This is a genomic window from Paraburkholderia sp. Ac-20347 (genome assembly GCF_017104805.1).
Classification (GTDB): Bacteria; Pseudomonadota; Gammaproteobacteria; order Burkholderiales; family Burkholderiaceae; genus Paraburkholderia; species Paraburkholderia tropica.
In genome coordinates this window covers 1-41,775 of the sequence record NZ_JAAGPN010000048.1, presented here as the reverse complement: position 1 = coordinate 41,775, position 41,775 = coordinate 1, and the positions used below count along the sequence as shown (strand labels likewise).

Sequence of the window (41,775 nt, the reverse complement as noted above, 5' to 3'; positions counted from 1 at the left end):
GGGGACGCAAGCGAGCGTGCAACCTGCCCCGCACGTGGACGTGCCGTCCGCGCCGCAAGCGACGGAAACGGCCAGCGGTGCGCAGCGCATCCCCGACGAATTCATCGAGTACGAAGAGGATTCGCACGATCACCGCGCGTCCGATGCACCCGACCGCCCCGTGACCGGCTCGCGGCCGACGCTGCATTAACGCCGAGATTTGACGAAAAAAAGCGCGGCCCGAGCCGCGCTTTTTTTGTGTCTCCCGATCGAAACCAGCTTCAGCGACCGAGCTGACGCTTGACCCAATCCACGTAGCGATCGACGAACGTCTGCAGGAATTTGCGCGTATCGTCGTTCACAATCTCGCCTTTTTCGTTGATTCTGCTGGCATCGTGCTTGATAAACATTTCGGGCTGACCGAGCGTCGCCACATCGAGATAGGCAAGCACGTTGCGCAGATGCGCCTGCGACAGCGCCGTGCCGATTGCGCCCGGCGAGGTGCCGAGCACCGCGCCCGGCTTGCCGGTCCACGAATTCTTGCCCCACGGCCGCGAACCCCAGTCGATCGCGTTCTTCAGCACGCCAGGAATCGAGCGGTTGTATTCGGGCGTGACGAACAGCAGCGCGTCGGCGGCCTCGATCTTCTGCTTGAACTGACGCGCGACCTCGGGGTAATCGGCGTCGTAGTCCTGGCTGTAGAGCGGCAGCACGCCGATGTCGAGAAACTCGAACGAGAAGTCGGACGGCGCGAGCGAGGCGACCGCGTGCGCGAGTTGCCGATTGAAGGATTCCTTGCGCAGACTGCCGACCACGACCGCTACTTGATAAGCCATTTCCTTCTCCTCGAAAGCGCGCGAAGCGCGGTGGAACGAAACGACATCATAGGCGGGAGCGCTTTCGCACGTCGCTAAGATGGGCCGGTGCGCCTCGCCTGTGGATAAGCGAGGGCGGCGCGGATTTATCCACAGATTTCGTTCATAACCTTGTGGACAACTCCGCACCAGGCCCGGTGGCATCGGGCCTCGGTCGGAATCGCGCCGAAGACGTTATCCGACCATTCACCTGCCTCAGTTCAGCAGGCTCCAGAGCAGCAGCGTGAGCACGAGGCCGACGACCGATACGATGGTTTGCAGGATCGACCAGACGAACACGGTCTGCTTGAGTTTCAGGCCGAAGTACTCGCGCACCATCCAGAAGCCTGCGTCGTTCACGTGGCAGAAGAACACCGAGCCCGCGCCGATGGCGAGCGCCATCAGCGAGTTGTGCGTGGCGCTCAAGCCGGTGACGACCGGCGCGACGATGCCGGCCGTCGCGGTGGTCGCGACGGTGGCCGAACCCGTGGCCTGGCGCAGCGCGACGGCGATCAGCCACGCGAGCAGCAGCAGCGGCAGGTGCGCGCCGACGGCGATCTTGCTGATGGTCGTGCTGATGCCCGCGAGCACGAGCGTCTGCTTGAGACCGCCGCCTGCGCCGATCGTCAGCAGCAGACCCGCGATCGGGGGCAGGCTTTTGCGCAGGATGTTGCCGACGCGCTCGCGCGCCATGCCGCGCGACCAGCCGAGCACGACGATCGCGAACAGCACGGTGAGTCCCAGCGCGATCAGTGGCTCACCCAGGAAATTCAGCGTCGTGAACGCGAGCGTGTCCGGCGTGAGTGCGAGTTTCGCGATCGTGCGGCAAAGCATCAGCACGGCGGGCAACAGAATCGTCAGCAGCGAAACGGCGAAACCGGGCGCGGCCAGTTGCGTGTCGTGACTCGTGAACAGCTTGCCGAGATCCTCGGGCTCGTCCACGTGCATGCGACGCGAGAGCCACGAACCGTAAAGCGGACCCGCGAGGATCACCGCCGGCACCGCGACGAGCACGCCGAAACCGAGCGTGATGCCGAGATCGGCATGCAGCGCGCTCACAGCGATCAGCGGACCGGGATGCGGCGGCAGCAGCGCGTGCAGCGTAGTCATGCCGGCGAGCGCGGGAATCGCGATGCGCAGGATCGGCTGCTTCGAGCGGCGCGCCATCACGAAGATGATCGGCACCATCATCACCAGACCCACTTCGAAGAACAGCGGCAAGCCGATGATCACGGCGACGAGCGCCATCATCCACGGCAACGTGCGCGGCGTGGAGTGATCGAGCAGGGTGGTCACGAGCCGGTCGGCCGCGCCGGACTCGGCCATCAGCGCGCCGAGCATGGCCCCGAGCGCGATGATGATGCCGACGTCGCCGAGCAGGGCGCCCGCGCCTTTGCTGAATGCGCTGGCGACGCCTTCGAGCGGCACGCCGGCGGCAAAGCCCGCCGCGAAGGTGCCGACGAGGATCGAGAGAAACGGCGCGAGCTTGAGCACGCTGATCAGGATGACGATCAGCGCGAGGCCCAGCAGGCAGGAGAGGATGAGGCGCGTGTCGTGGAACGACCACGCGGATAGAGTTGCAAGCGATTCCACTGAAGTCTCGTTTTGGCGGTTGGCGGGTGAGAGCCTGATGGTTTTTTCTGCGTCGGCGCCGGGGGCAGGCGAGCGGGGGAGGGCTAGCCCGGACTGGCGACGACCATCGTTTGGGGCGTCGGCGTGGCCACTATCTGGCCTGGTCGGCGCTCGATGTTTTCGAACGTCTTCGGTGTCGATCAGATGCGCAGTCTGATCCGATGCGGTGTCTGCCGCGTGTCAGGCAAACAGCGCCGCGACATTCTCCGGCGGACGGCCGATCACCGCGCGGCCATCGCGGACGACGATCGGGCGCTGCAGCAGAATCGGGTGACTTGCGATTGCTTCGTAGAGCTGAGCATCCGTGACCGTGGCGGCGCCGAGGCCGAGTTCCGCGTATTCGGTCTCACCGGTTCGGATCATGTCGCGCAGTGCGCCACCCAGCATCGCGTGCAAGGCCTTGAGCTGCTCGACCGTCGGCGGCGTCTTCAGATACTCGATCACGTCGACGGGTTCGTTTCCCGTGTTGTAGCTGGTGGTGACCAGCTCACAGGTGGCGCGTGACTTCGAGCATCGAGGGTTGTGGTAGATCGTGATCATCTGTTCGGTTGCTGTTGTGATTAGGTAATGGGCGGCGGTCGTCGTCGCTGTCGCGCTCGTACACACGATGCGCTGTTGAGCTGAGCGTCGGGCGAGCGAGTGGCGGTGCGTTCGTTGAGCAGGCGACGATCGATATTGGCTGCGCCTGGTTCGCTCGCGGCACTCTCCCGGCTTTTGCCTGCGGCGTACGGTCGCGCTGATTTTAACGGGCAATGGCGAAGAGAGCAGGGCGGGGCTGCAATGGCTCCGCGTGGACCACGTGGGGTGGCGGAGTTTTATGCGCATAAAGATGCATGGGCTTGTGGCGAATGACGTGGGGTAGAGACGCGAGGGCTGGGTCATCGCGCGAGCCTTTATGCGCATAAAGCTGTCCACGTCGGGTTGATCCACGCGACTGATGGAATGCGTCGGCTGCACCAGTGCCCTGCAATTGCTTGAGTGGGGGCGCACACCAAACTGAACCCGCACTCGCATGCCCACTTCTGCGAGGACCAGTCTTTCGGCGCGGGATTGCCTCGCCTTTCCATTGCCACATTTCGCCGTTGGATCGTCACACCTCTTCACCAACGCACGACCGACCTGCATCGCACGCTCGGTTCGCTGCTCAAAGACCACACTCCCACGCAGCGACTTTATGCGCATAAACCTTGGCCAAACGGCTAACGTTCACATTAAAAATCGAAAATCACAAACTCAATCATTGAATCGCAACTCAATCCAGGTAAAATTCAAAACAATTAGCAAAAGGAGAAAACCAATTGGCAGCAGAGATAATCGCAGTCACGCAGCAAAAGGGCGGGGTCGGCAAGAGCACGATCGCGATGCATCTCGGCGCAGCATTCCACGAAAGAGGTAAGCGCGTGCTCGTGGTCGATGCCGACGGCCAAAACACACTCGTCCATTGGGCCAGTGCTTCTTCCGATGGCGAAGCCGGCATTCCGTTCCCGGTCGTCAACCTCTCCGAAGCCGGTGGCCAGATCCATCGGGAGATCAAGAAGTTCATCGGGGACTACGACATCATCGTGGTCGATTGCCCGCCGTCGATCACGGAAAAGGTCTCGGGCGTCGTGTTGCTCGCCGCGACCGTCGCCGTCATTCCGACTTCGTCGTCACCTGCGGATTACTGGTCGAGCGTCGGCCTCGTCAAACTCATCCAGCAGGCTCAAGTGATGAACGAGGATCTCAAGGCCGTCTTCCTGCTGAACAAGACCGAAGAGAAGCGCATGCTCACGCGCGAGTTGAAGCGTGCGCTGGAAGAACTGGGCTTCCCCTTGCTCAAAACCCAGATTCCGACCCGCGAAGCCTATAAGCAGGCGATGGCCCTCGGCCAGACCGTGCTGCAAATGAGCGACCGCGGTGCGCGGCTCGCTGCGACGGAGGTGCGTGCTTGCGCCGACGAAATCGCAGAGATGCTCCCCTGACTTTATGCGCATAAAGGACCCTGAATGAAGCCCTCACAATTTGCCAAAGGTTTTCAGGCTCGGCCTGACACCACGAGCAGCGAGAAGCGCACGGCGCTCGACCGACTCAACGCCATCGACGGCCTCGTCCAGGACAAGCCCAAAGCCCGCGAGACCGCCGGACGTTCGAGCCAGCCGGAACCCATCGCCGTCACCGCCGACGACGCGATTTCACCGGTTGAAAACGAGTCGGCGGAGTATCGCGCGTGGCGTCTGGAGCAAGGCTACCGCCCTGGCCAGATCATCGAACTGCCGCTGAAGGCTATCAAGGCGAGCCCGTTCAACCCGCGTCACTTCTATCTGAAGACGTCGATCGCCGAACTCGCGGTCAATCTCGCGAAGCAAGGGCAGCAGCAGGCGATCCACGTGATTCCGGATTACGCCGCACCGGGCAGCTATTACGTGAGCGACGGCGGACGTCGCGTGCGCGCGCTCAAGGAAGCCAACAAGGAAGTCGTCAAGGCGATCGTCGTCGATCTGCCAATTGGCCTCGAGAGCTACAAGCTCGGCTACGACCTCAACGTCCAGCGCGACTCCCAGACGGTGTTCGACAACGCCGTCGTCTGGAAGCGTTTTATCGACGACAAGCATTTCCAGAGCCAGCGTGAACTCGCGGATCACCTCGGCCTCGACGAGTCGACGGTTGCGGTCGCCTTGTCCATTGGCAAGTTGCCCGAGTCGGTCATGCACGAAATGGTGGCGCGTCCGGATCGCTTCGGTTCGAACATGGCCTATCAGGTTGGCCGCTATCATGGTGCGCGGGGCACGGACGCCACGCTGCGTCTGATCAACCGGATTCTGGCCGACGACCTCAGCACGCGACAGGTCGCGGATATCGTCAAGGGCCGCGCGACGCCGCAGGAAAGTCCGAAGCCCGCCGGCCGCCAGCGCTACGCGCAACGGCTCGAGATCAAACTCGATGGTATGGCCGTCGGCGATCTGAAGTCGTACGGTGATGATCGACTCGAACTGCGCCTCAAGGGGCTCTCGAAGGATCGACGCGATGCGATCCTTCATCAGATCGAAGAAATGCTGAAAGCCTGATTGCCGCGACAAAGAAAAAACGGTCTTCACGTTCGATACGTGAAGACCGTTTTTTTATGGATTAACGAATAGTGTCGTACCGCGTTCCGGATCGCCGGCTCTGCGTTATTTCGCTTTTCAGGCCGCGCGTGCCTGGTTCAAAGTGAACGCGAGCAGGTCGCCATCGGTCGGTTCGCCCCAGGTCTTGCGAGCGAGCCAATCGAAGAACGCGGTGTCGGCCAGTTTCGATTCGAGACCACGACGACGCCAGTCGTCGCGCAGGTGGGCGCCCAGACCCGGCAACTCGTCGTTCTCGAACGAGTTGCGCGCGAGTTCGCGTTCGAGGTCGCCCTGCTCGTCGTAGAGCGCACGGGCTTCCTTGCGCCGGTACGCCGCGTACTCGTCCATCAGACGCGCCTTGGGATCGTCGGCCGTCACTCCACCGGCTGCCAGGCGACCCGTAGCCGCCGGCTTTTCCGCCGCGGTTTCGACCGGCGGTGCGTAACCCTTCTTCAGGGCATCCTTGAACAGCGCGGCGGCGCTGCGCACTGGCGGCAGCGTCGTGCTGCGCATGCGCTGCTCGGTGAGCTGAAGCGCCGCACGAATACGGTTTTCTTCGCTGTCCGCGTAAAGCGACTGCGCTTCCTTGAGCGGAATGCCGATCTTGACCATGCGATCGACCAGCGTGCTGTCGAACACGTTCGGATGCTCGTCGAGCGCCAGCATCGGCTGCTTGCGCTCGGTCACGCGGAACTGGATCTCGGCGACGCGCCGACCTTCGCGATGCTCGATCAGCTCGACGAAGATGTTGGTCACCGCGTTCACCTCAGCGATGGCCGGACGCAGGTAATCGCGCTTGAAGTACTTGTATTCGCGTTTCGCTTCGTCGCCAGCTTCGGTATCGGGCGTACCCGACAGAATCGGCCGCCACCACTCCCACGTTTCGCGCATGGTGAGATGGCTCGGATTCGTAAGATAGCGCACGCAGATTTCGTAGAGCGCGAGGCCGGCGCTGCTGCGCAGCTGGCTCTGGAATTGCAGACTCAGGCGAGCGTACTGGACCGGGTCCAGCAGCTTCTTCTTGATCTTGGGCGCGAACGAGAATTCCACCCAGACGCGGCGCGTGGCCGGATCTTCGAGAATTTCCGCGTCGGCGATCAGCGTGGAGATACCCCACTTGCGACCAGGCTTCTGGCTCGAGGTGCCCTGGCTCCATTCGACCTGCACCGACACCATGCGCCGCAGATGCTCCTTCACGAGCGCGGTATCGTTCGAGTCGAACGCCGAGTTCGCGACGATGTCGGAAAGCAGCGCGCGATAGGTATCGCCCCCTTCATCCGCCTGCTGCGCGACGGCGAGCAGCACGTTGAAGAGTTTGCGGGTCAGCAGAGTGATCTTGCCGCTCTTCGGCTGAATCGCGATTGCCTCGACGGCCTTGCGCAATTCGGCCGAGCTCGGGCTCACCACATCGGTTTTTTTCACGCGCTTCGTGGCCATGCGTCGGGTCGAGGTGAGAATTTCGCGAAAGGATACCGTCTGGGGTGAAACCCGTCTATAGGGTGACTCTCACCATTGCCGGTGAAGATGCCGTTCACGGGACGGCTCACCGCGACAGACTCCCGAAGACGCTCACCTTTGCGTCGAAACCCGATCCGCCGCACGCGCGCGGGGCTCGGGCCTGGCACGAAAGCGCACAAATCCGCCGCGCAAGAACGGTGTCAGACAGCTCCCGAAAAATCTCACCTCAAATTTTCCTGGCGCAAACACAACATTTCGCGTTTTTTCAGGTGAGCTCGAACGACGTCATGAAGGATCCCGCGACGCGGCGTCAATCGTGCGGCTGCATGTGGTCTTTTCCTCCCTGATGCCCTCCGGATCGCCTTCAATCGGTCAATTTCACGGTCATTCGACATGCAGACGGCAGCGGAAGGCTGCTACCACGCCATTCTGGCTCCCGAAAATGCTCACCATTGAATAGCCACGGTGCAAGGCCAGGCGTCCGTTTCATCACTTCAGTGAGCCAGTGAGCCCGCAAAATGCCTCCCGAATCATCTCACCCTGGCGTCGCGTAGTCCCGCTGGGTTCCAGAATCCCAAACCTCCGGCTCACCGTCGCTTTCACTCCCGAAAAGACTCACCATTCAACAGCATTCGGGAAAAAACCAATGGATTCGGGGGTTTATCCACAGGGACAAAGAGGTATTAACCCAGCAGATATCCCCCGAAAAACCTCACCTCTCGATCAGAATGAGGCGTTAATCAGCGTTCGGAAGTGCACCCATCACACTCCTGAAAAAACTCACCTTTGGCATCCCGCAAAGCCAATGTGTGGCATTCGAACGCCTGAATTATCAACCTTCTAGCGGAAGTGAATACCAACTTGCTCCCGGAAAAGCTCACCTGAAGCCCGAAAAAGGCCCAGAAAGGCCTCCCGAAAAGCCTCACGCCGCGTTAAATCGGCATTCCCGATTCCAAAGGCTGCGCGGCATCGCCGCAATCTCCTGTAAAACCTCACCTTAATGCGCTGATGACCATCCAGCGTGATGCGAACCGCGTGCCGATGTCCCTTCAAAATCATTATTGCCGTCCCGTAAAGGCTCACCTAAGGGTACTCAACCGTCCGGATTCAGCCCGATTCGGCCAAAATGCCCGTTCGGCTCCCGAAAAGCTTCACCTTTCCTGGCCGTTTTTTCCCGATCTCTCTCACCGCAGGGTTTTCGGCGACCGAATTGGACGAAAAAAGCGCGACAATCGATGGTCCTGAATCCGCTCACCGTTGCATTTCACGTAACAGCAGGCCCTGGCCCCGCGAGCCGTGGCCTCGGACCTCCCGGCCTCCCGAAATCCCTCACCCTTGCACTAGAGTCAAGAATCGACCGTTCCCCGAATCCGCTCACGTCCTTTCCCGCAGGCTCTCACCGGCTTCCCCGAACCCCATCACCCGCATGTCCCGTAGAGCCTCACCAGGTTTCCCGTAAAGCTTCACCTGATCGGGCTGGAAGCCTTGTCTGATAAGGGTTTGCCGTGGCGTTAACGTTTTTAACGGGTATCAAGGGTGTTTACTTTTATAGCTCTCAAGACAAACTTCCTTTCGCGTCCTCGAAAGATACCCCCACTCCCCCCTCGAAGAAGTCCCTGAGGTCACGGTCAATCAGTCCCAGAGCGACCTTCGTGAAACACTCGGCAAAATCCTGTCGCTATTGGAAAACCAAACGTTTACAATGGCTTATGAAACAAAGCTCGCTTTGTTTCACGGAATCGGCGATGTTCGGCATCTGTGGCGCGTTTTCTTCGAGCCCATTTTGCCGACAATCGGGTTGTTCTTGGCTGCGTCCAACAAAACGTATCGAATACTACGTAATTTGTTATTATTCGATCCGATACTGCTCGCCGAGACCCTCATGATCCGAGACGAAGAACGCGCCGCCATTCGCGAAGAACTCGAACGCCTGCGTGATGACGGCGCCCGCCGTCAGGATTTATCCCTTCACGCCTGCAAGCGCCTGTTCTTCGATTTCGGTATTCGACCCTCGATGGCCAATGTCCGTGATCTCACGCAGACCGGCAGCGCCAGCGACATCCCTAAAGACATTGAGTTGTTCTGGCAGCGCATCCGCACGGCGTCGAAAGTCCGTGTCGGTGGCGGTGCGATTCCGCCGGCACTGGAAGAACGCGCCGGCGAATTGCTGGGCGCCTTGTTCGAGGAAGCCCGCGCGCTCGCGCGCCAGACCTTGCAGTCCGAGCGCGATGAAATCGAAGTCGGTCGTCAGGACGCCGACCAGGCCTTGCGCGATGCGGAAGCCCGTCGCCTGGCCGCCGACGAATTACTCCAGCGCAGCGAAACCCGCACCGAAGCCGCGTGGGCTCGCGTGCGCGAACTCGAAAATCAGCTCGCGGCCTCGTCAGCGCATGGCGCTTCGCATCAGGATAATTTGCAGGCGACCGTGCGCCGCCTCGAAGCCGATAACGACTCGCTACAAAAACGGCTCGAAGCCGAGCAGACGACCAACGCCGGTCTGCGCGACCGGATCGACGGTCTGCATGAAGAAATGCGCCGCAGCACCGAGCACTACGCCCAGCAGATCAAGGACGCGCTCGCCGAAGCCGAGCGCCGCGTGAAACCGATGCTGGTCGAACTCGATGCGCTGCGCACGACGTCGTCGACGTGGCAGTCGGCTCAGCGCGAAGCCAGCAAGAAGGAATTCGAATTCATCCAGCAACTGGCCACGGCAAAGGCGCGTGCGGACCGACTCGACGTGGTGTTGCGCGAACGTTCGGACGAAGTGGACGCGTTGACGAGCCAGGTTGCGCAACTACGCTCGCAGCAAGGTGTCGATGGTTCGGTGGCGCAGGTGTTGTGTGCGCTGGCCACGTCCGGCCGGCTCGGCGAGGATGAACTGGCGGCGCTCGGCACGCTGGTGGACGGCCACGTAGCCCTCCCCTCTCGCTGTCCGTGTTGCGAAGAGGGCGAGCCGGAGCTGTCCCAGGTCGATGGCCGCTTTGAATTGTCGTGCCCCGAGTGCGATTACACGTCGGGGCTGGGCGCATCGCGCCTCGAAGCCGTCGCGCGATTTTCCGCCGGCAAGCACGATCTCGCGCGGTGAGCTTTTACAGGACGCGCCGCGCGAGTCGAGTGTGGGTTGGGAGTGAGTCTTTACGGGAGCCGCGAAGCCGCGGCCCGTTGAAATAGCAACACTTTCAGGCGTCGTCCGACGCGCTGTCTTTCTCCGCCGGATGCGCCGTTTGACTGTCTGACGAAGCGATGGATTGCGCCGTCGCCGCGCGCTCGGCCCACACGCGCCACGCGCGATGCAGGCGTCCCGACGAAATCGGCTGCATGAAGCCGAGCCACTGGCCCACCTGATCGGGATCGACTCCGCGTTCGAACAGATCCGCCGCGAAACTGTTGCGCAGCGTTTGCGGACTCGCGCGCTCGGCGCGTGTGCTGGCGATGCCGGCCGCTTCCATTTGCGCGTCGATCGCGCGCAACACCGTGGCCTTGTGCATCGGCCGCCCATTCGGCGAGCCTGGAAAGACCAGCGTGCCAGGCAGTTGGGCGAGCCGGCGTGCCTCGAGCCACGCGCCCATCACATCGACGGCGAACGGCGCGAGCCGCGTGCTGTGCGTGAGCGCCGGATTGTCGGCTTCGATCGTCAGCCATTCCGAACCGATCGAGGTTGCGTCGAGCGTGAGCGAAATCGCGTCGCCGGTTTTCAGGCCGCCGCCCAGAAAGACGGCGACGAGCGCGCGGTCGCGCCGCTCGCGCCAGCGCTTGGCCGCCGACTGTTCTGTGAGCGGGGCGAACAACTGGCCGATGACGGCAGCACGTTCCGCTGCGGTCAAAAAACCCGTGGGGTCGTTTTCGCGCGCGTTGCGCCAGGCGGCTTCGCCGTCCTGGGCGATGAAGCGCGCCGGATTGGCCGACGCCAGTTCGATCTGACGCACGTGATCGAGTACGCGTTCGATGAGCCGAAGGTAGCGCAGCCGCTGCGGCTTTTTCACGTCGAGCCCGGCGACGAATTCGGAGATCGTGCCGGTCTCGACCGACAGAATGGTTTGGCGCTTGAGCGCGAGCCATTCGAGAAAGCGCCCCCATTGCACACGATAGATATCGGCGGATGAGCGGCGAAGATCTTGCGAAACTAACCAGGCGTCGAACGCCGCGACAGGATCGTTCTGCCAGTCGGCGCGTCGCTGGTCGAAGAGGTCGCGGGGTTGAGAAGTCATCGCGGTCATTCCGTTAGTTGCATTACTGCTGCGATTGTAGCGAAGTTGAGAAAAGGTGTGCCGAAGACGGTGCGTGCGTGTGCGGTAACGTGCAGTGGCGTCTGGAGCCGACGCGAGTGGAAAGCCGCAATCAGCCGCCCCATGCGCGCGTGCGTCGGACCGCTTCGCGGCGGCGGCTTTCGCGCTGCGTCTCCTCGGCTGTTTGCGCGGCCTGCTCGTAAGCCGACACGGCAAAGGCGAACACCGCGGGAAGTGCATTGGAATGACCGAAGTCGACGGTGTCGTCGGTTTCGGGATACGCGAGGTCGCCGGGACGCTGGAACAGGCCGAGCATGATCGCGTCGTGGCGGCTGGCGAAACCGAGGTCCGCGAGCGCTTCCGCCTCGATCGCGTGCAGCAGGCGCCAGGTGAGCGGCACCTGCTGGCCGATGTAGCGTTGCGCGATGTTGCGCACGATGTGCTCCAGGTCGCGTGCGGCCGACTGAAAGCGTAAGGCGGCGAGTGCCTGGTCGTTCGGGGTGGGCGAAAGGTCCATGACGGCTCCGGTCATTCTTTTACTGTATAAATATACAGTACCGAAGCCGATCTTGCAGCCTGTCCGTATGGTCAGGTGGTGGAATCGGGCCGGAACGACCCGGCCGCCGGTCTAGCCGTGAATCACCACCAGCAGCGCACGCGCCGAGCCTTTCCCCACGTTGCGGATCGCGTGCGGCTGATCGGCGATATAGCGCGCCGTGTCGGCCGCTTTCAGGCGTTGGTGCTCGCCCGCCGATTCCACGTCGATACTGCCCTGAAGCACGGTGAGATGCTCGCGCGTCCCAGGCTCGTGCGCGTTCGACACGAGCGAGCCGCCGGGCTTGAGCGTCAGCTCGTACCACTCGAAATGTCCCGCCAGCTCGATCGGCCCCCAGACGCGCAGCTGATAACCCGCGTCGTGACCGAGCAGCGTCGGGATGTCGTGCGGTCCCGCCACGATGATCGCGTCCGGCGCCCTGGGCGCGGCGAACAGCGAATCGAGCTTCACGCCGAGCGCGTTGGTCAGACGCCAGGCCACGGCGATGGTCGGGTTCGCCTTGTCGCGCTCGATTTCCGATAGCATGGATTTCGACACGCCCGCCGCGCGCGAAAGCTCGTCGAGCGTCATCTTGCGCTCCGCGCGCAGCCGCTGGATCTGCTCGCCGACGCGCGGCGGCGCGGCCGGCGCGCTTGCGGGAAGCGGCGCATCCGCCGCGGACGTCGCTGTTTTGGAGCGGGATTTGCGCGTGCCGGTGCCGCCGGCTTTCGCGCCGGTGTCGGCGCCACTGCTTGCCATACGCTGCCTCATCGATTAGAGTTGTTCGGTATATCGAACTTGAGTTCGAAAAAACGAAAATATTCGCTCAGAGCTGACGGCGACTATAACAGCCGCGGCTCCCCCTGTCTGGAGCACGATGCCATGGCCACACCTTATCTCGACCACCTGCGCGCGACGCTCGACCAGATCCGCGCCGATGGCTTCTACAAAAGCGAGCGCGTGATCGCCACGCCGCAGTCGTCGGCGATCGGACTGGCCGACGGCAGCGACGTGCTGAACTTCTGCGCCAACAATTATCTGGGTCTCGCGAACGACCCGCGCCTGATCGCGGCCGCGAAGGACGGGCTCGATCGCGATGGTTTCGGCATGGCCTCGGTGCGCTTCATCTGCGGCACGCAAACGGTGCACAAGCAGCTCGAAAGCGCGCTCGCCGCGTTCCTGCAAACTGACGACTGCATTCTCTATTCGAGCTGTTTCGACGCCAACGGCGGCCTGTTCGAAACGCTGCTCGGCGATGAAGACGCGATCATCAGTGACGAACTCAATCATGCGAGCATCATCGACGGCGTGCGGCTCTCGAAGGCGCGCCGCTATCGCTACAAGAACAACGATCTCGCCGATCTCGAAGCGAAGCTGCGCGAGGCCGACGAAGCGGGCGCGCGCTACAAGCTGATCGCGACCGACGGCGTGTTCTCGATGGACGGCATCATCGCGAACCTCAAGGGCATCTGCGATCTCGCCGATCGCTACCAGGCGCTCGTGATGGTCGACGACTCGCACGCCGTGGGCTTCATCGGCGAACGCGGCCGTGGCACGCCCGAGCATTGCGGCGTCGCGCAACGCGTGGACATCATCACCGGCACGCTTGGCAAGGCGCTCGGCGGCGCGTCGGGCGGTTACGTGGCCGCGAAGCAGCCCGTGATCGATCTGCTGCGCCAGCGCTCGCGACCGTATCTGTTTTCGAACACGCTCACGCCGAGCATCGCCGCGGCTTCGCTCGCCGTGCTCGATCTGATCGCGAGCGACGAGGGCGGGCAACTGCGCCGCCGCGTGCAGGAAAACGGTGCGCATTTCCGCCGCGAAATGAGTGCGCTCGGCTTCACGCTCGTGCCGGGCGAACATCCGATCATTCCCGTGATGCTCGGCGACGCGCAGGTCGCGTCGAAGATGGCCGACGCGCTGTTGCACGAAGGCGTCTACGTGATCGGCTTTTCGTATCCGGTGGTGCCGAAGGGCCGCGCGCGCATTCGCACGCAGATGAGCGCGGCGCATACGCCCGAGCAGATTCAACGCGCCATCGGCGCATTTGCACGCGTAGGCAAGCAGCTTGGCGTGATTCAATAAGGAAAACGAATAATCATGAAAGCGCTTGCCAAACTCGAACGCGCGCCGGGCCTCACACTCACACGCGTGAAGAAGCCCGAAGTCGGTCACAACGACGTGATGATCAAGATCCGCAAGACGGCGATCTGCGGCACCGACATTCATATCTGGAAGTGGGACGACTGGGCGCAGAAAACCATTCCGGTGCCGATGCACGTGGGTCACGAATACGTCGGCGAAATCGTCGAAATGGGCCAGGAAGTGCGCGGTTTTGCGATTGGTGACCGCGTCTCCGGCGAAGGCCATATCACCTGCGGATTCTGTCGCAACTGTCGCGCGGGGCGTCGTCATCTGTGCCGCAACACCACGGGCGTGGGCGTGAACCGCGAGGGCGCGTTCGCCGAATATCTGGTGATTCCGGCCTTCAACGCGTTCAAGATTCCGCCTGAAATTTCCGACGATCTCGCCGCGATCTTCGATCCGTTCGGCAATGCCACGCACACGGCGCTGTCGTTCAATCTGGTCGGCGAGGACGTGCTGATCACGGGCGCGGGGCCGATCGGCATCATGGCCGTGGCGATTGCGAAGCACGTGGGCGCGCGCAATGTCGTGATCACCGACGTCAACGATTACCGGCTCGAACTCGCGCGCAAGATGGGCGCGACGCGTGCGGTGAACGTGTCGCGCGAATCGCTGCGCGACGTGATGGCCGATCTGCACATGACCGAAGGCTTCGACGTGGGCCTCGAAATGTCGGGCGTGCCGAGCGCTTTCACGGCGCTGCTCGAAGCGATGAACCACGGCGGCAAGGTCGCGCTGCTCGGTATTCCGCCCGCGCAGACCGCCATCGACTGGAACCAGGTTATCTTTAAAGGCCTTGAAATCAAGGGTATTTACGGCCGCGAGATGTTCGAGACCTGGTACAAGATGGTCGCGATGCTGCAGAGCGGTCTCGATCTGTCGCCGATCATTACGCACCGCTTCGGCGTGGACGACTACGAGAAAGGCTTCGCCGCCATGCTCTCGGGCGAAAGCGGCAAAGTGATTCTCGACTGGTCACAGGCCGCGGCCTGAGTCACTGCGATCATTGCGAGGCGGGTTCGGCGGCTTGCGCCTGCTGTTCGAACTCGGCCTCGATACGCACATCGACGTCGTCTCCCACTGCCGGATACCACGTCGACAAACCGAACTTCGCGCGGCTGAACACGCCGTGTGCGGAGAAGCCGATCGTCGGCTGCTTCGTGAGCGGATTCGGCGCGTAGCCGTTGAACACCACGTCGAGCGTGACCGGTTGCGTCACGCCGCGTATCGTCAGATTCCCCGTCAGTTTTCCAGCAGGCTTGCCGTTCACGTCGGCGCCGCGCACGAAGCGCGTGTTCGTGAAGCGTATCTGCGGCGAGTTCGCCGCGTCGAGCATCTGTGAGCCGGTCACCATACGGTCGAGCACCGGCACGTTGGTGTCGAGACTCGCGGCGTCGATCGAGACGTTCACCGCAGCATCGTCGAGCCCGTTCGCGCGCCAGTCGAGCGTCGCGCTCGCGCGGTCGAAGCGCATCACGAAACGCGTGTAGTGCAGATGATCGACGTCGAACACGATGCTCCAGTGATGCGCGTCGAGCGTGTAGGCGCCCGCCGGCACGGCGGTTTCGCTCGCGCTCACGCTGTGCGTCACCACGCGCAGCGGCGTGCAGGCGAGCAGCACGCATGTAGCGGCGGACGCGGCGGCGAACGCAACAATCGAACGTCGATTCATAAGGTCTCCTGTGACTGGGCGAGGCGCGTGAAAGTGCGCGTGCAATGCGCGCTTTGTCTATACGTTCGGCGGCGCGCGTTGCTTCCATCGGTCCATCATTTTTCCATATTGCGTGACCGCGCGTAAAAACCCGCTTGACGCGGGAGAATGATCGTTCTACTCTACGCTTCATGGAGAACGGTCGTTCTCCAGTAATCGCGGATATTTCCGCCATCAGCCAGAAGAAGCCCGCCATGAGCAATGCCACCGAGCACGCAGATAGCGCCCCCAGCACCGACGTCCGCGAGCGTCTGCTCGAAGCCGCCGAGGCGCTGATCTACGCGGGCGGCATTCACGCCACGGGCGTCGATGCGATCGTTCGTGCGGCGGGCGCCGCGCGCAAGAGTTTCTACACCTATTTCGATTCGAAGGACGCGCTCGTGGCTGCCGCGCTCGAACGCCGCGACGAGCGCTGGATGCGCTGGTTCATCGACGGCACGCTCAAGCGCGGACGCACGCCGCGCACGCGTCTGCTGGCCATGTTCGACGTGTTGCGCGAGTGGTTCGCGTCGGAGGATTTTCACGGCTGCGCGTTTCTGAACGCTGCGGGTGAGATCGCTTCGCCGGACGATCCGATCCGCCGCGTCTCGCGCGAGCACAAGGAGCGCCTGCTCGCTTTCGTGCGCGAACAGAGCGACGCGTGGGCCGCCGCCGCAGGCGCGGACCGGCGCGTAGCGGCGCGGCTCGCGCGTCAATGGCTGATCCTGATCGACGGCGCGATCGGCGTGGCGCTCGTCAGCGGCGAAGCCGACGCAGCGCTCGACGCACGCGCCGCCGCCCAGCTGATGCTCGACGCGCTCGCGCCGTAATACCGCTGCCGTTTTCCATCTACCCATCCCACAAGCTTTCGCGGGCGCCAACCCGGCGCGCCGCCCGTTCCCAGGAGTCCGAGCATGAGTGATCCCGTTCAGAGCACCGCTGAAGTCCGTCCGCCGCTGCCGCCGTTCACGCGCGAAACCGCCATCCAGAAAGTGCGCGGCGCCGAAGACGGCTGGAATTCGCGTGATCCGCAGCGCGTCGCGCTGGCCTATACGCCGCAAAGCGTGTGGCGCAATCGCGCGGAATTCGTCACGGGGCGCGAGGCCATCGTCGGCTTTCTCACGCGCAAGTGGGCGCGCGAGTTCGACTATCGGCTCATCAAGGAACTGTGGGCGTACACGGAGAATCGCATCGCGGTGCGTTTCGCCTATGAATGGCGCGACGATTCGGGCAACTGGTTTCGCTCGTACGGCAACGAGAACTGGGAGTTCGACGAGCACGGCCTGATGGCGCGCCGCTTCGCGTGCATCAACGATCTGCCGATCCGCGAAGCCGACCGTCTCTATCACTGGCCGCTCGGCCGTCGTCCCGACGATCATCCGGGCCTGAGCGAACTCGGGCTCTGAATCGCGCGTTCTCCGTACTTGTTCGCGTTCATCGGCGCGACTCATCGCGCTGGCATGATGACCGCGACGCCGCGTGGCGTCGGCGAACAGGCGACATGGCAGGCCGGCCGCAAGGCGCGATCCGAGCGTGTGCTCGATAGATGCGATAGGCGTGCGCAGCGCCTTGCGGTACAGTTTGCAGTCGCCATCGAAGAACAAGACAGCGAGCGCGCGGACCATGCGATCCGCCGCGAGCGAGGACGGAGAATCCATGCGGTTTTGGCAAGCGCGCAATGGCATCACAGGGACGAGCGGCATCACAGCAACCAATGCGCGTAAGCGCACCAGGCCGTTTCGACGGCAGGTCGCGGCGTGGCTGCTGTTCGCATTCGGCGCCGTGTTCGGCACATTTGGCGCGGCAAGCAGCGCGCACGCGGCCGACTGGTGCGGCGCTGGCCTCTGGGTCGACGCCATGGTCGGCTCGTATCACATCCATCCCGACAAAGACTTCGAGCAGTTCAATCCGGGCCTCGGCATCGAATGCTGGCCGAGCGATACCTGGGCCGTCACGGCGGGCGGTTTCCGCAACTCGCTGCGTCGGCCGTCGTGGTACGGCGGCGCGGTCTGGGCGCCCGAATTCCTGCATTGGGGCTTCGTGCGGCTCGCGGCGATGGGCGGCATCATCTCCGGCTACAACTACGGCAACTGGGGCCTCGGGCGCAATCACACCATTGGGCCGGTCGCCGCGCCGATCGTGATGGTCGCGTACAAGCGCGTGGGCGTGAACTTCATCGTCATCCCGCCGATTCCTTCCGACGATCTGCCGTTTACGATCGGTTTTCAGTTGCGGTTCAAGTTCTGAAGCGACGCGCGAGCCTGGGGCGTCGTGAACGCGCCAGGCTCGCTTCAGGCACTGAGGATCCCCAGGTTCGTCGCGTTTCCTGGCAAGTCCACTCACCTCCCGCAAACTCTCACCTTTCGCCGATCCCGATCGCCTGAGATCGAATCGCCGCACGCGCCGCCTGACATTCCTGCCAGGTTCGCGTCAGGGGCGGGCCACGTCCGCGCCATAAGATACGGGCTCCGCGCGCGGGCAACGCGCCTGCATTCGGCGCGCGCGGCACGAAACCCGAGGTGAATAATGAAGAAGTGGATCAGCATCCTGATCGCCGCGAGCGCATTCGGCGCGGCGGCACCCACCATGGCCGCGGATGACCCCGCGACCGCCTGGCTGCCCGCAGCGGCAGCCGCGCGATTCCAGAGCGCAAGCGCGATCGTCGAAGGCGCGAGCGGCGCGAACGTCAAGTCGACGCTTTACGTCTTCATGGACCCGAACTGTATTTTCTGTCACCTGGTGTGGAAGGCGCTGCAACCGTATGAAGCGGCAGGCCTGCAGGTGCACTGGATTCCGATGGGCTTCCTGAAGCCCGATTCGCCGGGCAAGGCGGCCGCGCTGCTGCAGGCGAAAAACCCTGCGGCACTCCTGAAGGTGCTCGAAACGCACTACAACGAGAAGGACGAATCGGGCGGCATCGCGCCGCTCGCGACCATTCCCGCCGCGGCGAAAGCGCAGCTCGACAGCAATATGCAGTTGTTCCAGGACCTCGGTTTTCAGGGCACGCCGTCGATCATCTATCAAGGTTCGGGCGGCCGCTGGGCCGACTATGATGGCGTGCCGAAGCTGAGCGCGCTGCCGGGCCTGCTCAATCTGCCCGAGCAACCGATCACGGATCCGGAGTTGCAGAAGTATCGGTGAGACGTTCCAGGAGATGCGCGTCGAGGGTGAGGCGAGGGTGAGACGCGGCGCGCATCTCCTGTTCACCGCAGCGTGCGAAAACGGCGCGAAGGTGAGGAATTCCAGGCGATCGACGATCAAGGTGAGTCGCCTGGTACGCCGATGTATCACCCGAAGCACTCAGAATCACCTGGAATGACCCGAAACGGTCGGCCGCGCGCTTCAAAAACGCAAAAGGTGAGGAATTCCAGGAGTCAGGGGCCGTATTTTCCGGTGAGCGCGCGATGCAATCCGCGCTTCACCCCGTCCACTCTCCCGAAAACCCTCACCTTGATCGCGACGCACGCGCGAACTAGAACTTGTAATCGGGATTCTTCGGATCGAACGCTTCGGCATCGAAACTCTTCGGCGTGATGCTGTCGATCACGATCTTCTCGAAGATCTGGCCGTCGTCGCCGTACGCTTCCACGGTGCGGAAATACGGATGACGCAGATCGAGCCCCAGCGTCTGCTTCTTCGCGTAAAACTGCGGTTTGCCGCTCGGCGACGTATAGGTGAGCGCGACCACGCGCACGCCGTTCATCGTCTTCACCTCGACCTCGGGCTTGTACGGCGCGCCCACTTCCACGTACTTCTTCGCGTCGGTCATGAACTGGCTGACGATGAACTCGGTCCCGAGATCGGTGATCTTGTGATTCGACTGCGAGCGCGCGAGCGTGCCGTCGAGCGCGGTCCACATCGGCATCACGCCAAGCAGGCCGCCCAGGTGGCCGTACATTTCATCGGACTTCTTCGAAGCGTCGTAGATCACTTCCTCGCCCGAATGCTCGCCGTCGGGCAGCCACTTCGCGTAGATGCGCAGCGGGTCGTGATCGAGTTTCACGAGCATGTGCGCGGGCTTGCCGGGCCACTTGCCGTTCAGGCGCTCCCAGCGCGACAGCGTGAACTCGTACGACGGATAACCCGACGGCCCGAGCTTGATGACCGTGGGCACCACGAGCGGATCGAGCGCCTGGAACAGCGCGGTGAGCTGCGCGTCGTCCATCTTCACGAGCGCGCCGCTCTTTTGCGCCTTCTGCAGCCAGCGCACCTGCTGATCGACGGAAAGCTTGCTCACTTCGGCGGCAGATGGCGCGGTGGCGCTGGTGGGTTCGCTGGCCGCGTTGTCGTCCTGCGCGAACGCGCCGGCGCACGCGAGCGCGAGCGCGGCGCACGCGATCGCCTTTAACAGCACACGAGGCTGGCGAGGCAGCGACGAAAACGTTGAAGCAAGCGTTGAAGCGGTGTTCATGATGCGTCTCCCTGTTTATGTTGGCCTGCTCGATAAAAGCCGGTGAAGCCCGCGCGATCTACGCCGCGCGTTGCCTGGCGATTTCCTCGTCGCGCAGCGCGCGGCGCAGGATCTTGCCGACGTTGGTTTGCGGCAGCGCCTCGCGAAACTCCACGAGGCGCGGCACCTTGTAACCGGTGAGCTGACGGCGGCAATGCGCGATCACCGCCTCGGCCGTGAGCGACGCATCGCGCGCGACCACGAACACCTTCACGCGCTCGCCCTGCACGGGATCGGGCACGCCGATGGCGGCCACTTCGCGCACGTCCGGATGCATCGCCACCACGTCCTCGATCTCGCTCGGATACACGTTGAAACCCGACACGATGATCATGTCCTTCTTGCGGTCGATGAGCTTGATGAAACCCTGCGCGTCCATCACGCCGATATCGCCGGTCGCGAGCCAGCCGTCGGCGTCGAGCACCTGCGCGGTCTCGTCGGGACGATTCCAGTAGCCGAGCATCACCTGCGGGCCTTTCACGCACAGTTCGCCGGGTTCGCCGATGTTGGCCCACGTGCCGTCCTCGCGGCGAAAACGCACTTGCGTCGACGGCACGGGCAAGCCGATCGAGCCTTCGAAATCGCGCATGTTCTGCAGATCGACGGGATTGGTCGCGACGATCGGCGAGCATTCCGTGAGCCCGTAGCCTTCGACGATCGGCTGCCCGGTCACGGCCTTGAAGCGGTCGGCGACGGCTTTCTGCGTGGCCATGCCGCCCGCCATCGCGAGCTTGAGCGCGGAGAAGTCGCGGCGGCGGAATTCCTCGCTGTCGAGCAGCGCGTTATAGAGCGTGTTGATCGCCGTGATGCCGGTGAAGGTCTCGCGGCGCAGGATCATCATCATGCGCTTCGTGTCGCGCGGGTTCGCGATCAGGATATTGCGCCCGCCGAGCCCGAGAAAGATCAGCGCATTCACCGTGAGCGAATAGATGTGATAGAGCGGCAACGGCGTGAGTACCGTTTCGACTTCGCCGCTGAGTTGCGACGCCGACCACGCCTTCGCCTGCAGCACGTTGGCGAGAATGTTGCGATGCGTGAGCATCGCGCCTTTCGCCACGCCGGTCGTGCCGCCGGTGTACTGCAGAAAGGCGAGGTCGCCGCTCGTGCGCAGCGCGTTCGCGAGCGTGCGCCGCGCGCCGATGTCGAGCGCCGCGCGCAGACGCACCGCGTTCGGCAGCGTGTAGTTCGGCACCATCTTCTTCACGCGGCGCAGCACGAAGTTCAGCAGACGACCCTTGAGATTGAGTCCGTCCGCGAGCAGATCGCCGAGCCCCGTCACCGCGATGTGCTCGATGCGCGTGCCGGGCAGCGCCTCTTCGAGCGTCTTCGCGAAGTTCTCGAACACCACGATCGCGCGCGCGCCGCTGTCCTTCAACTGATGCGCGAGTTCGCGCGGCGTATAGAGCGGATTGACGTTGACGACCACCGCGCCCGCCTTGAGCGCGCCGAACAGCGCGACGGGATACTGAAACGTATTCGGCAGCATGATCGCGACGCGCTCGCCGGGCGCGATGCCCAAGCCTTGCAGCCACGCCGCGAACGCTTCGGCCTTGCGTGCGAGTGCGCCATAAGTCAGCGATGCGCCCACGCTCACGTAGGCCACGCGTTCGCTGAACTGCGCGACGCATTCGTCGAAGTACTGCGAAATTGTTTCGTATTGCATAACGTCGATCTCGGGCGGAACGCCGGCGGGATAGGACGCGTACCAGATGCCGTCGGTGTCGGGCGCAGCATGCTGCGCGCCTGGCGCCGCCGTCTGCGATTGCAGTTGGGCTGCCATGGTCGTCTCCAGTCTGTCTTTGTTTTGGGGGCCGCGCGCGTGCTGATCGACACGGCCGCCCTTACGATAACAACGACGCCTCGCAAAACGCTTGCATCAGTACCGAGCAGTCACTCTAGCGGCGCGTGGCCGCGCGCCGTTCAGATCGCCGGACGTCCGTGCATGGGCGCGTCGAGCGGCAGCTCGCGTTCGTCATGCTGATCGACGGCGATCGTGCGTTCGGCGCTCGCGTGCGCCGTGCCCGCGATCGCGCTGCGCAGCCAGTCGTACGTGGTCGACGGCGCGGTCACGGGCAGCATGTGGCCGCCGTTCACGACCTTGAGCGACACGCGCGGCGATGCGCGGCGCAGCGCTTCGCCGTGACGCGTCCAATCGAGCACGATGTCGTCGCGGCCGAACAGCACGTCGACGGGCACGCCCAGCTGCGCATAACGTCGCGTCATCCGGTCGAGATCGTCGGCGTCCTCGATGGCGACGAGATCGCGCGAACCGTTCACGAAGCCCTGCGGACGCAGGCTCAGCAGCGCGCCGCCGCGCGTGCGGAAGTCGCGCGGCACCGCTTCGGGCGCGAACACCGCGCGCAACGTGCTCGCGCTCGTGGCGAGGCCGAACGGCGTCGCGAACGTGCGCGACACGAAGCGGCGCACCGCATTCGAGCGCAGCACGAGCGGACGAAACGCCTTCGGCACCTCGGTCTGCACGTGCGTGAGCGGCGCGATCAGCGCGAGACGCGCCACCGCTTCCGGATGATCGAGCGCGACGGACAACGCGAGCGCGCCGCCGAGCGAATGGCCCACGAGCACGGTCTGTTCGAGACCGAGCGCGGCGATGAAGTGCGCGACGCTATCGGCCTGCGCGCGAATATTCGCCGGGCCGTTCGGCGCGCGCGTCGAGTAGCCGGAGCCGGGCCGGTCGAGCAGGATCACGCGATGGTCGCGCGCGAGCGCCTCCAGCGGCAGATACGCGAAGTTGCGCAACTGGCCGCACAGACCGTGCACGAACACGACGGGCTGACCGCCAGGGTCGCCGAATTCGACGTAATGCAGACGCTCGCCGTCGATCTCGATGTGACGGCCGTCCATCGGCACGGCGGTTTCGATGCGGCGCGTGGCGCGCCGCGTATAGAGCGCGAGTGCGGCGCACGCGGCCACGATCACGGCGATTCCGGTTGCAAGGGGCAGGGCGATGGCGTTCACCGGCGGACCTCTCCGAAGGGGTGTGTCTCGATGTTGTAATGACCGCGCGTGGCTGCGTGGCGATGCGCGCGGTGACGACGCTGCTCAGGTTCTCTCAGGCAACACGCTCGCGCGGGCGTCGCTCGTCTGCGAAGCCTCCGTCTGCACGGGCGGCGACGCCTCGTTGCGCGCCCACGCGATGAAGCGATGCACGCGCGCGGCGATCAGCGGCGCGTCACGCACCACGGTCCAATGCGGCGCGTCGATGATCTCGCGCCGGTAACGCCCGAGCCATTGCGCGACGTGCTCGGACATCGCGGGCGTCACATAGCGGTCGAAGCGCGGCACGATGAACTGCACGGGCACCTGCGTGCGCCGCTCGCGCGGTCGCCGCGCGCAGGCGATGAAATTCGCGCGATACAGCTGGAGGCCGTTCAGGCAGTTGCGCAGTTGCTGCGGATCGCGTTCGGCGCGTACGCCTTCGGTCTTGCGCAGCCACCACGGCCAGAGCGCCGCGCCGCCGAGCCGCCAGACGAGCTGCGGCACCAGCGGCAGATGAAAAAACGCGATGTACCAGGACTTGAGCGTCTGGCGAAAGTTCGTCGGCGCGCGAAAGACGTGATCGAGGCAGGGACCCGAAATCGACGTATAGGACGCGATGCGCGCCGCGTTGGCCGGATCGGTGACGGCTTCCCAGCTCTGGATCGAGCCCCAGTCGTGCGCGACGAGATGAAACGGCCGCGCGCCGCACGTTGCATCGGCGACCGTCATCAGATCGTGCGCGAGCCGTTCGAGCCGATAACCGGCGCGATTCGATGGCGCGCTCGACGCGCCCATGCCGCGCACGTCGTACGCGATCACGCGATAGCGCGCGTCCAGTTCGCGCCGCAACGCCTCCCACACGCGCGCCGAATCGGGATAGCCGTGCACGAGCACGAGCGGCGGCGCGTCGCGCGGGCCGCTCGCATAGACCGCGAGCCGCACGTCGCCTGCATCGACTTCGAAGGTTTCGATCGCGGCCATGATGCGTCAGGCCGCGCGCGGCGAGCCCGCCGGATGCAGCGGCACGCGGCGCGGCGCGGCCTGCGAGGCGTACTGCGCGTTGGTGGCGTCGATCTGCGAGATCAGGCCGTCGATGCGTTCGAGATGCTGGCGGTTGTTGTGATCCCACGGATGAAAACCGGGCTTGAAGAAGCGCAGCCATTCCATCGCGATGCTCGGGAACACGCCGTGACGCGGACCGTAGAGAAACTTGAACAGCTTCCACCAGCCGCTGAATTTGCCGATGCGGCGCGTGTGGCGGCGCATCAGCGCGAGGTGATAGTCGAACACGATGAGCCAGAACAGCACGGTGGTCGCGAGCATCGTGCCGGTGCGCATCAGATAGCGCTTCGGGCCGGGCTTGATGACGGTATTCCACACGTCGTACGAGACCGACTTGTGCTCGGTTTCCTCGAGCGCGTGCCAGAGCCACATCTGCTTGTAGCCTTCGACCGAGCCTTCGATGCGCGAACCGGTTTCCGCTAGCAGCAGATCCGCGAGCATGGCCGTGTAGTGTTCGAGCGCGACCGTCTGCGCGAGTTGCAGCGAAGGCGGCAGCACCTTGCGCGCGAAGTTGAGGATTGCCCACAGCCGCTTGTCGAGCTTGTGCGCGGGCAGTCCCGCCGCTTGCAGCAGGTCGTTGTACTCGACGTGCTCGCGCGTGTGCATGGCTTCCTGGCCGATGAAACCCATCACCTGCTTCTTGAGGTCGGGGTCGTCGATACGGTCGCGATAGTGGCGCACGGAGTCCATGAAAAAGCGCTCGCCCGCCGGAAAAAGCAGCGACAGCGCGTTGAAGAAGTGAGTGACCGGCACGCCTTCGACGTGCCAGTCGCAAGCCCGTTCGGGCGGTAGCGCGAAGCGGATATCGCGTCGGACCGGCATGATCATGCTGTTTCTCCCTGATTATTGCCTGCGTTGTTGTTTCTTGCACCGCCGTTGAGCGCGGCTTCGCGCGCGGCGCGTCGGGCGCGGCGGTTCGCCTTGGCGGCTTCGCGGCGCGCGCTCATCACGACGAGCGCCTGGTACGCGGACGGCAGCACGCGCGCGAGCCAGTCGGCGGCGCGCGCGTCGCGCCCGATCAGCACGCGGCGCGCGTTGCGGCGCACGCCGGTGAGGATCGTGCGCGCGGCGTCGTCGGCGGTGGTGATGAAGAACTTCTCGAATTCGTCCTTGCCCTGCTGCTCGCTCGCGACCATGAAGCCGACCATGTTCGACGCCACGCGGCTCGCCTGGGCGATGTTGGTGCGGATGCCGCCCGGATGCACGCAGGTGGCCGAGACGCCGCACTTCATCATGTCGAGTTCCTGGCGCAGCGATTCGGTGAAGCCGCGCACCGCGAACTTGGTGGCGTTGTAGCCGCTCATGCCCGGCTGCGCGAACAGGCCGAACACGCTCGACGTATTGACGATATGGCCGTCGCCCGACGCCTTCAGATACGGCAGAAACGCTTTCGTGCCGTGCACGACGCCCCAGAAGTTGATGTTCACGATCCATTCGAGATCGTCGTAGGACATGCCGTCGATGGTGCTGGAGAGCGCCACGCCCGCGTTGTTGAACACGAGGTTCACGCGGCCGTGCGCGGCGGCGGTTTCGTCGGCCCACGCGAACATCGCGTCGCGCTTGCCCACGTCGAGCACGCGCGTCGTCACGCGTACGGTCGGTGCGAGCGCGCGCACGATGCGCTCGGTTTCGGCGAGACCGACGGTGTTCTTGTCGGCGAGCGCGAGATGGCAGCCCGCGCCCGCGAGCTGCACCGCGAGCGAGCGGCCCATGCCCGAGCCTGCGCCCGTGATGGCGGCGACCTTGTTGTCGAAGTGTTTCATGTCAGTGCTCCCTCTCCCTGTTGGGCCGCTCAGGCGGCCTCGGTCGTGTGTGTCGTGCGCGCCGCGACGCTCAACGGTAGTTCGGCATCCTGATGATGGGTTTTGCGGAACACCTGATATTCGCCGATCGAAAAGCTCGCGGTGGCCTGGCGAAAGCGCCACGTGAAGCCCGGCCAGAGCGTGGTGTTCTTGCCGTTGCGCGGATCGAGATACCAGCTCTTGCAGCCGCCCACCGACCAGATCGCGCGATCGAGCTTCTGCTGAATGCGCTCGTTGAAGCGCGCTTCAACGTTCGGGCGCACCTCGATCGAATCGGCGCGGTCCTTCTTCATGGCGTCGAGCGCGCCGAGCACGTACTCGATCTGCGACTCGATCATGAACACCATCGAGTTGTGGCCGAGTCCCGTGTTCGGGCCGACCAGCATGAAGAAGTTCGGATAGCCGGGCAGCGCGGTGCCGAGATACGCGTGCGCGCCGTTGCGCCACGTATCGACGATATCCACGCCGTCGCGGCCGATGATCGCGCCGCGCGGAAACGGATCGGCGACCTGAAAACCGGTGCCGTAGATGATGCAGTCGACTTCGCGATGCCGGCCGTCGGCGGTGATGACGCCGGTGGCGTCGATGCGCGCGATGTCGTTCGTCACCACGTCGACGTTCTCGCGCGTGAGCGCCGGATAGTAGTCGTTCGAGATCAGCACGCGCTTGCAGCCGATCGTGTAGTCGGGCGTGACGGCCGCCCGCAACGCCGGGTCCTTCACGTGATGGCGGATGTGGCGCAGCGCGATCTTCTGCACGTTCTTCATCAGCGAGGGATGGATCGCGAAGCCGAGCACGCGCGATTCGAGCAGCCAGTACAGGCCCGTGCGCATGATCTTCTGCGTGAACGGCAGCGTGCGGAACATCCACTGCTCGAACGGCGAGAGCGCGCGGTCGGGCTTGGGCATGATCCACGGCGGCGTGCGCTGGAACAGGTCGAGCTTCGCCACTTTCGGCGCGATTTGCGGCACGAACTGGATCGCGCTCGCGCCCGTGCCGATCACGGCGACGCGCTTGCCTTCGAGCGCATAGGCGTGGTCCCAGTGCTGCGAGTGGAAGGCCTTGCCCGCGAAACTTTCCACGCCGGGAATCGCGGGCAGCGCGGCGCGCGAAAGACCGCCCATCGCCGAAACCAGCACGCGCGCGCTGATGCGGCGGCCGTTCGCGAAGGCGAGGCGCCAGCAATGCGCGGCGTCGTCCCATTGCGCGCTCTGCAGCTCGTGGTCGAAGTTGAGCCACGGCGAGAGACGGAACTTGTCGACGCAGCGGTTCAGATACGCGCGAATCTCGGGCTGGGGCGCGAACATGCGCGTCCAGCGCGGATTCGGCGCGAACGAAAACGAGTAGACGTGCGATTGCACGTCGCACGCGCAGCCGGGGTAATGGTTGTCGCGCCAGGTGCCGCCCACGGAGCCGGCCTTCTCGAATACGGCGAAATCGGTGTGGCCGCGCTGCAGCAGACGGATCGCCATGCCGAGCCCCGCGAAACCGGTGCCGATGATGGCGACGCCAAGCGGCTCGCCCAAAGACCGGGTGGATGCGTTCATCCGGAGCGTCTCCCTATGGTTCATTTTTAACTGTTACATTGGATGATGTAAATATAGTGCGCGCGGCGAGTTCGCGCAAGGGACTAGAGGGAGCATTCGGGACACAAGGCGCAAGCGCTGCGACGGCGTGCAAACGCCCACCTGGCTTGGGTTTAAGCCCGATCAGGTGCGGCGCTCGCAGGCTGGAGAGCGGGAAAAACCGGAGAGGAAAAAACGGGGTCGAAAACGCGGGAGCGCGTTCGACGCGTTTTCAGGCGTCGCGCGAAAGCTGAAACGCGCGCAATTGCGGCGCGCGTTAGAAGCCGGATCGGCGGCAGATCGGCGGGAAAATCAGCGCTTTTTCAGCGCGGACTTGAGCGAAGGTTTCTTTGCCGTGCGCGACGCGCTTTTACTCGCGGCCGGCGGCGCATCGGCATCGCTATCCGTATCGGCATGGGGATCGGCGCTCGCGCGCTGGCCGAGTTTGGCGTCGAGGATGGTGGCCACGCGGCCGCCCAGATACTCGCTCGACTGCGCTTCGAGCGCGCGCAGGATCTCGTTCTCGACGAACACCGAGGAGAGCGGACGCAGCCGCCAGATCGCCTCGACGAGCCCCGGCATGTCGGTGGCGGGCGGCAGCGCGCCGGCGTCGTAGCGGTCGAGATGGCGCACGACCATTTCCACCAGCACGCGCGCGATGGCGTCGAAATGCGGACGCGCTTTCTCCAGCACGTCGAGCAGGTCGCGCGCGGGAATGCCTTCGCGCACCGTGGCCGCAGCCGCGTCGAGCATGGCCGGATTGCGCGCGACGAACGACAGGCCCTTGCGTTCGAGCAGGCCGAAATCGGCAAGCCGCGTGAGGCTGCTGGGCGCCTGCGGGCCGAACAGCTTGATCAGTTCGGGCAGCGAATAGGTTTTTGGCCGCGCATGCGACCACGGACCGCCGATCGCGTTTTCGAGGCCGAGGATCGAGCGCAGATCGCCGCCATCGTCGATGGCCTTGATGAGGTCCTGGATATTCGAAAGCGTGTAGCCGCGCGCGAGCAGGTGATTGATGAGCTTGAGCCGCGCCACGTGCGAATCGTTGTAAATGCCCACGCGGCCGCGCTTGTCGGGCGGCATGAGCAGATCGCGGTCCTGATAGGCGCGCACGTTGCGCACCGTGGTGCCGGTCACGCGCGCGAGTTCGTCGACGGTGTACTCGCTGTCGTCGGGACGCTCGGGCGCGGAATCGGGAGCGGGAGTCGTGGGCGTTTTCGGCATGCGCCGATTTTAGCGCGAGCCGCCGTGCTCGCGCGAGACGATGTCCGCCGAAATCGTCCTCATGTGCGCCTTATGTTGCTGCAAGTGTGCGCATGCACGCGTAACGCGGCGCGCATGCGTAAGCGCCGGTCAGAACTTGTAAGAGACCGCGAGAAACGAAATGATCGGGTCGGCCTTGAGTTCGGCGCGGCTCACGCCGAGTTCGGTGCCGTCGGCGGCCTTGATGATCACGGACGACGTGGTCTTCAGCGGAATATACGTCAGCGATGCCACCAGCCCGAGATGCTGCGTGATCTGATATTCGGCGCCGAGATTGAACACCGGCTGCCACGACGACGACGCCTTCGCGCTGATCTGCGTCTGCCCCGGCTTGCCCGCGCCCGCCGCGAGCACCGAACCCAGATTGTCCTGGGTCGCCTTCACGAAGTTCGGGTTGAGCTGAATGTCCGAGAACCAGTTGTACGACACGCCGATCCCGACGAACGGCCGGAACTTCGCATCGGCGTCGCGGAAGTAGTACTGAAAGATCACCGCCGGGCTCCACTGCCGCACGCTCTGCACGATCGGATTGGTGGCCGGATCGTCGAGATTCTGGCTGCCGAGCGCGCCCGCCGGTCCCGGCGGCTTGATGGTGCCGTGGCCGTAGAGCTTGAATTTCGGCGGCACGCCAGCCACCGTCGAGACCGCGATGTGATCGGTCAGGAAGTGACTGAAGACGAGGCCCACGGTGTTCGCGTTGTTCGTCGTCAGGCTCGTGCCCGGCGAGGTGAACGAGTTCGGCAGACGCAGCGGCGTGTTGATCGGCGTGGGCGCGACCGTGGTGGTGAGCGGCGTGCTCGATTGCTGGGGCGCGACGTGGAACCAGCCGAGTACGGCCACGTTGTCGCCCGCATGCTGGGCATGCGCAGCCGTGGACATGCCGGCGACCATCGCCGCCAGCGCGAGACGTCTCATCATTGTTGTTCCTCCCTGTTTCTCTCAGGTTCGGGCAAACCTGCCTGCGCGCGGCGGCCGTCTCGTGAACGGCCGGTCCTGCGCGCGCCTTGCGGCCCGTGTGCGCGTTGCCGGCGGCGCGGCGCGCACGGAGAGCGGTTGCCTCATGGGCACGGCATCGTCATGTATCGATCGATGCGCGTGGCGGGCGTGCGGATTACTGCACGAACGCGCCCGCGGTGAAGTACGGCGACGAAGCATTCGTCAGGTCGAGGAAGCCGAACACGCCGCCCGTGAAGATCATCTTGCCGGTCGGCGTGGTGCCGGTCGACGCATTCACGTGCGTGGTGGTCAAGAGACCTGGCACGCTTTCGGTGAAGTTCAGATCGAGCGCGGTGGCCAGCGCCGCCTGCGATGCGTTGAACGGATCGAGCAGCGTGCCCTGCGTGCCCGACAGCGCCAGCGTGCGGTAATCGAACTGGCTGTCCACGCCGATGTACTCGCCGTCCTGCGAACCCTGCGCGACGGCCGTCTGCGGCGCGAGCACCGAGATGCCCGACTCGTCGTCGGCGACCGGACCGGTGGCGCCGCTTTGCGGATCGACGCCGACCTGCGGATACGCCACGCCCGTGCGCACGAGCACCGGCACGAGCTGGTTGCGCAGCTTGCCGACGATCATGAAGCCCTTCGCCGCGTTCTTGCCGGTGACGAGCGTGGGCTTGACCTGCCCCTGGAAGTTGTCGGTTTCGAACGCGCCGCTGCCGTCGCTCGACTGCACGAGGTTCGTGCCCGGCTGCTGGCAGGTGCCGGCGTTCACGCCGCTGTTGTCGCACTCCTGCCACGTGCCGTCGGCGTTGATGGTGATCTTCGCGTCGACGGCGGCGGGCAGGAAGTTCTGCGACGGCACCTGGTGATAGCCGAGCTGGTTATACGTGCCCGCGACGTTGGCGATATTGGTTTCGAGCGTCGAAAAACCGATGAACGGGTAGTACGGGAATTTCGTGTCCGGCACCACGCCGATGCCGCCCGAACCCGCGAACTGGATTTCCGCGCCGGGAATCGTGCCGCCCGCCACGCCGAAGCCGATGAACACGCGCGCCGGACGGCTCGCATCGAGGCTCGCGCCGTTGAGCTGGAATGCGCACTGATTGAGCTTCGCCGTGGGCAGCGCGGTTTCCTGCGTAATCGTGCCCGAGACCACCTGGCCCTTGCGCGTGGGCGTGACCGTGCCGGTGGTGGCCGGAATCGGCGATTCGACGTAGGTGATCTGCCAGGTCTTCTTCGTGGTGTCGAGCTGGAGCTTGACCAGTTCGCCGTCGCCGCCGCCGCCCGTGTAGACCGTGTTGTAGTCGAGCGAGGTCGGGCACAGGGCGGTTTCGACCAGCGGCGGGCTGCCGCTGCCGCCGCCGCCGCAGGCGCTCAGCGTGAGCAGCAGCGGCGCGCCGAGCGCCGAGAGCTTCGCGAGGTGCTTTACGGAATGCTTCAATGTCATACCGCGTCTCCGGAATATTCTTGTTGGCGGGGCGCAGGCTCCCAGTCCTTGCGCCCCTTTCGAGCTTTCTTTCTGCTATTTCGGCATCCTGAGTAAAGGCTTGAGGATGCGCGCCAGCGTTTTTACTGCGGCTGGATCAGTGCGCCCACTCCGAAGTACGGCGTATTGGGCGTGGCGCTGTTCGCCGAAGTCGACGTCACGCCGCCGTTTTCCTCGCCGTTCAGGAAGATGCCGTAGACGCCGCCCACCGCGATCACGTTGCCTGCATTGCCGTTGTTGTCGGTTGCGCCGATCAGGCCCGGATGCGTCTGCGTGTAATCGAGCGTGAAGGTGCTCTGCGTCGTCATCGTCGAGGGCTTGAGGAAGCCGGCGGTCTGACCGTTGATGAGCGTGGCCGTGTAGGCGAAGTTCGAATCGGCGCCGATATAGCTGCCGTCGAAGGCGCCCGAGGCGAGCGTGGTGGCCGGCGCCATCATCGCAATGCCCGATTCGTCGTCCACGTGGGCGTCGGTCAGGTTCTCGTTCACGTAGCCGGTGCGCACGACGATCGGCACGATCGAACTGCCGAGCTTGCCGATGATCAGGTGCGCCGTCGCGCCGTCACGATGGATGATCGCGCCCGACAGCAAGCTGAGGATCGCGTTGCCGATCACGGTCGGCGTTTCGATCTGCGGCGCGTTGGCGCTGTCGAAATAGCTGCCGTTGGTGTCGGCGGTCCACTGGCTCGTGGCCGTCGCGCAGGTCGTGTTGGTCGCGCCGGACGGCACGCTGCAATTGCCGCTCGCATCGTACTGTTCCTGCGTGACTTCGGCCGCGGGCGCGAAGTTGTTCGACGGCAGGATGTGATAGAGCAGCGCGTTATACGAACCCTTCAGGTCGGCGATATTGGTGCTGACCGACGAGAAGCCGATGAACGGGTAGAAGTCGAACGTGCGCGATTGGACCGAGGGGAACAGCAGGGAGGCGAGCGTGTCGCCGCTGAAGCTCACCGTGGCGCCCGGCACGCCGCCGCCCGCCACGCCGAAGCCGACGTAAATCGTGGGCGGATTGCTCGCGTTGTAGCTGGTCGTGTAGGCGGTGCCGTTGAGCGTGCCCGTGCCCTGCTGAAGCTGGAACGCGCAGGCGATCTGCGCGGCCGTGGGCAGCGCGCCGGTGGCCGGATGCTGGACCGCGCCAGTGATGGTCAGGCCCGTGCGGGTGTTGGCCACCTGGCCGGTCGCGGACGCGGGAATCGGCGACGCGAGGAAGGTGAGCGAATACGTCATCTTCGTCGGATCGATGTTCAGGCTCACGACCTCGCCGCTGCCGGTGCCGCCGAGATAGGTGTTCTTCGCGATGTCGGCATCGGCGGGGCAGAGCGCCGTGGCGGCAGGCTGGCTCGTGGGCGCGCCCTGGTTCGTGCAGGTCGAGCCCGAACATTGCGCCGGCGTGATCGGCGCGGGGTCGCTGGCGTTGCCTCCACCACAAGCGACGAGTAACGGCGTTGCGGCTGCGGCCAGCGCGACGCAGCGGACAATGCTCTCCAACATGTGTCTGCCTCCCTGTCTCGTAATAATTTGTGCGGTGAAGATTGGATCATGACATTGACCGCTGTCAATTGAACGAATCACTCTAAAAGCCGCCATCAGGGCGCTTCCGCTTGCTCCGTCTCGACCGGGGCGGACGCAACGCGGGTTTGTCCTGATGTGTGTTTGAGACGCGCCGGCGCCGCAGAGCAAAGCGTATTCCCGGCAAAAGCGCCGGGCCGAAGCAGCGATTCGGGCGGGGCAACGGTGTGCTAACGCGGATCACGGACGCCTGGATGTCCGCGCAAGGATGTGCGCAATGAATCATCGAACGGTTCGCGCATTGATTTGTGCATTGATTCGCGCATTGATTCGACATGCCAGGGATTCGATAGCGCGTTCTCGGAGCGAAGACACGACTATCCGCGAATCCGAAGGTGAGGGAATACGGGAAACGTTTGCGCGCGACAGGATGCCCATGGTGAGGACATTCGGGAGCCGGACCTGGGGAGTGCCAGGAAACGTGAAGATCAACGAGTCACCGAACTCACCCATTCAGCCGAAACCCAATCGAACCATCCGCAAACCGTAAAGGTGAGTGTTTGCGGGAGCTATTCTTCACTGGCTCGACGCGAAATTGCGTTTTGTAGCTTGATGTCGTCAAGTTGCTTCGCGGATTTTTTAACATCAAGTGTCTGGGTGAAAATTCAAAGGTGAGCGTTTTCGGGAGTGGAGACTTGCGTTGCGCACACGCTTCGCTGCCGGCCTTTCATGGAGCGCGAGGCCCGACGCGGTATAGTCGCGACGATGCGCGCCGGCCAGGCGGCACCTCGAAACCACCGGCCGGCGCGGCGCTACGGGAGCCGTCTCATGGGTTTTTTCGATCGACTGTGGCCGCGCAAGCCCGCGCGGCCCGACCCGCAAACCGAACAGACACGCGCGCTCGCGGACCGTCTGACCGAGCTGAGCCCGCCGCTCAAGCTCGCACGCGACTGGCGCGCGCGACTGGCGCCCGCGCTCGCGCAATCGCTGACCTATGTGAGCGACGTGGTGCGGACCCTGCCGCCCGCGCATGAAGCGAGCGCCGCGAACTGGCTCGCCGATCCCTATATCCACGCGTTTTTCGCCGCGCCCGACGAGATCGCGCACGTGCTGAGCCGCTCGGCCGAACTGCATGCGTGGTTCGAGAGCCATCCGTTCGCCAACGAAACCTACGCCGTGCTGGGCATGGCGATGAGCGAGCGGCGCTCGTTCGGCGTCGCGCAACACGGCGATCAGGTGCACGCGGACGTCGCCCAGACGACCTTGAGCTTCGACGACCATCAGGTGCGCGTCTGCGGCGAGACCGAAGCCGATCTGCGCGCGCTGATCGTGCAGCGCGTGGTCGAGCAGATCGCGCTCGAAGGACTCGCGCAGATCGGCGCCGACGAAACCCGCCGCGATGCGCTCGAACAGGAGCGCGCGCTGTTGCGCACGCGCCTGCAATTGCTCACGCACCACGGCGCGGGCACGCATCGCATGGTCGGCGAACAGGCGGTCGCGGACGCTGCGGAGCTTGCGCGGCTGGAGGCGCTGATCGTCGCGAACGAGCAGGCGCTGGCGGCGCTGGGACTCAAAACCGACGCGCTGGAGCACCAGTTGAGCGTGATCTGCGAAGTGCTCGCGCATCCGGCGCAGCACGCGAACGTCGAGATGCGGCAACTGCGGTTGAGCCCGATGAACGTGCTGCTTGATCCGGGCGCGGCCGAGGCGGGCGGTGTCAGCGGCGCGCCGGGCGCGCAGATCGTCGTGCCGCTCGCGCATATTCCGGCGAGTCCGGCGGGGCTGCGCGCGTTCTCGCTGGTGCGTTTCGCGCGCAAGGATCTGCAGCCGCTGCCACGCGTGCTCGACGAGGACAGCCGCTTCGTGATTTGAAGGCCGCGCGAGAAAGGTGAGGGTTTTCGGGAGTGAGGGGAATCGTTACGCAGTCCAACGTGGATGGCGTCAGGTGATGTTGCGTGTGAATGTGGTGCTCACCTTGCGTCGCCCGAGACGGCAGGAAATGACTCGTTTAGCACCTGAAACAAGGCACAAAATTTCCTGGGACTCCCAGGTCAAGCGATTCGAAGCGATGCGGTCCGTTCATCCGACGCGCGCACGCACGCTGATCGATCAAGGTGAGGATTTACGGGAGTCGCGCGCCGAGTCGAGATTCAGGTGTGCTTGGTGAGGTAAGCGAGCTGCTCGTTCATCACCGCACGTGCTAGCGGATTCGACCGTCGCTTCCATAGGCAAAAGGCGCGGAAACACGCATTTTCCAGCGTGTTTCGCGAGATTTTCCTGGTAGTCCCAGGTTAAGCGATGCGAATTTTCCTGATGTCGATGGACGTGTCTGGCGAACTGCATCACGATCCCTATTGCGCATGAACGCCGTTAAGGTGAGCCTTTTCAGGACCCTCATTCCTAACCGCATTTCAGCGGCGTCCAAAAAGAAAAAGCCCTGAAAACAGGGCCTTTTATATCAGTCGACAAAACAGATCACATCCAGCACAACGCCAAAGGTGAGCCTTTTCAGGACCCATCGACAGCCCACACCGAAACCCCCGTCTCGTCGATATCGAAACGCAGCGTCTGCGCCTGTGCCGCATCCGGCGCGTCGTCGGCGGCGATGTCGAACGTCTCGCCGCCCAGTTCGACTGTCACATAGCGATCCCCGTGACGCAGCGACGTCCCCGCAACGCGTCCTTCGTAACGGCCATCGGACGCGGCGCGCAGCGCACGTGACGACACGCGCCACATCGCGCGCGTGCCCGCTGTGAGCGGCGCATCTGCGCTGTCCCGGAAACGCAACCGCAGCCCCGAAGTCGTTTCGATCTCGCCCGACGCCCGCACGATCCCTTCGCCGATGTTGTGCAGTCCGAGCAGTTCGGCCACGCGCACGCTGGCGGGCCGCGCGAACACCGCGTCCACGGCGCCCGCCTGAAGCGCGCGGCCGTGTTCGATCACGAGGACTTCGTCGGCGAGCAGGGCGGCTTCGTCGGGATCGTGCGTGACGATCACCGTGACCGCGCCGATCTCGCGTTGCAGCGCGCGCAGCGACTGCTGCAAGCGGCGGCGGCGCGGCGTGTCGAGCGCCGCGAACGGCTCGTCGAACAGCAGCAGCTGACTGTGCCGCGTGAGCGCGCGCGCGAGCGCGACGCGCTGACGCTGGCCGAAGGAAAGCTGACGCGGCAGACGCTGCGTGAGCGCGTCGAGGCCCAGATGCGCGAGCCAGTAACGCGCGCTGGCGGCGTCGGCGTCGACGGGAAACGCGAGTTGCTGCGCCACCGTCATGTGGGGAAAGAGGCCGTAGTCCTGCGGCATGTAGCCGATCTGACGACGCTCCGGCGGCAGCGCGCCGAGGTCGGTCGCGCCGAGCGTGACCGACCCGGCGTCGTTCGGCTCCAGCCCCGCGACGATGCGCAGCGCGAGCGACTTGCCCGATCCCGACGGCCCGATGATCGCGAGCCGCCGCGTGTGCGGCTGCCAGGCGACGTCGAGCGTGAACGCGCCCAGCTTGCGTTGCGCGGCGAAAGCGAGCCGCAGGCCGGCGGGTTCGGGCGCGGCGGCGGGCGTGATGGCGGTGAGTTCGTCGCCGTTGTCGGTGCTCACCGCCAGCGTGGCGCGCGCGCCGCGCGTGTAGACCGACAGCACCGCGCAGACGATCGCGATGCCGAGCGTGGGCAGCAGCAGCGGCATCATCGCGGGCAGGCCCTGACCGCCGAACACCACATAGGTATAGACGGGCAACGAATACGGGTGATACGCGACCATCACGGTCGCGCCGAATTCGCCGAACGCGCGCAGCCACGCGAGCGCGAGCCCCGCGCGGATGGCGGGCCACGCAATCGGCAGCGTGACGCGGAAGAAACGGCTGGCGGCGTGATGGCCGAGCGTGGCCGCGACGTCGTCGAAAACGGGATCGACGGCCGCGAACGCGGAGCGCGCGGCGACGATCAGAAAGGGCGCGGCCACGAAGGTTTCCGCGAGCACGATGCCCGTGAACGAATCGGTGAGCGTGCCGTTGAACAACTGGCCGATGCCGCTATACGGACCGATCAGGAACAGCAGCAGCACGCCGCTCGTGAGCGGCGGCAACGCGAGCGGCAACTGCACGACGAAGCCGAGCAGCGCCACACCGCGCGCATGCGAACGCGCGAGCCAGTAACCGAGCGGCACGCCGCCCACGAGAATCACCAGCGAGGCGACGCTCGCACTCGCGGCCGAGACGGCGACCGCCGACCAGGTCTGATGCCAGTCGACGCCGGCCCAGTCGGCCTGGCCGATCTGCGGAATGCTGGCGAGAAACGGCGCGCACAGATACACCGCGAGCAGCGCGCCGAGCCACCAGAGCGGCCTCGCGGCGCGCTGCACGGGTTGAGTCATGACTGCGCGATCACTGCTGCGCGGCGTCGATCACAGCTTGCACCGACGGCGGAATCGCCTGACCGTTGCCGTTCACGCTCGGCTTCGTCACGTCGACGCCATGTTCGGCGAGCAGCTTGCGGCCTTCCGCCGACAGCAGGAAGTTGACGAAGCGCGCGGCGCCCGCGTTGTTCGGGGCGTCGTTGAGGATCGTGAGCGTGTAGTTCGCCTTGATCTTCAGTTCGGGCGCCGGGTGGATCGACGGAATCTTCAGGTCGGACGTTTCGGTGGAGTAGAAGAAGCCCGCGTCGAGCTGACCCGATTGCAGACGGCCCACGAGCGTTTCTTCCGGCAGCACCTGCGCGGGATTTTCCGGCGCGCCCAGCGTCTTCTCGACGAGGTCCGGCTGGTTATACGCCTGCGCGGCCTTCGTCATGAGTTCGACGGTGAAGGCGCCCTTCGGGTCGAGCTTCGGATCGGTGCGACCCAGACGGATGCCGTCCTGCTGCAGCACGTCGCTCCACTTCTTCGTCTTGAAGTCGTTGGCGAAACGGCTCTTCGGGTTATAGCCGATCAGCAGCGGCGATTCGGCGAAATTCACGTACCACGAAACGTGATTGCCATTCGCTTCGCCCATCAGGCTCGCGTTGACCTTGGGGCTCGCGCTGATGAACACGTCGCCGCGACGCAGCTTGCCCTTGATCTCATTGGCGATCTTGTTCGAACCGGCGGCGTAGCCCTTGAAATGCAGGCCGGTTTCCTTTTCGAACGCGGGACCGACGCTCTTCTCCATCAGGTTCACGAGCGAGCCTGCATAGAGCACGTTCACGTCGTTGTCATCGGCGGCGAATGCGCTCGAACTTGCGGCGAGCACGCCCGACATCATCACGACCGATGCGATCAGCTTGCGGATCATCTGTTCTACCCCGTTCCGTTATAAAGGTCCCTATATTACGACAGGAGTGCTGCGTTTATATACCTGGCCGAACGGCCAATTTTTAGTATTACCCCTGTGCGCGCGGCATCGGGACGACTACACTGGGCTCCTTCATTTCCCCCTTTACATCGCACGCGCGGTTGACCGCAGCAAACACCGCGCGCGTATTTACATGGAGACCATCATGCGTACGAGCGCCCGCAATCACTTCACCGGTCAGATCGCCGCCGTCAAGCCCGGCGCCGTCAACGACGAGATCACGCTGCGCGCCGACGGCGGTCTGGAGATCGTCGCGATCATCACGCACGGCAGCGCGGCGTCGCTGGGTCTCGCGGCGGGCAAGAGCGCGTTCGCGCTCGTGAAGGCCTCGTCGGTGATCGTGATGGTCGACGGCGACCCGAGCAAGGTGTCCACGCGCAACGTGATCGCGGGCAGCGTGGCGTCGGTCACGAAGGGCGCGGTGAACGCCGAAGTCGTGATCGCGGCGCCGGGCGGCGCGCAGATCGCGGCCATCGTCACGAACGAGAGCGTCGACCGCCTCGGTCTCGCGGCGGGCAAGGCGGCGTCGGCGCTGTTCAAGGCGTCGAGCGTGATCGTCGGCGTGGACGACTGAACGCAGCGGTTTCACCTCAGCATGACGCAGCGCGAAACGGGCGATCCGGCGCACCCCCGGCCCGCGGATCAACCCGCGGATCAAGCGGGTGATCAAGCGGCGAACGCAGCGCCGGATGTCGAGCGCCTGGCCGCCGCGTGCCGCGACCGTTTGACGGGCATGCCCGGCGGCGCGCCCACGGCGGACGCGTGGCTGTTCGCGCGACTGGTGGCGGCGCGCGCGGTGCGCGGCGAATGCGCGCTGCTCGGTTTATCGGCGTCCGAATTCGCCGATCTCGCGATGCGGCATTTCGTGGCGGGATCGCTCGATAGCGCGCCTGATGCGCTGCGGCCGATCCTCGCGAACGTCACGATTACCGACGACACGCATGCGTCGTTCGTCGCCGCGATGCGCGACTTTCTGCTCGGCCTGGCCGCGCCCGATGTCGATGGCGCGGACGCACGCTGCCTCGCCGCGATACTCGCACATGCGTGTCTGCGTCCCGACCACCTGTGGCGCGATCTCGGCCTGAGCGGGCGCGACGACGTCACGCAGATGCTCACGCGTTTTTTCCCCGCCGTGGTCGCGCGCAATACCGAAGGCCTGCGCTGGAAAAAGCTGCTGGCGCGCGAACTCGCGCTGGCCACCGGCGGCGTGCCGGGACCCGCGCCGGGCTGTCCCGGCTGCGAGGACTTCGGCTTCTGTTTCGGCCACGCGCGCTAGCCATTCGGCGAGGCTCGCGCGCGAGGCCATCGTGTATGCTTGCGCGCATGACCAGACCCGCAAAAGACCGCGAGCAGACGGGCGCTTCGCCCCTTGCCCAACCGAACGTGACAGCGACCGTGAAGACGAGCGAAACAGCGAAAGCGAAGCCGCAAACCCCAGCCGAAACGCCCGCAGCCGAAAGCGGCGTGCGCCGCGAGCCGCGCGTGCGTTTTCGTATGCGCGTGATGCAGGAAGACACCATCGCGCTGGGGCCGGGCAAGGTGCAATTGCTCGAAGCGGTGCGCGAGCATGGTTCGATCTCGGCGGCGGCGCGCAGCCTGAACATGTCGTACCGGCGCGCGTGGCTGCTCATGGACGAACTCAACCGCGCGCTCGAATCGCCGGCCACGGTGTCGGAGCATGGCGGCCAGAGCGGCGGCGGCAGCATGCTCACGCCCGTCGGCGAGGAAATCATCCGCCTTTATCGCGGCATCGAGGAGCGCGCGGCGGCTGCCTGCGCGCCCGAAATCGCCGCGCTCAAGAAGCTCGTGAAGGGCTGAGTGCGGGGCTGAGCGCGCCGTTGCGGCGCGTCAGCGAGACGCCTCAACCGTGCCGCAGACAGAAGCGCGAAAGCGGCACCGCGGTGAGCGTCGGCACCGTGTTCGTATGCAGGCGCGTCATGAGTTCGACGAAGCTCGCGAGACTCGCCGTGCGCAGCGGGTGATAGCTCACCTGATGCCGTTCGCACACGCGCTTGAGCGTGTTCATCGAATCGTGGTCGATGCAGTCGACGGGAAACACCGCGAGATCCGCGCCCGCGAGCGCCGCCGCGAGCAAACCCTTGCGGTCCTCGATGCCGCCGTCGTGCACCGTCAATTCGCCGCCCGCCGCGGCGACCCAGCGCCGCAGCGCGTGATTCGATCCCGGCCGTCCGCCCACATAAACAATGCGCCGGTTCTTGAGCGCGTCGCGCGGCAGGGCGCGGGTTGCGCCGTCGTCGTCGGGTTGAGCGGCGTCTTCGAGCGCCTGCGCTTCCGCGCGCAGCGTATCGATCAGCGCGAGCGCGTCGTCCAGTTGCGTGCGTAGCGCGTGCAGCGCGATTTCATCGGCGTTGGCGCGCTGTTCGGCGGCTTCGCGGCGGCTCGTTTCGAGCGCAAGGCGCGCGTCGCGCGCGGCCAGCGCGTCCTGCAACGCGGCGTTCTGCGCGTGCAGCGCGGAGGTATCGCGGTCCACGCGCTGAGCGGCCGCACGCGAGGCCTGCTCGGCGAGCGCATCGCGTGCGGCGTCGCGCTCGCGGCTCATCTCGTGCAGACGTGCCTGCTGGCGTTCGATCTTCGCGTGCAGCTCGGCGTTGTCCTCTTCGAGCGCGACGAGGCGGCGCAGATCCGCGCGATTCGCCGCGCCCACCAGATGCGACAGCATGTGCAATTCGCCGAACGCGGCCTGACGCACCTCCATCGTCGTGGCCGGATGGCTCATCAGCGCCCAGTAGGCGGGCGGAATGTCGCCATTGGCGCGCGCCTCATTCCAGAGCGCGAGCACCGCGTCGGCGTCGCGCGCGCCGGCAAAGCGCCGCAGCGCGCCCGCATAGCGCGTGTCGAGCGCCTTTTGCAGCGCCTTGCCGCCCGCGCCGCCCTGGATCGCCAGTTCGACCGCCGTGTGATGAATCTCCAGATCGCTCGCGTGGCGCGCGTCGAGCGGCGCGAACTTCGGCACGAGCTTGCGCAGTTCATGCGTCGAAAGACAGGTGCCGATGATCGAGCAGTGCAGATGCGCGTCGAGTTCGGCGAGACGCGTGCGGCGGCGCGAACGGTCGAGTTCGTCCTGCGAAGGGCCGCAGCAGTCGGCGGCAGGGGCGAAGGCGCGCAGATGCGGCGCCTCGTCCGGCGTCGCGGTGCCCGGCGTGCGGGCGAGGCGAAACGGCGGTGCGTGCATGGTGACCTCTGTCCGGTTAGGAACGCGCGACGGCATGGCGCGTGGCGCGGCGTCCGTGTTCGCTCAGGGTGCTGTCAAGGTGACTTCGGTTTCACTTCGGACGCCGCTGCGCACCGTCAGCGCAATATATCACGGAATATAGCGGGGTCCGTCCGGTCATCGGGACCGTGGCGGAGCCTGCTTTTCCGCCTGCGTTGCGTGCCGCAGCGGCGTATTTCGGTGATCTTCAGGCCGCGTCGCGGTGTTCGGCGGCGTCGGCGCTGCTGTCAGGATTGGCGAGCTTCGGGGCGCGTCGCGTCGTGGCGGTCGCGCGCATGACCCGGGGCGCGGGCGTCGCGCCGGCCGATCCGTCGGCGAGTTGCGCATGGCGCGCCATCACGTGCTCGACGCACAACGCGACGAGGGCCGTATCGATATGCTCCAGTTCGGCGGCGGTCGCGCGCATCGCCTCGGTGTCGAGGCAGAAGGCGTCGGAGAACATGGCGTCGCGAGTCTTGTCGAGACGGCGCGCGTCGCGGATCGCGCGTTTGAGTTCGCGCTGACGCGCAAACCCCGCGAGTTCGGCGCGGCGCGCCAGCGAGGTCAGCAGCA

36 protein-coding genes and 1 pseudogene are annotated in these 41,775 nt (G+C 64.8%); 14 read left to right on the top strand and 23 right to left on the bottom strand.

The window, feature by feature from the left end:
* Positions 1 to 190: hypothetical protein (locus tag G3N97_RS12285; RefSeq protein WP_205993449.1), on the top strand; the 190-nt coding region annotated here is incomplete at its 5' end.
* Between the two features lie 70 nt (positions 191 to 260).
* Here the strand turns inward: G3N97_RS12285 and G3N97_RS12280 are convergent.
* The 3 genes from G3N97_RS12280 to arsC all read right to left on the bottom strand — a co-directional run bounded on the left by G3N97_RS12280 (position 261) and on the right by arsC (position 3,005).
* Positions 261 to 815 (bottom strand): NAD(P)H-dependent oxidoreductase, encoded by a 555-nt coding sequence (locus G3N97_RS12280; RefSeq protein WP_205993448.1) that lies wholly within the window; start codon positions 813 to 815, stop codon positions 261 to 263.
* 234 nt (positions 816 to 1,049) lie between these two features.
* Positions 1,050 to 2,426: a gluconate:H+ symporter gene (locus G3N97_RS12275; RefSeq protein ID WP_205993447.1), complete on the bottom strand. Its 1,377-nt coding sequence runs from the start codon at positions 2,424 to 2,426 to the stop codon at positions 1,050 to 1,052.
* A gap of 219 nt (positions 2,427 to 2,645) precedes the next feature.
* A complete protein-coding gene (gene arsC, locus G3N97_RS12270; protein WP_205993446.1) occupies positions 2,646 to 3,005 on the bottom strand; it encodes an arsenate reductase (glutaredoxin) in 360 nt (119 codons plus the stop codon).
* A gap of 758 nt (positions 3,006 to 3,763) precedes the next feature.
* Here arsC and parA point away from each other — a divergent pair.
* Both parA and G3N97_RS12260 read left to right on the top strand, forming a co-directional pair.
* Positions 3,764 to 4,426: a ParA family partition ATPase gene (parA, locus tag G3N97_RS12265; RefSeq protein ID WP_065061659.1), complete on the top strand. Its 663-nt coding sequence runs from the start codon at positions 3,764 to 3,766 to the stop codon at positions 4,424 to 4,426.
* Positions 4,427 to 4,450: 24 nt separating this feature from the next.
* Positions 4,451 to 5,509 carry a ParB/RepB/Spo0J family partition protein gene (locus tag G3N97_RS12260; RefSeq protein ID WP_205993445.1) on the top strand — a complete coding sequence of 353 codons (1,059 nt, stop codon included), beginning with the start codon at positions 4,451 to 4,453 and terminating at the stop codon, positions 5,507 to 5,509.
* 117 nt (positions 5,510 to 5,626) lie between these two features.
* On the opposite strand, the gene G3N97_RS12255 is transcribed toward G3N97_RS12260, so the two are convergent.
* Entirely contained in the window at positions 5,627 to 6,985 is a 1,359-nt protein-coding gene (locus tag G3N97_RS12255; RefSeq protein WP_205993444.1) for a replication initiation protein, read from the bottom strand.
* Positions 6,986 to 8,888: 1,903 nt separating this feature from the next.
* Between G3N97_RS12255 and G3N97_RS12250 the strand changes: the two genes are divergently transcribed.
* Positions 8,889 to 10,091: a DNA-binding protein gene (locus G3N97_RS12250; RefSeq protein ID WP_205993455.1), complete on the top strand. Its 1,203-nt coding sequence runs from the start codon at positions 8,889 to 8,891 to the stop codon at positions 10,089 to 10,091.
* Positions 10,092 to 10,185: 94 nt separating this feature from the next.
* Here G3N97_RS12250 and G3N97_RS12245 read toward each other — a convergent pair whose 3' ends face one another.
* The 3 genes from G3N97_RS12245 to G3N97_RS12235 all read right to left on the bottom strand — a co-directional run bounded on the left by G3N97_RS12245 (position 10,186) and on the right by G3N97_RS12235 (position 12,526).
* Positions 10,186 to 11,223: a tyrosine-type recombinase/integrase gene (locus tag G3N97_RS12245; protein ID WP_205993443.1), complete on the bottom strand. Its 1,038-nt coding sequence runs from the start codon at positions 11,221 to 11,223 to the stop codon at positions 10,186 to 10,188.
* A gap of 121 nt (positions 11,224 to 11,344) precedes the next feature.
* On the bottom strand, positions 11,345 to 11,749 hold the full coding sequence (locus G3N97_RS12240) for a DUF2471 family protein (protein WP_205993442.1): 405 nt from the start codon (positions 11,747 to 11,749) through the stop codon (positions 11,345 to 11,347).
* A gap of 111 nt (positions 11,750 to 11,860) precedes the next feature.
* Positions 11,861 to 12,526: an XRE family transcriptional regulator gene (locus tag G3N97_RS12235; protein ID WP_205993441.1), complete on the bottom strand. Its 666-nt coding sequence runs from the start codon at positions 12,524 to 12,526 to the stop codon at positions 11,861 to 11,863.
* A 123-nt stretch (positions 12,527 to 12,649) separates the two neighbouring features.
* On the opposite strand from G3N97_RS12235, the gene G3N97_RS12230 reads away from it, so the two are divergent.
* On the top strand, positions 12,650 to 13,852 hold the full coding sequence (locus G3N97_RS12230) for a glycine C-acetyltransferase (protein WP_205993440.1): 1,203 nt from the start codon (positions 12,650 to 12,652) through the stop codon (positions 13,850 to 13,852).
* A gap of 15 nt (positions 13,853 to 13,867) precedes the next feature.
* Complete coding sequence (gene tdh, locus G3N97_RS12225) at positions 13,868 to 14,905, top strand: L-threonine 3-dehydrogenase (protein WP_205993439.1); 1,038 nt, start codon at positions 13,868 to 13,870, stop codon at positions 14,903 to 14,905.
* A 10-nt stretch (positions 14,906 to 14,915) separates the two neighbouring features.
* Here the strand turns inward: tdh and G3N97_RS12220 are convergent, their stop codons facing one another.
* Positions 14,916 to 15,584 (bottom strand): YceI family protein, encoded by a 669-nt coding sequence (locus tag G3N97_RS12220; RefSeq protein WP_205993438.1) that lies wholly within the window; start codon positions 15,582 to 15,584, stop codon positions 14,916 to 14,918.
* A 233-nt stretch (positions 15,585 to 15,817) separates the two neighbouring features.
* Between G3N97_RS12220 and G3N97_RS12215 the strand changes: the two genes are divergently transcribed.
* The 4 genes from G3N97_RS12215 to dsbG all read left to right on the top strand — a co-directional run bounded on the left by G3N97_RS12215 (position 15,818) and on the right by dsbG (position 18,743).
* Positions 15,818 to 16,432, top strand: coding sequence for a TetR/AcrR family transcriptional regulator (locus G3N97_RS12215; RefSeq protein ID WP_205993437.1), 615 nt, complete (start codon positions 15,818 to 15,820; stop codon positions 16,430 to 16,432).
* An 84-nt stretch (positions 16,433 to 16,516) separates the two neighbouring features.
* Positions 16,517 to 17,008 carry a nuclear transport factor 2 family protein gene (locus G3N97_RS12210; RefSeq protein WP_205993436.1) on the top strand — a complete coding sequence of 164 codons (492 nt, stop codon included), beginning with the start codon at positions 16,517 to 16,519 and terminating at the stop codon, positions 17,006 to 17,008.
* Positions 17,009 to 17,258: 250 nt separating this feature from the next.
* On the top strand, positions 17,259 to 17,849 hold the full coding sequence (locus G3N97_RS12205) for a hypothetical protein (protein WP_241030543.1): 591 nt from the start codon (positions 17,259 to 17,261) through the stop codon (positions 17,847 to 17,849).
* A 279-nt stretch (positions 17,850 to 18,128) separates the two neighbouring features.
* A complete protein-coding gene (gene dsbG, locus G3N97_RS12200) occupies positions 18,129 to 18,743 on the top strand; it encodes a thiol:disulfide interchange protein DsbG (protein ID WP_205993435.1) in 615 nt (204 codons plus the stop codon).
* A 331-nt stretch (positions 18,744 to 19,074) separates the two neighbouring features.
* Here dsbG and G3N97_RS12195 read toward each other — a convergent pair whose 3' ends face one another.
* The 11 genes from G3N97_RS12195 to G3N97_RS12145 form a co-directional block, all read right to left on the bottom strand.
* On the bottom strand, positions 19,075 to 20,013 hold the full coding sequence (locus tag G3N97_RS12195; RefSeq protein ID WP_205993434.1) for a DUF1571 domain-containing protein: 939 nt from the start codon (positions 20,011 to 20,013) through the stop codon (positions 19,075 to 19,077).
* A 58-nt stretch (positions 20,014 to 20,071) separates the two neighbouring features.
* The gene (locus G3N97_RS12190) at positions 20,072 to 21,832 is read right to left on the bottom strand and encodes an AMP-binding protein (protein WP_205993433.1); all 1,761 of its coding nucleotides are present in this window, start codon (positions 21,830 to 21,832) and stop codon (positions 20,072 to 20,074) included.
* A gap of 140 nt (positions 21,833 to 21,972) precedes the next feature.
* A complete protein-coding gene (locus G3N97_RS12185) occupies positions 21,973 to 23,028 on the bottom strand; it encodes an alpha/beta fold hydrolase (RefSeq protein ID WP_346778059.1) in 1,056 nt (351 codons plus the stop codon).
* Positions 23,029 to 23,112: 84 nt separating this feature from the next.
* Positions 23,113 to 24,030 (bottom strand): alpha/beta fold hydrolase, encoded by a 918-nt coding sequence (locus tag G3N97_RS12180; RefSeq protein ID WP_205993432.1) that lies wholly within the window; start codon positions 24,028 to 24,030, stop codon positions 23,113 to 23,115.
* 6 nt (positions 24,031 to 24,036) lie between these two features.
* Complete coding sequence (locus tag G3N97_RS12175; protein WP_205993431.1) at positions 24,037 to 24,939, bottom strand: metal-dependent hydrolase; 903 nt, start codon at positions 24,937 to 24,939, stop codon at positions 24,037 to 24,039.
* On the bottom strand, positions 24,936 to 25,874 hold the full coding sequence (locus G3N97_RS12170; protein ID WP_205993430.1) for an SDR family NAD(P)-dependent oxidoreductase: 939 nt from the start codon (positions 25,872 to 25,874) through the stop codon (positions 24,936 to 24,938). The genes G3N97_RS12175 and G3N97_RS12170 overlap by 4 nt, the downstream gene beginning before the upstream one ends.
* 29 nt (positions 25,875 to 25,903) lie before the next feature.
* Positions 25,904 to 27,460 (bottom strand): NAD(P)/FAD-dependent oxidoreductase, encoded by a 1,557-nt coding sequence (locus G3N97_RS12165; protein WP_241030542.1) that lies wholly within the window; start codon positions 27,458 to 27,460, stop codon positions 25,904 to 25,906.
* 330 nt (positions 27,461 to 27,790) lie between these two features.
* Complete coding sequence (locus tag G3N97_RS12160) at positions 27,791 to 28,702, bottom strand: MerR family transcriptional regulator (RefSeq protein WP_205993428.1); 912 nt, start codon at positions 28,700 to 28,702, stop codon at positions 27,791 to 27,793.
* A gap of 129 nt (positions 28,703 to 28,831) precedes the next feature.
* Positions 28,832 to 29,656, bottom strand: a complete 825-nt coding sequence (locus G3N97_RS12155; protein ID WP_205993452.1) for an OmpW family protein — start codon at positions 29,654 to 29,656, stop codon at positions 28,832 to 28,834.
* A gap of 196 nt (positions 29,657 to 29,852) precedes the next feature.
* Positions 29,853 to 31,127 carry a DUF2957 domain-containing protein gene (locus G3N97_RS12150; protein ID WP_205993427.1) on the bottom strand — a complete coding sequence of 425 codons (1,275 nt, stop codon included), beginning with the start codon at positions 31,125 to 31,127 and terminating at the stop codon, positions 29,853 to 29,855.
* Between the two features lie 122 nt (positions 31,128 to 31,249).
* Complete coding sequence (locus G3N97_RS12145) at positions 31,250 to 32,656, bottom strand: DUF2957 domain-containing protein (protein WP_205993426.1); 1,407 nt, start codon at positions 32,654 to 32,656, stop codon at positions 31,250 to 31,252.
* An 846-nt stretch (positions 32,657 to 33,502) separates the two neighbouring features.
* Here G3N97_RS12145 and G3N97_RS12140 point away from each other — a divergent pair.
* The gene (locus G3N97_RS12140) at positions 33,503 to 34,546 is read left to right on the top strand and encodes a hypothetical protein (RefSeq protein WP_205993425.1); all 1,044 of its coding nucleotides are present in this window, start codon (positions 33,503 to 33,505) and stop codon (positions 34,544 to 34,546) included.
* Positions 34,547 to 35,182: 636 nt separating this feature from the next.
* Here the strand turns inward: G3N97_RS12140 and G3N97_RS12135 are convergent.
* Entirely contained in the window at positions 35,183 to 37,036 is a 1,854-nt protein-coding gene (locus G3N97_RS12135; protein WP_205993424.1) for an ATP-binding cassette domain-containing protein, read from the bottom strand.
* Between the two features lie 10 nt (positions 37,037 to 37,046).
* Positions 37,047 to 37,931, bottom strand: a complete 885-nt coding sequence (locus tag G3N97_RS12130; RefSeq protein ID WP_176079706.1) for an extracellular solute-binding protein — start codon at positions 37,929 to 37,931, stop codon at positions 37,047 to 37,049.
* A gap of 205 nt (positions 37,932 to 38,136) precedes the next feature.
* Here G3N97_RS12130 and G3N97_RS12125 point away from each other — a divergent pair, with 205 nt between their 5' ends.
* From G3N97_RS12125 to G3N97_RS12115, 3 genes are read left to right on the top strand one after another with little or no spacing between them, the layout of a single operon-like run.
* Positions 38,137 to 38,565 (top strand): TOBE domain-containing protein, encoded by a 429-nt coding sequence (locus tag G3N97_RS12125; RefSeq protein ID WP_205993423.1) that lies wholly within the window; start codon positions 38,137 to 38,139, stop codon positions 38,563 to 38,565.
* Positions 38,566 to 38,586: 21 nt separating this feature from the next.
* Entirely contained in the window at positions 38,587 to 39,267 is a 681-nt protein-coding gene (locus G3N97_RS12120) for a nitrogen fixation protein NifQ (RefSeq protein ID WP_241030541.1), read from the top strand.
* Positions 39,268 to 39,314: 47 nt separating this feature from the next.
* Positions 39,315 to 39,809: a LysR family transcriptional regulator gene (locus tag G3N97_RS12115; protein ID WP_346778058.1), complete on the top strand. Its 495-nt coding sequence runs from the start codon at positions 39,315 to 39,317 to the stop codon at positions 39,807 to 39,809.
* 43 nt (positions 39,810 to 39,852) lie between these two features.
* Here G3N97_RS12115 and G3N97_RS12110 read toward each other — a convergent pair whose 3' ends face one another.
* Positions 39,853 to 41,184, bottom strand: a complete 1,332-nt coding sequence (locus tag G3N97_RS12110) for a DUF2325 domain-containing protein (protein WP_205993422.1) — start codon at positions 41,182 to 41,184, stop codon at positions 39,853 to 39,855.
* Between the two features lie 226 nt (positions 41,185 to 41,410).
* Positions 41,411 to 41,775: pseudogene (locus tag G3N97_RS12105) on the bottom strand (hypothetical protein); the annotation flags it as partial.

What these genes read in the sequence shown, in the direction of transcription:
- G3N97_RS12280 (WP_205993448.1), bottom strand. Translation starts at nt 815, where the DNA reads ATGGCTTATCAAGTAGCGGTCGTGGTCGGCAGTCTGCGCAAGGAATCC.
- arsC (WP_205993446.1), bottom strand. Translation starts at nt 3,005, where the DNA reads ATGATCACGATCTACCACAACCCTCGATGCTCGAAGTCACGCGCCACC.
- G3N97_RS12260 (WP_205993445.1), top strand. Translation starts at nt 4,451, where the DNA reads ATGAAGCCCTCACAATTTGCCAAAGGTTTTCAGGCTCGGCCTGACACC.
- G3N97_RS12255 (WP_205993444.1), bottom strand. Translation starts at nt 6,985, where the DNA reads ATGGCCACGAAGCGCGTGAAAAAAACCGATGTGGTGAGCCCGAGCTCG.
- G3N97_RS12250 (WP_205993455.1), top strand. Translation starts at nt 8,889, where the DNA reads ATGATCCGAGACGAAGAACGCGCCGCCATTCGCGAAGAACTCGAACGC.
- G3N97_RS12245 (WP_205993443.1), bottom strand. Translation starts at nt 11,223, where the DNA reads ATGACCGCGATGACTTCTCAACCCCGCGACCTCTTCGACCAGCGACGC.
- G3N97_RS12240 (WP_205993442.1), bottom strand. Translation starts at nt 11,749, where the DNA reads ATGGACCTTTCGCCCACCCCGAACGACCAGGCACTCGCCGCCTTACGC.
- G3N97_RS12235 (WP_205993441.1), bottom strand. Translation starts at nt 12,526, where the DNA reads ATGGCAAGCAGTGGCGCCGACACCGGCGCGAAAGCCGGCGGCACCGGC.
- G3N97_RS12230 (WP_205993440.1), top strand. Translation starts at nt 12,650, where the DNA reads ATGGCCACACCTTATCTCGACCACCTGCGCGCGACGCTCGACCAGATC.
- tdh (WP_205993439.1), top strand. Translation starts at nt 13,868, where the DNA reads ATGAAAGCGCTTGCCAAACTCGAACGCGCGCCGGGCCTCACACTCACA.
- G3N97_RS12220 (WP_205993438.1), bottom strand. Translation starts at nt 15,584, where the DNA reads ATGAATCGACGTTCGATTGTTGCGTTCGCCGCCGCGTCCGCCGCTACA.
- G3N97_RS12215 (WP_205993437.1), top strand. Translation starts at nt 15,818, where the DNA reads ATGAGCAATGCCACCGAGCACGCAGATAGCGCCCCCAGCACCGACGTC.
- G3N97_RS12210 (WP_205993436.1), top strand. Translation starts at nt 16,517, where the DNA reads ATGAGTGATCCCGTTCAGAGCACCGCTGAAGTCCGTCCGCCGCTGCCG.
- G3N97_RS12205 (WP_241030543.1), top strand. Translation starts at nt 17,259, where the DNA reads ATGCGGTTTTGGCAAGCGCGCAATGGCATCACAGGGACGAGCGGCATC.
- dsbG (WP_205993435.1), top strand. Translation starts at nt 18,129, where the DNA reads ATGAAGAAGTGGATCAGCATCCTGATCGCCGCGAGCGCATTCGGCGCG.
- G3N97_RS12195 (WP_205993434.1), bottom strand. Translation starts at nt 20,013, where the DNA reads ATGAACACCGCTTCAACGCTTGCTTCAACGTTTTCGTCGCTGCCTCGC.
- G3N97_RS12190 (WP_205993433.1), bottom strand. Translation starts at nt 21,832, where the DNA reads ATGGCAGCCCAACTGCAATCGCAGACGGCGGCGCCAGGCGCGCAGCAT.
- G3N97_RS12180 (WP_205993432.1), bottom strand. Translation starts at nt 24,030, where the DNA reads ATGGCCGCGATCGAAACCTTCGAAGTCGATGCAGGCGACGTGCGGCTC.
- G3N97_RS12175 (WP_205993431.1), bottom strand. Translation starts at nt 24,939, where the DNA reads ATGATCATGCCGGTCCGACGCGATATCCGCTTCGCGCTACCGCCCGAA.
- G3N97_RS12170 (WP_205993430.1), bottom strand. Translation starts at nt 25,874, where the DNA reads ATGAAACACTTCGACAACAAGGTCGCCGCCATCACGGGCGCAGGCTCG.
- G3N97_RS12165 (WP_241030542.1), bottom strand. Translation starts at nt 27,460, where the DNA reads ATGAACGCATCCACCCGGTCTTTGGGCGAGCCGCTTGGCGTCGCCATC.
- G3N97_RS12160 (WP_205993428.1), bottom strand. Translation starts at nt 28,702, where the DNA reads ATGCCGAAAACGCCCACGACTCCCGCTCCCGATTCCGCGCCCGAGCGT.
- G3N97_RS12155 (WP_205993452.1), bottom strand. Translation starts at nt 29,656, where the DNA reads ATGAGACGTCTCGCGCTGGCGGCGATGGTCGCCGGCATGTCCACGGCT.
- G3N97_RS12150 (WP_205993427.1), bottom strand. Translation starts at nt 31,127, where the DNA reads ATGACATTGAAGCATTCCGTAAAGCACCTCGCGAAGCTCTCGGCGCTC.
- G3N97_RS12145 (WP_205993426.1), bottom strand. Translation starts at nt 32,656, where the DNA reads ATGTTGGAGAGCATTGTCCGCTGCGTCGCGCTGGCCGCAGCCGCAACG.
- G3N97_RS12140 (WP_205993425.1), top strand. Translation starts at nt 33,503, where the DNA reads ATGGGTTTTTTCGATCGACTGTGGCCGCGCAAGCCCGCGCGGCCCGAC.
- G3N97_RS12135 (WP_205993424.1), bottom strand. Translation starts at nt 37,036, where the DNA reads ATGACTCAACCCGTGCAGCGCGCCGCGAGGCCGCTCTGGTGGCTCGGC.
- G3N97_RS12130 (WP_176079706.1), bottom strand. Translation starts at nt 37,931, where the DNA reads ATGATCCGCAAGCTGATCGCATCGGTCGTGATGATGTCGGGCGTGCTC.
- G3N97_RS12125 (WP_205993423.1), top strand. Translation starts at nt 38,137, where the DNA reads ATGCGTACGAGCGCCCGCAATCACTTCACCGGTCAGATCGCCGCCGTC.
- G3N97_RS12120 (WP_241030541.1), top strand. Translation starts at nt 38,587, where the DNA reads ATGACGCAGCGCGAAACGGGCGATCCGGCGCACCCCCGGCCCGCGGAT.
- G3N97_RS12115 (WP_346778058.1), top strand. Translation starts at nt 39,315, where the DNA reads ATGACCAGACCCGCAAAAGACCGCGAGCAGACGGGCGCTTCGCCCCTT.
- G3N97_RS12110 (WP_205993422.1), bottom strand. Translation starts at nt 41,184, where the DNA reads ATGCACGCACCGCCGTTTCGCCTCGCCCGCACGCCGGGCACCGCGACG.